This window comes from Flavobacterium lindanitolerans, assembly GCF_002846575.1.
In the GTDB taxonomy this organism is placed as follows: Bacteria; Bacteroidota; Bacteroidia; order Flavobacteriales; family Flavobacteriaceae; genus Flavobacterium; species Flavobacterium lindanitolerans.
Genome location: NZ_PJND01000007.1, coordinates 1,614,802 through 1,670,806, shown reverse-complemented (window position 1 = coordinate 1,670,806; position 56,005 = coordinate 1,614,802). Strand labels below are relative to the sequence as shown.

The 56,005-nt window shown below is 36.3% G+C and carries 65 protein-coding genes (2 of these 65 running past the window's edge); 40 read left to right on the top strand and 25 right to left on the bottom strand.

The window, feature by feature from the left end; genetic code table 11:
• Nucleotides 1–894: the 5' portion of an RtcB family protein gene (locus B0G92_RS07280; protein ID WP_101471610.1), read on the bottom strand. 498 nt of this gene lie to the left of the window's left edge; the window shows 894 of its 1,392 coding nt (coding positions 1–894); its start codon is at nt 892–894; its stop codon lies off the left edge, out of view.
• Between the two features lie 736 nt (nt 895–1,630).
• On the opposite strand from B0G92_RS07280, the gene bshC reads away from it, so the two are divergent.
• The gene (bshC, locus tag B0G92_RS07275; protein WP_101471609.1) at nt 1,631–3,226 is read left to right on the top strand and encodes a bacillithiol biosynthesis cysteine-adding enzyme BshC; all 1,596 of its coding nucleotides are present in this window, start codon (nt 1,631–1,633) and stop codon (nt 3,224–3,226) included.
• A gap of 110 nt (nt 3,227–3,336) precedes the next feature.
• Nucleotides 3,337–3,756 carry a nucleoside-diphosphate kinase gene (locus B0G92_RS07270; RefSeq protein WP_101471608.1) on the top strand — a complete coding sequence of 140 codons (420 nt, stop codon included), beginning with the start codon at nt 3,337–3,339 and terminating at the stop codon, nt 3,754–3,756.
• A 67-nt stretch (nt 3,757–3,823) separates the two neighbouring features.
• Here the strand turns inward: B0G92_RS07270 and B0G92_RS07265 are convergent, their stop codons facing one another.
• A complete protein-coding gene (locus tag B0G92_RS07265) occupies nt 3,824–4,120 on the bottom strand; it encodes a DciA family protein (protein ID WP_101471607.1) in 297 nt (98 codons plus the stop codon).
• A complete protein-coding gene (locus B0G92_RS07260; RefSeq protein WP_056069915.1) occupies nt 4,101–4,541 on the bottom strand; it encodes a hypothetical protein in 441 nt (146 codons plus the stop codon). Before B0G92_RS07260 ends, B0G92_RS07265 begins: the two co-directional genes overlap by 20 nt.
• Before the next feature lie 107 nt (nt 4,542–4,648).
• Between B0G92_RS07260 and B0G92_RS07255 the strand changes: the two genes are divergently transcribed.
• On the top strand, nt 4,649–5,725 hold the full coding sequence (locus tag B0G92_RS07255) for a serine hydrolase domain-containing protein (protein WP_101471606.1): 1,077 nt from the start codon (nt 4,649–4,651) through the stop codon (nt 5,723–5,725).
• Nucleotides 5,726–5,955: 230 nt separating this feature from the next.
• Here B0G92_RS07255 and B0G92_RS07245 read toward each other — a convergent pair whose 3' ends face one another.
• From B0G92_RS07245 to B0G92_RS07200, 10 genes are all read right to left on the bottom strand, one after another.
• Entirely contained in the window at nt 5,956–7,179 is a 1,224-nt protein-coding gene (locus tag B0G92_RS07245; RefSeq protein ID WP_101471604.1) for a hypothetical protein, read from the bottom strand.
• A gap of 43 nt (nt 7,180–7,222) precedes the next feature.
• Complete coding sequence (gene ftsY / locus B0G92_RS07240; RefSeq protein WP_101471603.1) at nt 7,223–8,176, bottom strand: signal recognition particle-docking protein FtsY; 954 nt, start codon at nt 8,174–8,176, stop codon at nt 7,223–7,225.
• A gap of 168 nt (nt 8,177–8,344) precedes the next feature.
• On the bottom strand, nt 8,345–8,497 hold the full coding sequence (locus B0G92_RS07235) for a DUF4295 domain-containing protein (protein ID WP_008238127.1): 153 nt from the start codon (nt 8,495–8,497) through the stop codon (nt 8,345–8,347).
• A gap of 9 nt (nt 8,498–8,506) precedes the next feature.
• Nucleotides 8,507–8,689 (bottom strand): 50S ribosomal protein L33, encoded by a 183-nt coding sequence (gene rpmG, locus B0G92_RS07230; RefSeq protein ID WP_056069900.1) that lies wholly within the window; start codon nt 8,687–8,689, stop codon nt 8,507–8,509.
• A 27-nt stretch (nt 8,690–8,716) separates the two neighbouring features.
• A complete protein-coding gene (gene rpmB, locus B0G92_RS07225; RefSeq protein WP_056069897.1) occupies nt 8,717–8,953 on the bottom strand; it encodes a 50S ribosomal protein L28 in 237 nt (78 codons plus the stop codon).
• Nucleotides 8,954–9,107: 154 nt separating this feature from the next.
• Entirely contained in the window at nt 9,108–10,010 is a 903-nt protein-coding gene (locus tag B0G92_RS07220; RefSeq protein ID WP_101471602.1) for a proline and serine-rich protein 1 family protein, read from the bottom strand.
• Between the two features lie 117 nt (nt 10,011–10,127).
• Entirely contained in the window at nt 10,128–11,390 is a 1,263-nt protein-coding gene (locus tag B0G92_RS07215; protein WP_101471601.1) for a CinA family nicotinamide mononucleotide deamidase-related protein, read from the bottom strand.
• A 31-nt stretch (nt 11,391–11,421) separates the two neighbouring features.
• The gene (locus B0G92_RS07210; protein WP_056069888.1) at nt 11,422–11,766 is read right to left on the bottom strand and encodes an Hpt domain-containing protein; all 345 of its coding nucleotides are present in this window, start codon (nt 11,764–11,766) and stop codon (nt 11,422–11,424) included.
• A complete protein-coding gene (locus B0G92_RS07205; protein WP_056069885.1) occupies nt 11,766–12,377 on the bottom strand; it encodes a fumarylacetoacetate hydrolase family protein in 612 nt (203 codons plus the stop codon). Before B0G92_RS07205 ends, B0G92_RS07210 begins: the two co-directional genes overlap by 1 nt.
• Nucleotides 12,378–12,407: 30 nt before the next feature.
• Nucleotides 12,408–13,184, bottom strand: a complete 777-nt coding sequence (locus tag B0G92_RS07200; RefSeq protein ID WP_056069881.1) for a 3'-5' exonuclease — start codon at nt 13,182–13,184, stop codon at nt 12,408–12,410.
• A gap of 206 nt (nt 13,185–13,390) precedes the next feature.
• Here B0G92_RS07200 and B0G92_RS07195 point away from each other — a divergent pair, with 206 nt between their 5' ends.
• Entirely contained in the window at nt 13,391–14,332 is a 942-nt protein-coding gene (locus tag B0G92_RS07195) for an erythromycin esterase family protein (protein WP_101471600.1), read from the top strand.
• A 68-nt stretch (nt 14,333–14,400) separates the two neighbouring features.
• Here B0G92_RS07195 and B0G92_RS07190 read toward each other — a convergent pair whose 3' ends face one another.
• From B0G92_RS07190 to B0G92_RS07175, 4 genes are all read right to left on the bottom strand, one after another.
• The gene (locus tag B0G92_RS07190; RefSeq protein ID WP_101471599.1) at nt 14,401–15,711 is read right to left on the bottom strand and encodes a dihydrolipoamide acetyltransferase family protein; all 1,311 of its coding nucleotides are present in this window, start codon (nt 15,709–15,711) and stop codon (nt 14,401–14,403) included.
• Nucleotides 15,712–15,858: 147 nt separating this feature from the next.
• On the bottom strand, nt 15,859–17,019 hold the full coding sequence (locus B0G92_RS07185) for a glycosyltransferase family 2 protein (RefSeq protein ID WP_101471598.1): 1,161 nt from the start codon (nt 17,017–17,019) through the stop codon (nt 15,859–15,861).
• Between the two features lie 71 nt (nt 17,020–17,090).
• Nucleotides 17,091–17,606, bottom strand: coding sequence for a DUF4833 domain-containing protein (locus B0G92_RS07180; RefSeq protein ID WP_101471597.1), 516 nt, complete (start codon nt 17,604–17,606; stop codon nt 17,091–17,093).
• A gap of 59 nt (nt 17,607–17,665) precedes the next feature.
• Nucleotides 17,666–18,043 (bottom strand): DUF1801 domain-containing protein, encoded by a 378-nt coding sequence (locus B0G92_RS07175; RefSeq protein WP_101472048.1) that lies wholly within the window; start codon nt 18,041–18,043, stop codon nt 17,666–17,668.
• Nucleotides 18,044–18,259: 216 nt separating this feature from the next.
• Here B0G92_RS07175 and B0G92_RS07170 point away from each other — a divergent pair, with 216 nt between their 5' ends.
• The gene (locus B0G92_RS07170) at nt 18,260–20,119 is read left to right on the top strand and encodes an ABC-F family ATP-binding cassette domain-containing protein (protein ID WP_056069866.1); all 1,860 of its coding nucleotides are present in this window, start codon (nt 18,260–18,262) and stop codon (nt 20,117–20,119) included.
• Nucleotides 20,120–20,129: 10 nt separating this feature from the next.
• Nucleotides 20,130–20,957, top strand: a complete 828-nt coding sequence (locus B0G92_RS07165) for an O-methyltransferase (protein WP_101471596.1) — start codon at nt 20,130–20,132, stop codon at nt 20,955–20,957.
• Here the strand turns inward: B0G92_RS07165 and B0G92_RS07160 are convergent.
• The gene (locus B0G92_RS07160) at nt 20,954–21,205 is read right to left on the bottom strand and encodes a DUF7218 family protein (protein ID WP_101471595.1); all 252 of its coding nucleotides are present in this window, start codon (nt 21,203–21,205) and stop codon (nt 20,954–20,956) included. The two genes, B0G92_RS07165 and B0G92_RS07160, sit on opposite strands and share 4 nt — an antisense overlap.
• A 146-nt stretch (nt 21,206–21,351) precedes the next feature.
• The gene (locus B0G92_RS07155) at nt 21,352–22,032 is read right to left on the bottom strand and encodes a hypothetical protein (RefSeq protein WP_056069856.1); all 681 of its coding nucleotides are present in this window, start codon (nt 22,030–22,032) and stop codon (nt 21,352–21,354) included.
• Between the two features lie 185 nt (nt 22,033–22,217).
• Here B0G92_RS07155 and B0G92_RS07150 point away from each other — a divergent pair, with 185 nt between their 5' ends.
• The 19 genes from B0G92_RS07150 to B0G92_RS07065 all read left to right on the top strand — a co-directional run bounded on the left by B0G92_RS07150 (nt 22,218) and on the right by B0G92_RS07065 (nt 39,309).
• Nucleotides 22,218–22,901 carry an ABC transporter ATP-binding protein gene (locus B0G92_RS07150; protein WP_056069853.1) on the top strand — a complete coding sequence of 228 codons (684 nt, stop codon included), beginning with the start codon at nt 22,218–22,220 and terminating at the stop codon, nt 22,899–22,901.
• Between the two features lie 72 nt (nt 22,902–22,973).
• Nucleotides 22,974–23,546 (top strand): cob(I)yrinic acid a,c-diamide adenosyltransferase, encoded by a 573-nt coding sequence (locus B0G92_RS07145; protein WP_101472047.1) that lies wholly within the window; start codon nt 22,974–22,976, stop codon nt 23,544–23,546.
• Nucleotides 23,547–23,733: 187 nt separating this feature from the next.
• Complete coding sequence (locus B0G92_RS07140; RefSeq protein ID WP_022828503.1) at nt 23,734–23,955, top strand: DUF2795 domain-containing protein; 222 nt, start codon at nt 23,734–23,736, stop codon at nt 23,953–23,955.
• Between the two features lie 87 nt (nt 23,956–24,042).
• Nucleotides 24,043–27,399 (top strand): preprotein translocase subunit SecA, encoded by a 3,357-nt coding sequence (gene secA, locus B0G92_RS07135; protein ID WP_056069850.1) that lies wholly within the window; start codon nt 24,043–24,045, stop codon nt 27,397–27,399.
• A gap of 146 nt (nt 27,400–27,545) precedes the next feature.
• Entirely contained in the window at nt 27,546–30,863 is a 3,318-nt protein-coding gene (locus B0G92_RS07130; RefSeq protein ID WP_101471594.1) for an Ig-like domain-containing protein, read from the top strand.
• 60 nt (nt 30,864–30,923) lie between these two features.
• Complete coding sequence (locus tag B0G92_RS07125) at nt 30,924–31,337, top strand: nuclear transport factor 2 family protein (RefSeq protein WP_101471593.1); 414 nt, start codon at nt 30,924–30,926, stop codon at nt 31,335–31,337.
• A 163-nt stretch (nt 31,338–31,500) separates the two neighbouring features.
• A complete protein-coding gene (locus B0G92_RS07120; protein ID WP_101471592.1) occupies nt 31,501–32,607 on the top strand; it encodes a tetratricopeptide repeat protein in 1,107 nt (368 codons plus the stop codon).
• A gap of 92 nt (nt 32,608–32,699) precedes the next feature.
• A complete protein-coding gene (locus tag B0G92_RS07115) occupies nt 32,700–33,059 on the top strand; it encodes a DUF4180 domain-containing protein (protein WP_101471591.1) in 360 nt (119 codons plus the stop codon).
• Between the two features lie 120 nt (nt 33,060–33,179).
• Nucleotides 33,180–33,602, top strand: a complete 423-nt coding sequence (locus B0G92_RS07110) for a hypothetical protein (protein ID WP_101471590.1) — start codon at nt 33,180–33,182, stop codon at nt 33,600–33,602.
• Complete coding sequence (locus B0G92_RS07105) at nt 33,592–33,963, top strand: VOC family protein (RefSeq protein WP_101471589.1); 372 nt, start codon at nt 33,592–33,594, stop codon at nt 33,961–33,963. Before B0G92_RS07110 ends, B0G92_RS07105 begins: the two co-directional genes overlap by 11 nt.
• A 275-nt stretch (nt 33,964–34,238) precedes the next feature.
• Entirely contained in the window at nt 34,239–34,553 is a 315-nt protein-coding gene (locus B0G92_RS07100; protein ID WP_101471588.1) for an ArsR/SmtB family transcription factor, read from the top strand.
• A gap of 47 nt (nt 34,554–34,600) precedes the next feature.
• A complete protein-coding gene (locus tag B0G92_RS07095; RefSeq protein ID WP_101471587.1) occupies nt 34,601–35,179 on the top strand; it encodes a Crp/Fnr family transcriptional regulator in 579 nt (192 codons plus the stop codon).
• A 94-nt stretch (nt 35,180–35,273) separates the two neighbouring features.
• Entirely contained in the window at nt 35,274–35,498 is a 225-nt protein-coding gene (locus B0G92_RS07090) for a tautomerase family protein (RefSeq protein ID WP_101471586.1), read from the top strand.
• Nucleotides 35,499–35,509: 11 nt separating this feature from the next.
• The gene (locus tag B0G92_RS07085) at nt 35,510–36,256 is read left to right on the top strand and encodes an SDR family NAD(P)-dependent oxidoreductase (protein ID WP_101471585.1); all 747 of its coding nucleotides are present in this window, start codon (nt 35,510–35,512) and stop codon (nt 36,254–36,256) included.
• Between the two features lie 21 nt (nt 36,257–36,277).
• Complete coding sequence (locus B0G92_RS07080) at nt 36,278–36,655, top strand: nuclear transport factor 2 family protein (protein ID WP_101471584.1); 378 nt, start codon at nt 36,278–36,280, stop codon at nt 36,653–36,655.
• A 3-nt stretch (nt 36,656–36,658) separates the two neighbouring features.
• A complete protein-coding gene (locus tag B0G92_RS07075) occupies nt 36,659–37,732 on the top strand; it encodes an NAD(P)H-dependent flavin oxidoreductase (RefSeq protein WP_101471583.1) in 1,074 nt (357 codons plus the stop codon).
• Between the two features lie 77 nt (nt 37,733–37,809).
• Nucleotides 37,810–37,962 carry a hypothetical protein gene (locus B0G92_RS16655; protein ID WP_180326412.1) on the top strand — a complete coding sequence of 51 codons (153 nt, stop codon included), beginning with the start codon at nt 37,810–37,812 and terminating at the stop codon, nt 37,960–37,962.
• A 282-nt stretch (nt 37,963–38,244) separates the two neighbouring features.
• On the top strand, nt 38,245–38,493 hold the full coding sequence (locus B0G92_RS07070; protein WP_101471582.1) for a hypothetical protein: 249 nt from the start codon (nt 38,245–38,247) through the stop codon (nt 38,491–38,493).
• 24 nt (nt 38,494–38,517) lie between these two features.
• A complete protein-coding gene (locus B0G92_RS07065; RefSeq protein WP_101471581.1) occupies nt 38,518–39,309 on the top strand; it encodes a DUF3667 domain-containing protein in 792 nt (263 codons plus the stop codon).
• 77 nt (nt 39,310–39,386) lie between these two features.
• Here the strand turns inward: B0G92_RS07065 and B0G92_RS07060 are convergent, their stop codons facing one another.
• Together B0G92_RS07060 and B0G92_RS07055 are read right to left on the bottom strand one after the other, a co-directional pair.
• Nucleotides 39,387–40,310, bottom strand: coding sequence for a fibronectin type III domain-containing protein (locus B0G92_RS07060; protein ID WP_101471580.1), 924 nt, complete (start codon nt 40,308–40,310; stop codon nt 39,387–39,389).
• Nucleotides 40,311–40,458: 148 nt separating this feature from the next.
• Nucleotides 40,459–41,388 carry a hypothetical protein gene (locus B0G92_RS07055; RefSeq protein WP_101471579.1) on the bottom strand — a complete coding sequence of 310 codons (930 nt, stop codon included), beginning with the start codon at nt 41,386–41,388 and terminating at the stop codon, nt 40,459–40,461.
• Between the two features lie 157 nt (nt 41,389–41,545).
• Here B0G92_RS07055 and B0G92_RS07050 point away from each other — a divergent pair, with 157 nt between their 5' ends.
• From B0G92_RS07050 to B0G92_RS07030, 6 genes are all read left to right on the top strand, one after another.
• Nucleotides 41,546–41,959: an ester cyclase gene (locus B0G92_RS07050; RefSeq protein ID WP_101471578.1), complete on the top strand. Its 414-nt coding sequence runs from the start codon at nt 41,546–41,548 to the stop codon at nt 41,957–41,959.
• A 54-nt stretch (nt 41,960–42,013) separates the two neighbouring features.
• Complete coding sequence (gene chrA, locus B0G92_RS07045; RefSeq protein ID WP_101471577.1) at nt 42,014–43,138, top strand: chromate efflux transporter; 1,125 nt, start codon at nt 42,014–42,016, stop codon at nt 43,136–43,138.
• A gap of 568 nt (nt 43,139–43,706) precedes the next feature.
• On the top strand, nt 43,707–43,832 hold the full coding sequence (locus B0G92_RS16840) for a hypothetical protein (RefSeq protein ID WP_259462835.1): 126 nt from the start codon (nt 43,707–43,709) through the stop codon (nt 43,830–43,832).
• A 188-nt stretch (nt 43,833–44,020) separates the two neighbouring features.
• Nucleotides 44,021–44,365: an ArsR/SmtB family transcription factor gene (locus B0G92_RS07040; protein WP_101472046.1), complete on the top strand. Its 345-nt coding sequence runs from the start codon at nt 44,021–44,023 to the stop codon at nt 44,363–44,365.
• The gene (locus B0G92_RS07035; protein WP_101471576.1) at nt 44,343–44,834 is read left to right on the top strand and encodes an SRPBCC family protein; all 492 of its coding nucleotides are present in this window, start codon (nt 44,343–44,345) and stop codon (nt 44,832–44,834) included. Before B0G92_RS07040 ends, B0G92_RS07035 begins: the two co-directional genes overlap by 23 nt.
• Nucleotides 44,835–44,923: 89 nt before the next feature.
• Complete coding sequence (locus tag B0G92_RS07030) at nt 44,924–45,715, top strand: alpha/beta fold hydrolase (protein WP_218971847.1); 792 nt, start codon at nt 44,924–44,926, stop codon at nt 45,713–45,715.
• Here B0G92_RS07030 and B0G92_RS07025 read toward each other — a convergent pair.
• Nucleotides 45,693–46,037 (bottom strand): hypothetical protein, encoded by a 345-nt coding sequence (locus B0G92_RS07025; RefSeq protein ID WP_101471574.1) that lies wholly within the window; start codon nt 46,035–46,037, stop codon nt 45,693–45,695. The genes B0G92_RS07030 and B0G92_RS07025 overlap by 23 nt on opposite strands.
• A gap of 222 nt (nt 46,038–46,259) precedes the next feature.
• On the opposite strand from B0G92_RS07025, the gene B0G92_RS07020 reads away from it, so the two are divergent.
• The 9 genes from B0G92_RS07020 (at nt 46,260) to B0G92_RS06975 (ending at nt 53,838) form a co-directional block, all read left to right on the top strand.
• Nucleotides 46,260–46,562: a hypothetical protein gene (locus B0G92_RS07020; RefSeq protein ID WP_143395001.1), complete on the top strand. Its 303-nt coding sequence runs from the start codon at nt 46,260–46,262 to the stop codon at nt 46,560–46,562.
• A 180-nt stretch (nt 46,563–46,742) separates the two neighbouring features.
• Nucleotides 46,743–47,579, top strand: coding sequence for a polysaccharide deacetylase family protein (locus B0G92_RS07015; protein WP_180326411.1), 837 nt, complete (start codon nt 46,743–46,745; stop codon nt 47,577–47,579).
• A complete protein-coding gene (locus B0G92_RS07010; protein ID WP_101471571.1) occupies nt 47,579–48,808 on the top strand; it encodes a glycosyltransferase family 4 protein in 1,230 nt (409 codons plus the stop codon). Before B0G92_RS07015 ends, B0G92_RS07010 begins: the two co-directional genes overlap by 1 nt.
• A complete protein-coding gene (gene wecB, locus B0G92_RS07005; RefSeq protein ID WP_101471570.1) occupies nt 48,765–49,946 on the top strand; it encodes a non-hydrolyzing UDP-N-acetylglucosamine 2-epimerase in 1,182 nt (393 codons plus the stop codon). The genes B0G92_RS07010 and wecB overlap by 44 nt, the downstream gene beginning before the upstream one ends.
• A gap of 33 nt (nt 49,947–49,979) precedes the next feature.
• Nucleotides 49,980–50,471: a hypothetical protein gene (locus tag B0G92_RS07000; protein WP_101471569.1), complete on the top strand. Its 492-nt coding sequence runs from the start codon at nt 49,980–49,982 to the stop codon at nt 50,469–50,471.
• 27 nt (nt 50,472–50,498) lie between these two features.
• Complete coding sequence (locus B0G92_RS06995) at nt 50,499–50,957, top strand: GNAT family N-acetyltransferase (protein ID WP_101471568.1); 459 nt, start codon at nt 50,499–50,501, stop codon at nt 50,955–50,957.
• Nucleotides 50,958–51,050: 93 nt separating this feature from the next.
• Nucleotides 51,051–51,650 (top strand): N-acetylmuramoyl-L-alanine amidase family protein, encoded by a 600-nt coding sequence (locus B0G92_RS06990; protein WP_101471567.1) that lies wholly within the window; start codon nt 51,051–51,053, stop codon nt 51,648–51,650.
• A gap of 77 nt (nt 51,651–51,727) precedes the next feature.
• Complete coding sequence (locus B0G92_RS06985) at nt 51,728–52,300, top strand: hypothetical protein (RefSeq protein WP_101471566.1); 573 nt, start codon at nt 51,728–51,730, stop codon at nt 52,298–52,300.
• A 281-nt stretch (nt 52,301–52,581) separates the two neighbouring features.
• Nucleotides 52,582–53,838 carry a cation:proton antiporter gene (locus tag B0G92_RS06975; protein ID WP_101471564.1) on the top strand — a complete coding sequence of 419 codons (1,257 nt, stop codon included), beginning with the start codon at nt 52,582–52,584 and terminating at the stop codon, nt 53,836–53,838.
• Nucleotides 53,839–53,871: 33 nt separating this feature from the next.
• On the opposite strand, the gene B0G92_RS06970 is transcribed toward B0G92_RS06975, so the two are convergent.
• The 3 genes from B0G92_RS06970 to B0G92_RS06960 form a co-directional block, all read right to left on the bottom strand.
• The gene (locus tag B0G92_RS06970; protein ID WP_101471563.1) at nt 53,872–55,284 is read right to left on the bottom strand and encodes an FAD-binding oxidoreductase; all 1,413 of its coding nucleotides are present in this window, start codon (nt 55,282–55,284) and stop codon (nt 53,872–53,874) included.
• 90 nt (nt 55,285–55,374) lie between these two features.
• On the bottom strand, nt 55,375–55,806 hold the full coding sequence (locus B0G92_RS06965) for a DoxX family protein (protein WP_101471562.1): 432 nt from the start codon (nt 55,804–55,806) through the stop codon (nt 55,375–55,377).
• Between the two features lie 72 nt (nt 55,807–55,878).
• On the bottom strand, nt 55,879–56,005 hold the end of the coding sequence (locus B0G92_RS06960; protein ID WP_101471561.1) for an MFS transporter. Its footprint extends 1,088 nt past the window's final position; the window shows 127 of its 1,215 coding nt (coding positions 1,089–1,215); its start codon lies beyond the right edge, outside the window; it ends in the stop codon at nt 55,879–55,881.

The window sequence follows — 56,005 nt, the reverse complement described above, 5'->3', positions numbered from 1 at the left end:
CCAATATTCCTGTCCGTCATGCGTATTGAGGTCAAGCCAGGCCAAATGCTGTACATTCCTAGGCAACGGGCATTGTTTTGTTGCCAGATAGGTATAATGCTTTGCAATATTGGCTCCTAATCCGCGCGAACCGCTATGAGAAAGAACAGCAAAGTACTCGCCTGCTTCTATTTTCCATTCGCGTAGCGGATTATTAATTTTGACGATTCCAAATTCCACAAAATGGTTGCCTCCTCCTGACGTACCAAGCTGTTTGTAAGCCTTATCCAAAAGACGTTTTAACAGGGGAATGTCCTGAAACTCTTTTCTGTAAAACACTTCATGGTCTGCCTTAATTGCATGTGTCTCATACATCCCGAATTTGGTATGGTCTTTCAATATGGCCTGTAGCTGGTCGTCTTTCCCTTTTAGGAATGATGCCGGAAGGTCAAAAACAGAAAGGCTCATACGGCAACCAATATCGACACCAACTCCGTATGGAATCACAGCATTGTCTGTTGCCAAAACGCCTCCAATTGGCAAACCATATCCCGAATGTGCATCAGGCATTAAGGCTCCTGCTATTGAAATTGGCAGTTTGAGCGAGTCATACAATTGAAACTTGGCCTGTTCATCGATTTCATTTTCTCCAAAAATCGTAAAGGGAGCCCTTGTTGTTTTCAATTGATGCATTCTTACTTGCACGGGATTAACCAGACCTTCAGCCACTTTTCCCCATGTTCCATGTCCGTTGAATTTTTCCGGATGCAGCAAAACCTCTTTCGCTTCTGCCAGAATGGATTCCTTTTTTTCTCTTTTTCTATATCTGTTTATTTGCCCAAGGGCGATATTTATTGAATTATTTTTTGGAAAGCCCAATTTAATCAGGTCTTTTCCAGATAATTTATTTCCCATAAATTTTATTAATTGTAATTATTCTGTGCAGACTTACGTGAATTCCAAATACTATGGAAATGAAACATAAGCATGCCAAATCTTTTATCCTTTCGGGATAAATAATGGAACTATTTTTCGGGAAAATTTTGAAGTGTCTAGAATAAAAAAAGCCCGAATCTAAAATGCTTCGGGCTTTTTTATATATCTAAAAAATAATTTCTAAGATTGAAATAAGCCACGAAGACGCACAGCACCAAATCCTGTTGGTGAGTAGCTTTGAAATGATAATGCCAATACAGTCATTTTTCTTCGTTTTAAAAGTGTTATTAATTTTTCGAGTGCAAATATTTAGAATATTTTTTGAATTATGCAAATTTTTTTAAAGTTTCTGAGGTGCTAAGGTGCTGAGGTGCTAAGGTGCTAAGGTGCTAAGGTGCTAAGGTGCTAAGGTGCTAAGGTGCTAAGGTGCTAAGGTGCTAAGGTGCTAAGGTGCTAAGGTGCTAAGGTGAAATTTCGCAAAGAAAATTTAGATGTACAATGAAAAACTTTATTTTTTATTTTTTGTTTTCAACCAAAACTCCACTCTAACTATTTATCTTTTTCACTTTAACTCCGGCATTTCCCAACTATCCACTACCCTCTATCGACTATCCACTATAGGCTATCGACTATCCACTATCAACTATCTTAAAGCCTTTGTTAAACTACTTATTCATGCAGTAATTTTATTTATTTTTACAAAAAAATTCCAACTATGCCAACCGACTGTATCAGCTATCAAGAATCTGGTTACTTTACTTCCTTAATCAACGATTATTTAAATCAAAAATCAGACCTACAGTCGCTTTATCATCGGTTTCCTTCTTTAGAAAATTTTGAGAAACAACTTCTTGAAAAGGAGAAAAATTTCAATTCGGATATTGTAAAGCGTAAAACTTTAGTTTCTATTTTGGAAAAACAATATTCCGGACTCTCTGTTTCCGACCTGACAAAATGGAACATTCTGGCTTTGGAAAACCCAAAAACATTTACGGTAACGACCGGACACCAGCTCAATCTTTTTACCGGACCATTATATTTTTTGTATAAGATTGTTTCTACTATCAACCTTACCAAACAATTAAAATTAAAATATCCCGAATACAATTTCGTACCGGTTTATTGGATGGCTACCGAAGACCATGACTTTGAAGAAATCAATTATTTCAACCTGCATGGAAAAAAAGTGCGTTGGAATACGGAAAGCGGTGGGCCTGTTGGACGGCTTTCAACTAAAGGACTTGAAGAAGTTTTTGAAGTTTTTTCATTGGAATTGGGCATCGGAAAAAATGCTGAATATTTAAAAAAACTATTCGAAGAATCGTATGTCCGCCACAATAATCTTGCAGATGCAACCCGATTTTTAGCCAATGAATTATTCGGAAAAACCGGATTGGTCATTCTGGATGCCGATTCTAAAGAGCTCAAAAAGCATTTTGCTCCTTATGTTAAAGAAGAACTCTTAAACCAGACAGCTCATAAAAAGGTTCTGGAAACATCTGAAAAGCTAAAAAATTACAACATACAGGTCAATCCGCGTGAAATCAACCTCTTTTATATTGAAGATGATTTTCGTGAACGCATTATTCTGCAAAACGGTTTCTATTATGTGAACAATACCGAATTAAAGTTTACAGAAGCAGAAATCCTGGAATTGCTAAAAAACCATCCTGAAAAATTCAGCCCTAACGTTATCATGCGTCCTTTGTATCAGGAAGTCATTCTTCCTAATCTTTGCTACATAGGAGGAGGCGGTGAATTAGCCTATTGGCTGGAATTGAAATCATACTTTGAAGCAGCAAATGTTACTTTTCCTATACTACTCCTAAGAAACTCTGTTTTATTGGCTACAGAAAAACAAGTCAAAAAAGCCGATAAGCTTAACCTGTCCTGGAAAGACTTATTTTCAAAACAGCAGGAGTTAATGAATTTCAAGGTAAAAACTTTTTCTGAGTTTCCAATTGATTTTACAGCACAAAAAGATTTTTTAAGACAACAGTTTGAGAGCCTTAACAAGATAGCCGAACAAACAGATAAGTCTTTTACAGGCGCGGTTAAAGCACAGGAAGTCAAACAGATTAAAGGTTTGGAAAATCTGGAGAAACGACTGCTAAAAGCTGAAAAGAAAAAACACCAGGAAGAATTGGAACGGATTTCAGATTTGCAAAATGAACTATTTCCAAACCAGAGCTTACAGGAAAGAATTGTAAATTTTTCTGAATTCTATTTAGGTTATGGCGAAGTTCTTTTATATAAATTATTCGAAGAATTGCACCCTCTGGAACAGGAATTCAAAATCGTCATTCTTTAGTTGGGTATCATACAAACCGAATACAAAATTTTCTGTTGCTAATTCTTGCGATTGTTTTTCGTTTTCTGTCAAAAACACTACTTTTGCGCCAAATCTAAACAAAAAATATAATGGCAACGAATAGAACATTCACAATGATTAAGCCAGATGCGGTTGAAAACGGACACATCGGTGGAATTTTGAACATGATTACTGAAGGTGGTTTTAAAATTGTTTCTTTGAAATTGACTCAATTGACTGTAGCTGATGCTCAGCAATTTTATGCAATTCACAGCGCAAGACCTTTCTTTGGAGAATTGGTTGAGTTCATGACAAGAGGTCCGATTGTAGCGGCAATTTTAGAAAAAGAAAATGCTGTTGAAGATTTCAGAACACTTATTGGTGCTACGAATCCTGCAGATGCTGCTGAAGGAACTATCCGTAAGAAATATGCAAAATCAATTGGAGAGAATGCGGTTCACGGTTCTGATAGCGATGAAAACGCTGCTATTGAAGGTGCTTTTCACTTTTCAGGAAGAGAGCAGTTTTAATCAAAATACAATAAAAAAATCCGTTTCAAATTGAAACGGATTTTTTTATGTTTTTAATTTACAAAACCTATCTAAAAACAATCTCCCTTACGATATCGCGACGGAATTCCTCGTTTATCATCTTTATGATTTTTTCTTTTCCATAGCTTAATTCCTGACGCAATACAGCCGAAGTAAGTTCTACATACAACGTATTGTTTCTTAAAACCACATCTTTAGTATAACTGTTCACACCATTTCCCATTAGCGAAATCCATGCTTCTTTTACGGCAATACGGTCAATTCCGGGTTGCAGTTTGTTTGCTTCTATGATGTGTTTCAGGACATCGCCTACTGAATTTTCATTATTTAGCCTCTTTGCCATCTAGCAGGTTTATTGGGGTTGCTCTTTTATATTGGTATTCTATTTTTTGTGGGTTGACAATCGTCATCTGGTTTTCAGAAACTGACTTCAGTTCTTCTTCCCATTTTGCATAGTCAGTTTTATAATCTAAATATACTTTACCGTTTTTTTCTACAATTTCAACCGCTTCGGAAGTATCATCTGTCAAAAATTTTCCATCCAATTGTGGACTCACTTTTTTACGGAACCCTTTGTAATTGTTCCCGATTTCAAAAAAGTCATAGGTTGTATTGATTTTATAATCTTTTTCTGAACCGTCAGCCAAAATTACCTTTTCAATTTCCCAATAGCCATTTAATTTTTTGGCATCTTCTTTTGATACGTTCTGGTTGCAAGCTATGGTAACTACTGCGGCAAACAGCAATAAAACTCCTTTTTTCATTTCATTATTTTAAAAAATAAAATTACCACTATTTGCTATGATAAAAAAGTTTCCGGCTTTAAACTATTTGGTATTTTTAAAGTCTATATATAATAAATCCTGTCCTTATGAAAAAAATAGGTTATTCTTTGCTCTTTATTTTAGCTTTAATCAGCTGTAGTTCTGAAAGTGACAGTTCTAGTTCTAATCCTCCGGAATCTACAATCTACTTTCCTCCTTTGGAAGAAAGCGCTTTGTGGGAGACAAAATCATTGAGTTCATTAGGATGGAATGAAAATGCAGTTACTCCGCTCCTTTCCTATTTGGAAGAAAAGCACACCAAAGGCTTTATTATTTTGGTCGACGGCAAGATAGTCATGGAAAATTATTTTAATGGCCATTCTGCCACATCCAATTGGTATTGGGCAAGTGCTGGAAAAACATTAACGGCAACCATGGTTGGAATTGCAGAACAGGAAGGCCATCTGAATAGTAATGGTAGGGTTTCAGATTATCTGGGCCAGGGATGGACAAGCCTTCCCGTTACGAAAGAAAACCTGATTACAAACAAACATCTGCTTACTATGACCTCCGGGCTTGAAGACATTGACAATGGTGACTGTGTGGAACCTGATTGTCTTACCTACAAGGCAGATGCAGGAACACGGTGGGCTTATCATAACGTTTATGTAAAACTGCAAGACGTTGTAGCTTCAGCCGTTTCAACGACCTACAGTAATTATTTCAACACAAAACTAAGAAACAAAATAGGAATGAATGGCGCCTGGATTCAATCAGGAAACAATAGCGTATATTGGAGCACTACCCGAAGCATGGCCCGTTTTGGCCTCCTTATGCTCAATAAAGGAAAATGGAATAATGAAGTAATAGTAAATGAAAGTTATTGTACTGCTGCGACAAATACGTCTCAAAACATTAATTTGGGATATGGTTATTTATGGTGGCTAAACGGAAAGTCAAGTTATCATTTACCACAAACACAAATACAGTTTCCGGGAAGCATAATTCCGGAAGGTCCAAATGATATGTTTATGGCGCTGGGTAAAAATGACCAGAAAATTTATGTAATTCCCAGCCGAAAGATGGTAATTGTACGAATGGGCGAGGCAGCTGACAACGTCAATTTAGCTTTATCCGATTTCGATGAAGTTTTATGGAAAAAAATAAATGCGCTGATTAATTAGCGCATTTATTTTTATTTCTTCTTGGCAGTGACTTTTCTTGCCTTACCTTTTCTTTGCTTTATAAAATTTCGAGCAGCCATAAAAAATGAAGCCCAACCCAAAATGACAAATACATAATACACTATTTGTACTTTACCTTCAAAAAAAGTTGAAATGAAAATCAGGAGTACAAATAAAATATACAGATGAAGCGGTTTTACATTATGTATCGAAAAGGCCATTAAAAATTATTAGTTAAATGTGTATTTAAGATTTAAACCCATTCTGGAAAACTTAGTGGTATCATCTGTCAATAAGTTTCTGTTGGTATCTGTTTTAAGAGTAAGGCTGATTTGATTGTTGTATGTATATCCAATACCGAAATTAAAATAGGCATTCGTTTTTGTAGCATACGCTGACTTTAGTTCAACATTTTCTGCCCCTCCGGTAGCCTCTGGAAAAGTAACAGTATATATAATGTCGTCAAATGGCGTATTTACACCTACTGCTCCTTCAATAAAAATTTTATTTTTATTATTTAAAATAAAATTGTATCGGGCACCAGCATTTACATTAATGAAACTGGATTCCAGTAAAAAATTATTTTCTTGTCTGGCTGTACCTGTCAAATGGTTGCTATATCGTGACCTTCCTGAATAGCTCTCATACTCTGCACGAATAAAAACTTCGGTCTTCTCAGAAGGAAAAACCAATGCAATTTCTCCACCAAATCCAATAGTAGTTTTTGTTTCCTTTTCAGATTCACCTCCAGAAAATTCAACTGCAAAACTAGATTGGTAAAGACCTACCAAAGCACTATATTTAATTTTTGGCTTCTTTGCGGATTTATTTTCATATACTTGAGCATCTTGTTTTTTACACTCATTGTATTTTCCAAATATTTTAATAAAATCTTCTTTTCTATATTTTAAATTAAGGAAATCACCTATCTGCAAAGTTTCACACTTTAGAATGTTATTTAATTGATTTCTAAAATAGTTATTCTCTTTTTGGGAACTATTATCTTCTGAATATCTTTTATAAATAAATTGTACTATTTCATTTGAACCTTTGATTTCATAAAAAAACTTTGTTCTTCCTTTATCAGAATAAGAATATAAATTTATGTCACCACCTTCTCCAATAACATTCAGAAACAACTCTTCACTTACCAATGTAGGTTCTTTTAAAGTAGAAATTTCAGTAAACATTTTATCATGTTTAACGTTTCTTCTCACGAACTTATAATCATTACCAATACCATATTCCACTATATTATTATCAATACTTTGATAAGCTCCATTTTCTGATAGTTTGTATCGTATTGCAGTATTATCAGAAAAGTCCGTTTCCTTAAAAAGAACTTCAGTCTTTTTATTGTTTCTATCAATCAGATATCCTTTTTGAGTATTTTGGGCTGAGACACAAAAGAAAGACAAAAGGCTTAAAAAAGCCAAATAATGGTTTAATTTCATGTTAAGTTTGTTAAGTTGTTAAAGTGCTTGTAATAATTGGAATTTATTTAAAGAAAGAATCTACAAATTCTATTTTGTTAAATACCTGGAGGTCTTCAATACCTTCTCCAACCCCTATGTATTTTACCGGAATCTGGAACTGGTCAGAAATTCCAATAACAACACCGCCTTTTGCAGTTCCGTCTAATTTAGTTACCGCTAGGGCAGAAACCTCTGTTGCCGCCGTAAACTGTTTGGCCTGCTCAAAAGCATTTTGCCCGGTAGAGCCGTCAAGTACTAAAAGTACATCGTGGGGAGCATCGGCTACTACTTTCTGCATAACGCGTTTTACTTTGGTCAATTCGTTCATCAAATTCACCTTATTGTGCAGACGTCCTGCGGTATCTATAATGACAACATCGGCATTTTGGGCTACTGCCGACTGTAATGTGTCAAATGCTACGGAAGCCGGGTCGCTTCCCATTTGTTGTTTTACGATTGGAACACCAACCCTGTCTGCCCAGATTTGCAATTGGTCTATTGCTGCTGCTCTAAAGGTATCTGCCGCACCAAGAACCACCTTATATCCTGCTTTGTTGAATTGGTAAGCCAATTTTCCAATGGTTGTTGTTTTTCCTACTCCATTTACGCCAACTACCATCAAAACATATGGTTTTTTGTCTTTAGGAATTTCAAATTCGGTAGCTTCTCCTGAGTTGGTTTCAGACAATAGTCCTGCAATTTCTTCACGAAGAATCTGGTTTAGTTCATCCGTACCCAGGTATTTGTCATTAGCAACACGTTCTTCGATACGTTCGATAATTTTCAAGGTTGTATTTACGCCAACATCCGATGAAACCAGAACTTCTTCCAGATTGTCCAAAACCTCATCGTCTACTTTTGATTTACCGGCTACGGCTTTAGTAAGCTTTGAAAAGAAAGATGTTTTTGTTTTTTCAAGCCCTTTGTCGAGGCTTTCTTTTTTTTCTGATGAAAATATTTTTTTAAAAAAACTCATTTTGTGATTCGGTTAGATTTTTTTCGGATTATTAGATAAAGTTTTCCTAACGGTCCAAAAATTCAAGAAAATAACCCAACGGCATACTTTCTTTAAATTTTGAACAAATATAAAAATAAAAAAGCTACTTCCGAATGAAAGTAGCTTTTCTATATAATGTCTAAACGATTATTTCTTTTTCAAAAAATCATCAACTAATTCAGGAGCCATAACGCTTTCAACAAAAGTGTATGCACCAGTTTTAGGAGATTTTACCATTTTGATAGCTTTTGTTAATCTCTTAGAAGCTGTCTGTAACGTTGCTACGGTTTTCTTTGCCATGACTAATAATTATTTAATTTCTTTATGAACAGTTACTCTCTTCAGGATTGGATTGAATTTTTTAATCTCTAATCTGTCCGGAGTATTCTTTTTGTTCTTTGTTGTTATGTATCTTGATGTACCTGGCTGACCACTAGTTTTGTGCTCTGTACATTCTAAAATTACCTGGATTCTATTACCTTTCTTTGCCATCTTGCTATATATTTAGAGGAAGGATTATTATTTAATAAATCCGTTAGCTTTAGCTTCTTTCAAAACTGCAGCAATTCCGTTTTTGTTAATAGTTTTTATTGTAGATGCAGCTACTCTAAGAGTAATCCATCTATCTTCTTCAGGAAGATAAAAACGTTTCTTAACTAAGTTTACAGAAAATTTTCTCTTAGTCTTGTTCATCGCGTGGGAAACATTATTTCCAACCATCGCTCTTTTACCTGTAAGGTCACAAACTCTTGACATTATGCTTATCTTTTATCGTTATTCAAAATCAGGGTGCAAAGAAACAAAAAAGAAACTGTATTTACAAAACATTCTACTTCTTTTTTTTAAAATCTTTTTCGATTCCATATACAGCCTGCAAAAGGCAAAAATCCTGTATTTCAAATTATAGATTTTATTTATTTCGGATGTATTCTGTTAGATCATCTACGTTTGTACTGAACGAAAATATATCATTCAGTCTGAAATAATTTTTCTTTTCTGTACAATAATCATAGGCAAACTTAACAAAATCTAATTTGTTTTCTTCAAAACTGATCGTATTAGCGATTTGTTTTATTTGATTTACATCCAAGCAATTTGCAGAAACAATCTGTTTAGCCACTTTTAGCTTGGTTTCGTCAAAACCTTGTTTCTTTACAGATGTCAGGGCACTATTAAAGTCAGTTGAACCCATCGGATATTTATTGTTGCATCCTTTTAGCGGTGGGGCATAATTAACCTGTGGCTGACCATGCGTTACTGTTCTAGTGGTTGTTTCTGTATAAATGCCATTTGGCTCTTTTATATTGATATTCACACCTACTCCCCCAACATTTACTCCCACTCCCATTCCGGTATTACCAACAGTGGTTGTGGTTGTAGTTTGTGATACCGTACTCACAGGCTGTGGAGCACCATAATGCACTACATGAACATTTTGTGGAGCCCTATATTGGCGGTCTACCGGAATTTCAGAGAAAAAATTAAGTTTTAGTTTGTTCTTGTTGTTTTTATCTCTCTTTATCTTATAGGTAACATCCATGTATTCTCCGTCTATATCAGCAATCGCAAGATTCTTTTTTGTTATTTCAACAAGCGATTTATCCTCAAAAAGTATTTTGGCATTATAATATGGCTGGTTGAGTTCTTCAACACGGATATTTGTTTGCGGGATGTCATTTTGCAACTCTCCATTCAATACCAGAAAGAAGCGATCTCCGTCTTCTGAAAAAATAGTCAAATTTCCAGTTGGAGCCTGGGCGAAAGCAAATGCTGTGGTTAAAGCTGCAGCAATAGCAAAGTAAAGTTTTCTCATAAAAAATAATTAATTTTTTTTAATATGTTAAAAAAGGGGGATTAAAAAATTATTTGCGGGCGAAAATATAAATTTCCAAGAAAAGACCAAAAACGATGCCAAAAAAATGAGATAATCTTATCTGATTTTCAAAATTTCATTTTGAAGCATACCAAAAGCCTTATTTACAGTTCTGTCAATGACTTTTTCCCTAGGTTGACCAAAATTAAATTCTTCACAAATTATATTATCCGGAGCCGGATAAGGGGTTGCAAGAGCAATAAAAACAGTACCCAATTCTGCCGGAGAATCCCCTTTTTCAGGACCTGCATTTCCAGTAGTAGCAATAGCATAATCTGTTTTCAGCAGTTTCTGAACACCTAATGCCATTTCAATCGCCACTTCACGGCTTACGACTGAATAGGTATCAATAAGCGCCTGAGGGACTTTGAGTACTTCTGCTTTGACTTCTGTAGCATAGCTCACAATACTTCCTTTGAAATAAGACGATGAACCCGGGATTGAAGTCATCAATTGCGCAATTTTCCCACCAGTACAACTTTCAGCGGTAGAGATTGTCATTTTATTTTTAGTCAGCAGTCTGCCCAGAATCACCTCTAAGGTTTCATTCTCATCATACCCTACAATAATATCTCCAATGATTTTTGATAGCGAATCTGTATTTTCCTCTATCGCTTTTTGTAGCAGCTGCTCATTTGTTCCACGTGCAGACATTCTCAATCTCACCCTTCCCGGACTTGGCAGATAGGCAAGCTTTATAAATTCAGGAAGATTGTTCTCCCAGTTTTCAATCCTTTCGGCAACAAGACTTTCCCCTTGTCCGTAGGTAAGGATTGTTTTATGGATGATAAATGGTCGTTTGTATTCTTCGATTACCTTTGGCACTACCCCATTCTCTATAAGGTGCTGCATCTCATAAGGCACTCCCGGTAAAGAAACAAAAACAGTATTTTCTTTTTTAAGCCACATTCCGGGCGCCGTCCCAACCTTATTAAATAATACTTCGGCTTTTGACGGAACAAGGGCCTGGTCTTTATTCATCTGTGAAATAGGGCGTTTATAAAAACCTTCTATCAGTTCCGTTACATGAGCAAGAACTTTTTCGTCCACAATTAATTGGTCTTCAAAATACTCGCACAGTGTTTTTTTAGTGACATCGTCTTTGGTTGGCCCCAAACCTCCGGTCAGGATAACCAAATCCACCTGATTCTGAAGACGCTTAAGCGTTTCCAGTATATGTTCCCTGCTATCACTGATAGAAATGACTTCGTGAATGTCAATCCCTATTTTATCTAATGATTTTGCAATAAAAGCAGAATTGGTATCGATGATTTGCCCAATAAGGATTTCATCTCCTATAGTTACTACGGTTGCTTTCACGGATTTTGATTTTTGAAGCTTACAGCCAGAATTACAAGTTAAAGTCTTTCTTGATTTCCTTTACTGCTTTTTCGACTTTGTCGGCAATACTTTTATAAGTATCCTTGATTTCTTTTTTCTTCCCTTCACGTTTCGTCCAGTCTTCCACAAGAAGAATTTCTTCAAAAGCTACGGTCATTCCCAACAAGTCCAGAGTAGGTTTAATCTTATGGGCAAATCCGTAGGCCAGCTTATAGTCTTTTTCTTTTATTCCTTTTTTTACATTTTTCAGGTCGGCCGGAACTTCAGTCACGAAAAGATTTATGATATCCTGAACGAATTCGCTGTCGTTATCTGAAATCTCGTAGACTTTTGCCAGATTATAGTGTATCGCCATTATTTTACCTGTATTCTAAATAATTTATGCCCTTCTAAATATCCTTCAAGAATATCGTCCGGATTGACTTTTGCGACTCCTTCCGGAGTACCTGTAAATATGATATCCCCTATTTTTAATGTAAAGTATTGTGAAACATAGGAAATCAATTCGTCAATTTTCCAAAGCATCTGATTTGTATTTCCGGTTTGGGCTGGTTTTCCGTTATTGGTCAATTCAAATGTAAGATTTTCTAGTGAATTGAATTGAGATTTTGGCAAAAATTCTCCAATCACGGCCGAACCATCAAATGCCTTTGCTTTTTCCCAGGGAAGCCCTTTTTCTTTAAGCGCAGACTGAACATCACGAGCTGTAAAATCAATCCCTAATCCAATTTCGTCATAATATTTATGAGCAAATTTAGGCTCAATATATTTGCCAACTCTATTTATTCTCACAAGAATTTCGACTTCATGATGGATATCACTGCTAAATTCCGGTATAAAAAAAGGAAAGTTTTTTGGCAATATAGCGGTATCCGGTTTAAGAAAAATCACCGGCTCCGCAGGTCTTTCATTTTGTAATTCTTCTATATGCTTGGCGTAATTTCTTCCAACACAGATTATTTTCATAAGTCCTATATTGTTTTCGGCATTTAAATGTTAGTTCAATTTATTATTCAGTTTTCTTAGCTTTATTGCCGTCAGTACTTTTTTAGTATATAACGGGAAGTCAGCATTTTGTATCCAACCGAAATAACCGGGTTCAGCCTCAAGAACTTTTTCAACTTTGGCACCTTTGTGTTTCCCGAACGTAAAAATCTCTTCATTATCCTTATCCAGAGCAATGAATCCCGCAAAATCAACCGATTTTTTTCTGGTAGTATATTCCGAAAGAGACTTCATATCTTTTGGCAGGTCTTCATAGCGCTCCAATTGTGCCTTTAGGATTTCATAAGTAGCAAGGGTATCCGCTTCTGCAGAGTGAGCATTTTCCAGACTTAGTCCACAATAAAATTTATAAGCCGCACTTAAAGTTCTTTCTTCTTTTTTATGGAAAATAGTCTGGATATCAACAGCTACGCGATTTTTCATGTCAAAATCCAGCCCGGCTCTCAGCATTTCTTCTGCCAATAGAGGAATATCAAACCGGTCAGAGTTGAATCCGGCCAAATCAGAATCTTTTATCATATTGTGAATGGTGGCTGCCAATTCTTTAAAGACTGGCTCATTAGCTACCTTTTCATTTGTGATTCCATGAACGGCTGTTGTTTGTGGCGGAATTGGCATTTCCGGATTTACCAGCCATGTTCTGCTTTCTTTATTTCCGTTAGGATAAACTTTAAATATTGATATTTCTACAATCCTGTCTTTACAGATATCGATTCCTGTGGTTTCGAGGTCAAAAAAACAAATCGGCTTTGTTAGTTTAAGTTCCATTTTCTTGTTTTTATGGATTGCAAAGATAACTGTTTTTGTAATGAATTTTTGTTCTAAAATTTACTGTTTACAAAAGCAACAAAAATCAATTCTCTTATTTTCAATTTCTTATTTTCCAGTATATTCAAAATTTTGTGAAAAAAAACTACTCTTGCCATGTTTTTCATTAGATTTACTTCATACTTGCTGCAATTAACAGCTCTACCATGAAAATAAAAACAATCCTCGCATTTATCATTATTATTGTTAGCCCGTTTGCTTATTCACAAAACAAGGATTTGGAATGGATTAATGTGAATGCAATCCCTCTAGGGTCAGTCAAAAATTTTTCATTTTTGGATTCGGAATTAAACAACAACACAATTATAGGACTTGGCGAGGCTTCACACGGAACCCATGAATTCCATATACTAAAGACTGAAATCATCAAACATTTAATCACAAACAACAATTATAAGCTAATCGGTTTTGAACTTACACAGTTTAATATCATCTCAATCAACGACTATCTCCAAAAGGGAAACGGAAATCTGAAAATGCTGATGGAAAAACTCATGCTTTACAATACACAGGAAATTTTTAATCTTTTCCAATGGCTAAAAGAATACAATCAGAACCAGCCTGCAGACAAAAAAGTTATTCTTTTTGGATTTGACAGTGAAGATTTTTGGCACGACCCTCTTACAAGAGACAAAAACATGGCAGAAATAATTATTGAAGCACAAAAAAGCGATACATCAAAAGCAATTATCTGGGGTCATAATGTGCATATCGCAAAAGATAAAACAATGGCTGAAGTAGAAGCTATGGGTGGGTATTTAAAACAAAAACTGAAGGATAGATATTATGCCTTGGGATTTGACACCTATAAAGGAAACGTAAATGTGATTGCGGAAGGAAAAATTACAAAACATAGTTTTGAATCAGGTTCGGATACATTTTCCGGATTGTTCTCTAAAGTGAAATACAGCCAATTCTTTCTTTCTTTCAATCCAAATAAAGCAAATCCTTTTGCGCAAAACAAAAACAAAATCACCAATATCTATTCTGTATGGACAAATGACAGGGCACTGCCTATACTGCCAGGATCTGATTTTGATTCCATCATATTTGTTAGGGAGACTACAGCATCTTTAATTCTTGAATAAAGCAAACAAAACTTATCGCATAAAAAAACCTCTCGTTTGAGAGGTTTCTTTATATATAAATGAGTCAATTAAAAATCTCTATTGACATCAAAAGCTTCCAAATAATCTGCTACACGCTTTACAAAGCTTCCTCCCAAAGCACCGTCAACAACACGGTGGTCATAACTGTGAGAAAGGAACATTTTTTGACGGATTCCAATAAAGTCACCTTCAGGAGTTTCAATTACCGCCGGCACTTTACGGATAGCACCCAAAGCCAGGATACCCACTTGTGGCTGGTTGATGATTGGCGTTCCAAAAACGCTACCAAAAGTACCCACGTTAGTTACTGTATACGTTCCGCCTTGTGTATCGTCCGGTTTCAACTTGCCTGCTTTGGCTCTGTTTCCTAAATCATTAACTGCTTTTGCCATACCAACAAGGTTTAGCTGGTCTGCATTCTTGATTACCGGAACAATTAAGTTTCCATTTGGCAGGGCTGCCGCCATACCCAGATTGATATTTTTTCTCTTGATAATAAATTCCCCATCAACAGAAATGTTCATTCCAGGGAAATCCTTTAATGCTTTCGCAACAGCTTCCATGAAAATTGGCGTGAAAGTCAGCTTTTCGCCTTCTCTCTTCTCGAACGCATTTTTCACTTTGTCTCTCCATTTTACGATGTTGGTTACATCTACTTCAATGAACGACTGTACGTGAGCCGAAGTCTGTACAGATGCTACCATATAGCCGGAAATCAGCTTTCGCATTCTGTCCATTTCCACGATTTCATCACCTCCATTTACAGAAACAGGAACTGCCGCTGTTGCTTTTGGAGCCGGGCTTGACATCTGGGCAACAGGAGCCTGGGCCGGAACTTGCTGACTTACTGCTTTTGGTTCTTTTCTATTGGCAACATAGCCTAATATATCATCTTTGGTTACTCTTCCATCTTTTCCGGAGCCTTGAATTGATTCTAACTCGGCAACCGTCACCCCTTCTTCTTTGGCAATATTTTTTACCAATGGAGAAAAGAATTTATCTGAACCTGAAAAGTCTTGCGGAGCAGCAACGGTTTGCTGTGCAGTTTCTACTGTTTTTTCAATTTCAGCTACTGACGCCGGGGCTTCTTCTTTTGGTGCTTCTACCGCAACACCTCCAGAAACTTCAATATAAGCAATTGTCTGACCTACTTTTACAACATCATCAACGTTAAAAAGAATTTCAGACAAAACTCCAGAGACCTCAGAAGGCACTTCTGAATCTACTTTATCGGTAGCAATTTCCAATACCGCTTCGTCAGCTTCGATTGGGTCGCCTACTTTTTTTAGCCAGTTGGTAATTGTTGCTTCTGCAACGCTTTCTCCCATTTTTGGAAGTTTCAATTCAAATTTTGCCATATTGTTAACCTAATGGTGAATTTTTATTTTCTGCTTGCAAAATTAGTGATAATTTTCAGGTTATGCCATGAATTATATAATTTTACAAGACTTTTTTTAAACACATCTTTTTACATTCTACAGCTCCGGAATTTCCTGTTATACTCTTTAAAACAGGATAAACTCTCCCCGCTCATTATTGCTGTTACTTCCAATAATAAAGTTGGAACTTTGGGGCAGAATCTTAAATGTCAGATTTTTGTTTTTATACATTTCCATAATCGAAATGCATTCTTTAAACGTGAGATAATCAGCATCTAAAATCATTTCTACCGGATCCAGACCCGAAAACGTTTGCGAAAATACTGCTTTTTGGTTTTCAAATTTCTGGATTTGTATATTTTTTTTGAGCTTATTCTGTAATTTTTCCTTGACCGCAGAATTGTCTGAAATAAAAATATAGCTTTCCGGCCTGGATTTTTGTTTTGGCTTTCCCTGAAACGTCTTCATAAATGAAAAGAAAAGCGTCCCCAATTTCATAAACAACGAAAAAAATGGCGAAGCTTTAAGATTCTTTTCATAAAACAATTCCATTCCCTGTTGGAATCGCTTCATATAAGTTCCGTCTTTTACCGTACTTTCTCCTTTGTAATGGATGATACTGGTTTCAGGAAAATAATAATTCGACCTTCCATTCTTAAGCACGGTATAGGAAAAATCAATGTCTTCTCCATACATAAAATACCTCTCATCAAATCCGCCCACTTCATTATAAAGCGCTCTTTCCAAAACCATAAAAGCGCCTACCAAAACATCTGTTGTGCCTGTCTGGTTCTCTTGCAAATGACCTGCATAATAACGTCCCAGCCAATTGGAAGTTGGTGCCAGTTTATACAGCCCGAATATTTTCGTAAAAGAAATCCAGGGAGTTGGGATGCTTCTTTTGGATTCCGGCAAAAAATTACCCGTTCCGTCAATCAGCCTGCATCCTATTATTCCTAAATTCGCCTGACTTTGGGCAAAAGCCAAAATTTTAGTAAACGTATCTTCCGCAACAACTGTGTCGGGATTCAGAATACATACATATTTCCCTTTGGCTTTTTCTACGCCAATATTATTTCCTTTAGGGAAACCGACATTTTCCTTATTCTCAATTAAGATTACATCCGGAAAACGCTCTTTTACCATCCGGCAACTATCGTCCTGAGAATTATTATCTACCACAATAATTTCCGCATCGAGTCCGCGAATGGCTTCACGAACGCTCAACAGGCATTGTTCAAGAAAATAACGGACATTGTAGTTAAGGATGATAACGGATAACTGCATTGAGCAAATATAAGCAGTTTTTTAGATTGCTCCAATGGAAAGATACTCCCAAAGGCTGTTAACCACCCTTTTTATTTCATAAAAAAACGTTCTTTTATTTCTTTTTTGGTTTCCGGGTCGATACCATAGAAATCAATATATTCAACCTTTGGCTTTATGCTCTTTGATTCTTCCATAGAAAGATACATCCTGGCCAGTATCATTTTTTTACCATTTACAACCGTCTTTACCTGCGGTTTGTCTTTTGGGCCCAGCTCCAAATAAAGCTTCTTGTCCGGATAGGAAACCAAAGTGAATTCATAATGATTTTCTTTAAGCTTCCGTACATCTACTCCATAAGCCAATTTTCGCTGTATCTTGGTAAGTTCTTCTTTTACGCCACCTTTGGTGTAGGCTACTCTGTGGATTTTTATGGGTTCAGTATCATCAAACTTGCTGTCATCAAAATTAGCCTCATAAACAAATGTATTGTGGTTTTTGCTATGCTGAATATAAAATAAATGATTGTCTGTTATTGTGGGAGTGGGATAACCTTTCTGAGCCTGCATGCTTAACGAAACAAAAAGCAAAAACCATATTTTTTTCATTTCCAAATATTTAGGTTTCACGAATATAACAAAAGTTTTTCCAACCTTAAATAGCCGAACTACTTCTTTAACGCTATTTTCCCCGATTTATATAAATCCAATGCTCCTTTCAAAATGTCTTCAATCTTTTCAACCGGCAGGTCTTGATCGGGCTCGAATAGCAATATTTTAATCCGCGAACGATTTTCGACAACCAGTTCCGGATAATCCAAATATCTCCCTTCCATAAAACCAATATAAGGCTGCTTTTGTTTTTTATGTATCCACAAATAGCAAAGCATTTTTCCTTTATAACAAAAGAAAGGCATGCCATATTTCAACACACTGGTAATATCAGTATCCTGTGAAAGTATAATATCTTTCAGAGCTAACAGACAGCTTCGAAAAGGCTCCGGCTGTTTCAGATAAGAATTGTCGATTTCGTTTACTATATCCATAGTTTCCTGTTTTCCCATTGCTCTATAAATGTATCAAATTTGGAGATATGCTTTTCTTCGATTCATAGCTTTTGTTTTTTTAGCCACAGATTAAATGATTAAACAGATTAATCGCTAACGTTTACTCCGAATTGTTTTCTCTTTACGTCTTTGCTTGAAAATTAATTTCGCTTCTATTTTGGTTTTAAAAAGTTACTTTTGCAAAAAATTTCTACAGTGAATTACTTATCAGTCGAAAATATCTCAAAATCTTTTGGAGAGCGTACACTCTTCAAGGACATTTCATTTGGAATCAATAAGGACCAAAAAATTGCTTTTATTGCTAAAAATGGTACAGGCAAGACATCCATCATGAGAATTATCAATGGAGACGACGAGCCGGATACCGGACAGGTCATTATGCGAAAAGACATCAAGATGGCTTTCCTGTCACAAGACCACAATCTTCAGGACGAACTGACCATTGAAGAAAGTATTTTCGCATCTGATAATGAAGTTTTGGACGTAATTCACCAATATGAAAAAGCGTTAGAGAATCCCGAAGATGAAGAAGCTTACCAAAAAGCTTTTGACCGCATGGACCAATTCAACGCATGGGATTTTGAAACACAGTTTAAGCAAATACTGTTTAAGTTAAAACTGGAAAATTTTAAGCTGAAAGTTAAAAATCTTTCCGGAGGACAAAAAAAGCGTCTTTCATTGGCTATCGTCCTCATCAACCGTCCCGACCTGCTGATTCTGGACGAACCCACCAACCATCTAGATTTGGAAATGATTGAATGGCTGGAAAGTTATTTTGCCAAAGAAAACATTACCTTGTTTATGGTGACGCACGACCGTTTTTTTCTGGAACGCGTATGCAACGAAATCATAGAGCTTGACAATGGAAAGCTATACCAATATAAAGGCAATTATTCTTATTATCTGGCGAAGAAAGAAGAGCGGATTGCTTCCGAAAACTCAAGTATAGACAAGGCGCAAAACCTTTTCAAAAAAGAATTGGAATGGATGCGCAGGCAGCCCAAAGCCCGAACTACCAAATCCAAATCGCGTCAGGATGACTTTTATGTTATCAAACAAAAGGCTGAAAGTCGCCGTAAGGAAAACCAGGTTGAACTTGAAATCAACATGGAGCGTATGGGAAGCAAGATTATTGAACTCCATAAGGTCACAAAACATTTTGGAGACAAAATTATTCTGGACAATTTCAGCTTCGATTTCCAGCGTGGTGAACGAATCGGGATTATTGGTAAAAACGGAACAGGTAAATCATCTTTCCTGAATGTACTGACCGGAACTATTCCTTTAGATTCCGGAAAAGTAGTCGTAGGAGACACAATTAAGATAGGATATTACACACAAAGTGGGATTAATCCTAAACCCGGCCAGCGTGTAATCGATGTTATCAAGGAATTTGGCGAATATATTCCGTTAACAAAAGGCAAGATTATTTCGGCTTCACAATTGCTCGAACGTTTCCTTTTTGACAATAAAAAGCAATACGACTATGTAGAAAAATTGAGCGGTGGCGAGCTGAAACGGCTTTACCTTTGTACGGTATTGATTCAGAATCCGAACTTTTTAATTCTGGATGAGCCAACCAATGATTTGGATATCGTGACTTTAAACGTACTCGAAAGTTTCCTTCTGGATTATCCGGGTTGTTTGCTGGTTGTTTCGCACGACCGTTATTTTATGGATAAAATCGTAGACCATTTGTTTGTTTTCCGCGGCGAAGGCGTTATTGAAAATTTCCCGGGCAACTATTCTGATTTCCGTGCTTATGAAGATAGCGTTGAGCCCGTTAAAGAAGAAACCGTTAAAGAAAAAAACAATTGGAAACAGCAAAATGTTTCTTCCGGTCTTTCTTTTAACGAACAGAAAGAATATCAGAAAATTGAACGCGAAATCAAGGATCTGGAAATTGAGAAAGCAAAAATCGAACAGCTATTTTCTGATGGAAAGGTTGCCGATGCCGATATTGAGAAAAAAGCCAATGAGCTTCAGGGCATCATTCTAAAAATCGAAGCGAAAGAAGAACGTTGGTTTGAACTTTCTGCCAAGATGGAAGAATAATTAAAACAACATGCATCTTCTGAAATCATATCTGAAATTTCTATGGAATTCAAACAATTCCCACGGTGTGCATTCACCGTTTGTGTTTGATTTGCTCCGTAAATGCTTTTATGATAAAAATGAATATACAGAATATACTCTTTTAAAAAAATATCGCGAATCGTTACTGCAAAACAAAAACACGATTGAAGTTACTGATTTCGGAGCCGGTTCAAGAGTTTTCAAATCCAACACACGGGCGATAAACAAGATAGCTCAAAACGCGGGAATATCCGGAAAAGATGCCCGACTTTTGTTTCGGATTGTAAACTATTTCGAGCCTAAAACTATTTTGGAAATAGGCACCTCGCTTGGTCTGGCCACTTCTGCTTTGGCTTTTGGAAATCCAAAAGCACAAATCACAAGTTTAGAAGGTTGTCCTGAAACCGCAAAAATTGCCCGACAGCAATTTGATAAATTTGATTTGGGCATTGATTCTGTTGTCAGCAAATTTGAATCGTATTTGGAAACCGAAAAGTCAGACTCCTATGACTTCATTTATTTTGACGGAAATCATTCCAAAATAGCCACATTGCAGTATTTTGATTCACTATTATCAACCGCGCATAACGAAACTGTCTGGATTTTTGATGACATTCATTGGTCGGCAGATATGGAAGAAGCCTGGGAAATCATAAAAAAACACCCAAAGGTTACTGTCACAATTGACACATTCCAATGGGGTCTTGTTTTTTTTAGGAGAGAACAGGAGAAAGAACATTTCATACTTCGCACCTCAAATTCTTTTTTCCTGAACAGCATACTGGGCTTGCGTAAATTATGGGGCTTATTGCCTTAATTCCTTCGTAACGCCTTAATCAGTTCGCCTTTGGTCATTTTTGAACGGCCTTCGATTCCTACTTTTTTAGCTTCGGCATAGATTTCTTTTTTTGACTGGTCTTCATATTTTTTAGCATGGCCTCCTCTTTTTTCGGCACCTTTGCTGTTTGCTATCCGGGCAGACTTTTCTTTGCTATAACCTTTGTCACGCAATGCTTCATATTGGTCCTTATCTTTAATTTGCGGACCTGGGCTTTTGTTCGGCATGGTTTCTATTATTTATTGGTTAGACATTACATAAATTTACCAAATATTTAATTTTCAACCTGTTAATCGTCAGTTAAAGCTATCACAAATAAAAATGGCTGTTCTAAACGAACAGCCATACCTAACTCAAACCAATCTAAATGTGATTATTCCTTTGCTTTTTTATTTTCTTCTGCTTTCGCCCCCATTCTTTCCCATTTGAATTTTGGAGCAAATTTGAATTTCAACTCGGCAATTTTCAAATTGTCTTTAGAAGAAAGTCCTTCTTTTTCAACTTTATTCTTATGAGCATCCAAAGCCTCATACATTGCCTTTATTTCATCGAAATCTTCTCTTGAATACGTATCCTTATTTTTATCAAACTCATTGTAAAAATCATTATACACTCTCAGGATATTGTCCTTGTTTACCCATGAAAAATCCATGTCTTCGCCTATTTTTCCGGCTCCAAAATAAGCATCTCTCAACAACTGTTTTCTGTTGGCAGGATTTGCGGCCTGGGCTTCTTTTTCGGCTTGTGCTTCAGCCTCTAATTTTGATTTTAAACCGGCATATTTTGCTTTTGACTTTTCAAGTCTGGCTTCAGCATTTGCCTTGTCTTTCATTTCTGCAAGTGCAGCTTCGGCATCGGCTGTTTTCTGGTTATAAGAAACCTCTATCGATTGCCAGTTTGCTTTCGCATCGGCAACAGCAACATTGGTTACAGAATCTACATATTTCTCATAAGCATCTACTGTTTTTTCAGCCTGCTTTTCATTTTCGCTTTTACATGAGGCAAAAGCAACTGCAATAATTGCACTTCCTAAAAATAGATTAATCCTTTTCATAATTGGTGGTTTTAATTAAAAATTGGTTTACATAAATTTAGTTATAAAAAATTATTTACACATTTTTAGTTAAAATATTATGATTAATTTAATACAAAAGGTCAGAATTATTAATTTCGTCTTAAAATCTTAAAATGAATTCGCTTTTGCAAAAATTCATTACTTTTAGGGCTCAAATTAAAGCTATGTCATTAATCAAGATAACCAATATAAAAAGAGACTTTGTACTTGGAAATGAAATCATCCATGTTTTAAAAGGAATTGACCTTAACATCAATAAAGGAGAATATGTTGCGTTAATGGGACCTTCCGGTTCCGGAAAATCTACTTTAATGAATATTCTGGGCTGTCTTGATACTCCAACATCAGGGCAATATATTTTGAACGGAAAAGATGTAAGCCAGATGAGTGATGACAATCTGGCGGAAATCCGTAACAAGGAAATAGGATTTGTTTTCCAAACGTTCAACCTTCTGCCCCGAACAACTGCTCTTAATAATGTGGCCTTACCTATGATTTATGCCGGATACTCCAAATCGGAACGTTCTGCAAGGGCTGAAGAAGTCTTAAATCAGGTAGGATTAAAAGACAGGATGGACCATGAACCGAATCAGCTTTCGGGAGGGCAAAGACAGCGTGTTGCTGTGGCAAGAGCCTTAGTCAACAGACCATCTATTATCTTAGCGGATGAACCAACAGGAAATCTTGACAGTAAGACTTCTGTAGAAATCATGAATCTTTTCAATGAAATCCATGCCAATGGAAACACAGTAATTCTGGTTACTCACGAAGAAGATATTGCCGCCTATGCCCACAGAATCATACGACTTCGCGACGGCATCGTAGAAAGTGACAAACCAAACAAATAACTTTTCTTCAGTATGATTTGCAGTTCAGGTTATTGGACTGTGCTTTACAGAAATTTAAAAAATTGCAAAACAATGAAAGTATATACAAAAACCGGAGATAAGGGCACTACAGCCCTTTTTGGAGGCGACAGGGTTCCTAAACACCATATCCGAATCGAAAGTTATGGCACTGTCGATGAGCTTAATTCCTACATCGGGCTGATACGTGACCAGGAAATAAACAGCCACTATAAAGATATTTTAATTCGGATTCAGGACAGATTATTTACTGTTGGTGCCATTTTGGCTACACCGCCTGAAAAAGAAATTCTAAAAAACGGGAAACCAAGACTAAATATTCCAAAAATAACCGAGGCCGACATTGAATTGCTTGAAAATGAAATTGATGACATGGAAAGCGCTCTGCCACCCATGACGCATTTCGTACTGCCTGGCGGACATACAACCGTGTCATATTGTCACATTGCACGCTGTGTTTGCCGTCGTGCAGAACGACTTTCAGTCCATTTAAACGAGCAGGAACCTACAGATGAACTTGTAATTAAGTACTTAAACCGACTTTCTGACTACCTTTTTGTACTGGCACGAAAGTTGTCCTACGACCTTAAGGCCGATGAGGTAAAATGGATTCCTGAAAAGCAGTAATCCAAACGAGCTGAATCGAAACGTCAGAAGGCAATAGCGGTTAAAAAACAGGATAAAAATCCGAAACCGCATAATCCGGTCTGGAAGCCAGAAAAAACGTTCTTGACTTTTTTAAAATAAATACAATTTTACTTGACTATTTCAGTAAAAAAATTATTTTTGCATAAAACTATTAAATCGATATCAGATGTATTGGACATTAGAATTGGCATCCTATTTAAGTGATGCGCCGTGGCCTGCAACCAAAGACGAACTTATCGACTATGCTATTAGAGCTGGAGCACCCTTAGAAGTAGTGGAAAACCTTCAGTCCATAGAAGACGAAGGTGAAATCTACGAATCAATGGAAGAGATATGGCCTGACTATCCAACTGACGAAGATTATCTTTGGAACGAGGATGAGTATTAAAAATAATAAACACAATGAAAAAGTCTCAATAGAGGCTTTTTTTTTGCTTAAATTTGCAACATTTTATAAATAGAAATATAACAACCCATGAGTTTCATCAACAGCATATTAAAAGCTTTTGTAGGTGATAAATCGGAAAAGGATGTAAAAGCCATCATGCCGATTATCGCGAAGATAAAAGCACACGAAGAAACATTAGCTGCTCTTTCGCACGACGAATTAAGAGCAAAAACTATTTACTTCAAGGAGAGAATTAAGGAAGCACGAGCTGAGAAAGATGCAAAAATTGCCTCTTACAAACTCGAAGTAGAGAAAACACAGGACATTGATGCCAGAGAAGACATCTATGCTTCAATCGATACTTTGGAAAAAGAAGCTTACGATATTTCCGAAAAGACCTTGATGGAAATCCTTCCTGAAGCTTTTGCCGTTGTAAAAGAAACAGCCAGAAGATTTAAAGAGAATACGCATGTAACAGTAAAGGCAACACCAAAAGATCTGGAACTTTCTGCTACGAAAAGCTATATCACTATCGAAGGCGATAATGCAATATGGGCTAATAGCTGGAATGCCGCAGGAAAAGAAATTACCTGGGACATGATTCACTACGACGTTCAATTAATTGGAGGAGCCGTACTTCACCAGGGTAAGATTGCCGAAATGCAAACGGGTGAAGGTAAAACATTGGTTGCTACGCTTCCGTTATACCTGAATGCACTTACAGGAAATGGTGTTCACCTTGTAACCGTGAACGACTACCTTGCAAAACGTGATAGCGCATGGAAAGCGCCTCTTTTCGAATTCCACGGACTTACGGTAGAATGTATTGATAACTACCAGCCAAACTCTGAAGGAAGAAGAAAGGCTTATAATGCTGATATTACTTATGGAACAAATAACGAATTTGGTTTCGATTATTTGAGAGACAATATGGCTCATACTCCGGAAGAACTGGTACAGAGAAAACATAATTACGCAATTGTCGATGAGGTCGATTCGGTTTTGGTAGATGATGCCAGAACTCCGTTGATTATTTCAGGTCCGGTTCCTCAAGGTGACCGTCACGAGTTCAACGAGCTAAAGCCAAAAGTTGAAAATCTGGTAAACTTACAAAGACAGTTAGCAAACGGGTTTTTAGCAGAATCTAAAAAACAATTAAAAGAAGGCAATACTAAAGAAGCCGGGTTTTTATTACTAAGAGCTTACCGAAGCTTACCAAAAAATAAAGCTTTAATCAAGTTTTTGAGTGAAGAAGGGGTAAAACAACTGCTTCAAAAAACTGAAAACCACTACATGCAGGATAACAACCGCGAAATGCACAAGATTGATGAAGCTTTGTATTTCGTGATTGAAGAAAAAAACAATCAGGTTGAATTGACAGATAATGGAATCAAATTCCTTTCCGGAGACACTGACAATGATTTCTTCATTCTGCCAGACATCGGAACTGAAATTGCAAGAATCGAAAAAATGAATCTTGACAAAGATGCTGAAGCCGAAGAAAAAGAAAAACTTTTTCAGGATTTCAGCGTAAAAAGCGAGCGTATCCATACTTTAACGCAGCTTTTGAAAGCTTATACCCTTTTTGAAAAAGATACAGAATATGTTATCATCGACAACAAAGTATTGATTGTTGACGAACAGACCGGACGTATTATGGACGGACGTCGTTATTCTGACGGATTGCATCAGGCAATTGAAGCAAAAGAAAACGTAAAAATCGAAGCGGCTACCCAAACATTTGCTACCATTACATTACAGAACTACTTCAGGATGTACAGCAAACTGGCAGGTATGACCGGTACGGCAGTTACGGAAGCAGGCGAATTATGGGAAATCTACAAATTGGATGTTGTTGAAATCCCAACCAACAAGCCAATTGCCAGAAAAGATAAAGAAGATTTAATTTACAGAAGTACCCGTGAAAAATTCAATGCGGTAATTGAAGATGTTACCCAGCTTTCTGCTGCCGGAAGACCGGTATTGATTGGTACTACTTCTGTTGAAATATCAGAATTATTGAGCCGTATGCTCAAGATGAGAAACATTCCTCACAACGTACTTAACGCTAAAATGCACAAGCAGGAAGCGCAAATCGTTGAAGAAGCTGGTAAAGCCGGAGTTGTGACTATTGCTACCAACATGGCAGGTCGTGGAACGGATATCAAGCTTTCTCCAGAAGTAAAAGCAGCAGGTGGTTTAGCCATTGTTGGTACGGAGCGTCACGATTCGCGTCGTGTTGACCGTCAGTTGAGAGGTCGTGCCGGACGTCAGGGAGATGTGGGTAGCTCACAATTCTATGTTTCTCTTGAAGATAACCTGATGCGTTTATTCGGTTCAGAAAGAGTTGCTAAAGTTATGGACAGACTTGGTTTGAAAGAAGGCGAAGTAATTCAGCACTCTATGATGACAAAGTCTATCGAAAGAGCACAGAAAAAAGTAGAAGAAAACAACTTTGGTGTACGTAAGCGTCTTTTGGAATATGATGACGTTATGAACGCCCAACGTGAAGTAGTTTACAAGCGTCGTCGCCATGCTTTGCACGGAGAGCGTCTGAAAGTGGATATTGCCAACATGATGTATGACACTTGCGAAGTGATTGTTGAGGCGAACAAAGCGTCCAATGATTTCAAAAACTTCGAATTCGAATTGATTCGCTATTTCTCTATTACCTCTCCGGTAAATGAAGCTGATTTCGCAAAAATTTCAGCTCAGGAACTGACAGGAAAAGTATACAAGTCGGCTTTGGAATTCTATAATGAAAAAACCGCTAGAAGTGCAAGAGAAGCCTACCCTATCATCAAGAATGTTTTTGAAAACGAAAGCAACCAGTTCGAAAGAATCGTTGTTCCGTTTACTGATGGAATCAAAACCCTTAATGTCGTAACCGACCTGAAAAAGGCATACGAAACGGAAGGAGCTCAATTGATAAGCGATTTCGAGAAAAACATCACGCTTGCAATTGTTGATGAAGCCTGGAAAAAGCACCTGCGCAAAATGGACGAATTGAAACAGTCTGTTCAGTTAGCAGTACACGAACAAAAAGACCCTTTATTGATTTACAAGTTCGAAGCTTTCAACCTGTTTAAAAACATGATTGACAATGTCAATAAAGAAGTAATCTCTTTCTTATTCAAAGGAGACCTGCCACAACAGAACAATCCTGAAATCCACGAAGCAAGAGAAGTTGCCCGTCCAAAAGAAAACTACAAGACTTCAAAAGACGAGATTCCAAATACTGACGAAGCTGCTGCTGCAAACCGTGAAGCCGGACAAACACAGAGACCTCAGGTGACGGAAACTATCGTACGTGATATGCCAAAAATCAACCGTAACGACAATGTTACCGTGAAGCATGTCATGAGCGGCAAAACCGAAACTATGAAATACAAAAAGGCAGAAAGTCTTTTGGCTTCTGGTGAATGGGTTATAGTGAATGAGTAAATTTTAGGCTTGAGATTTTCAGACCAGTAATAAAAATAAGTCCCCAACTACAGATGTAGTTGGGGACTTAATTATATGTATAATCGATACAAATAAAATAGCAAAAAAGCATATACAAGCTCAACAACGAAAAACGATTAATATTCATGATTAAAAAAATACTTTCATTTATTATTTTATCCATCATTATACAAACCGAATCGTTAGGTCAAGATTTTCAATGGGTCAGACAAATAAAGGGAATCGTATCAGATTACAATGATTTTGCCATAGGATTAGCCGTTGACAGTAATGAAAATTCATATTTAATAGGCGATACTGAATCACCATTGTTTGATATGGATCCTACAATTGATGGCGTAGAAATTATTGACAATTCACATGTTCAGAATTTTCAAGGCACCTATCTGATTAAAGTTGACAGCGATGGAAACTACATATGGGGGATGACATTTGGAAATTATAGAAGATCAGATCATGCTTATGATATTAAAATTGGGAAAGACGGCAACATATATGCTTTATTAAGCATACATGAATATAATAGTAGTACAAATGTTATAGATTCATTCATAAAGATTGTAAAGATATCACCTGATGGTAATATAATATCTACAAAAAGCATCCCTCAAGTTTATGGAAATAATAGAACTGACATTTTGTACACTAGATCATTTGACTTAGATGATCAAAACAATATTTTTTTATGTGGTTTTTTCATTGGGAACTTTATAATCGACAACAATCCAAGCTTATCTTTAAATTCGAACGGGAATGGGATTGGGAATTATATTCTAAAAATAAATAATGATGGAAGTTTTGCATGGGTAAAACAATTTAACTCAAGTGACAATTCTTATAATAAATTGATTGTCAGACCTGATGGCAATATCAATTATCTTCAGAATAATTTTAGCGATTATACTCTATATAATATTGATAATTCAACCAATTCTATTATCTGGCAGAAAAATTTTATAAACCAAGCACAAAAAGATTTTCATGTTTCAAACAATGGCATTACATTACTTGGCAGGAAACATGATTTTCAAGCTGTTGTTGATGTTGACCCTTCTTCTGGAGTAGTTTCTATTTCAGGGAACAATCGCTTTATTATATTTTTAAATTTGGATGGTACTTTTTTAGATGTAAAGCAATTTCAGGTACCTGTAGGGGGCGATATTTCTTTTACTGCCCTTACAACAGATGATCTGGGTAATTTTTTCATTGGGGGAACTTTTAACGCTACCGTTGATTTTGACCCATCCAGTAACATTAATAATTTGACTCCATCAAATTATGGCGATATCTTCTATCTAAAACTTGATTCCAATAGGAATTTTGATAATGTAATAAAGTTTGGACAAGAATTACCTTTACAAAGTTCTTATAATATTTGCCTTGGATATCAAATAAAACAAATTAAGGTCATAAATAATAATAATTATTTGTTTGGGGAATTTTCCGGAGTTTGCGATTTTGATCCTTCTCCCACCACATTCACTTCGTTAAAATCTTTTAATTCAATAACTTACAACCTTGATGGTTTTCTTCAAAAACTCGGTCCATGTACCACTTCTTCACCACCACTTGGAGATAACAACCAAACATTCTGTTCCTCCAGAAATCCCACAATTGCAAATTTAACTCCAAATTCTAGTTCAATAAAATGGTATGATTCTCCTACTTCGGGAAATTTATTAAACCCTACTACCGCTTTAATAAATGCACAGACTTATTACGCTTCAAAGCAAACCGGAACTTGTCCAGAATCTAGTCCAAGATTACCTGTAACAGTAAACATAAGTCAAAGTCCTGTTGCTCCCATTGCAGCAAATCAAGTATTTTGTGAAAGCGAACGAGCTACAATTTCAAGTTTAATTGCTCTTGGTCAAGATATCAGATGGTATTCATCCCTTACTGATGTCCATAGTTTGCCTACAACCACGATTTTACAAAATAACACTAATTATTATGCATCTCAGACCACAGGTGGTTGTGAAAGTAATAGAACTTTAATTAATGTGACAATAAATTCGGTTTCGTCTCCAGTTTTATCATCTCCGCAAACATTCTGCCAACAACAAAATGCCACTTTAAACGATATCATTATAAATGGTAGCAACATACAATGGTACGACTCTCAAATTGGAGGGAATCTACTTGCTAGCAATTTACTTTTAATTGACGGAACAACGTATTATGCATCTCAAACTATTAATAGTTGTGAAAGCTCAAGAATTCCAATCACAATCAGCATTCAAAATACTGCTATTCCAACTGGAGATTCAACTCAAACATTTTGCTCTACAGATAGTCCAACCCTCACTAATATAGCCATAAACGGCAGTAATATTATTTGGTATGATTCAAGTGGTACAGCACTCCCTTCAACAGAAATATTGGTGAATGGAGAAATCTATTATGCGAGCCAAACAATAAATAATTGCGAAAGCATTAATAGACTTCCTGTTACTGTTCTTTTGACAAATACTCTAAATGCGAATGATTATTCCGCATCAATATGTGACAATTTAAATGATGGTCTGGAAATTATCAATTTAGCAGATTACAATACAAACCTAATTTCTAACACTTCAATTTATACATTCAATTATTACCGTTCCTTACTTGGTGCCACGAACGAAATTAGTTCTGAATTAATTAATTCTTCAACAAGTTACAATTTAACTGGCGACCTAAGTGAAATTTATGTGAGGCTTACTTCAACTGGAGGATGCCATCAAGTTGTTAAGTTAAGTATAAATTTATTGAAAAGCCCTATACTGACCATTCCTGACACAGTAGCTCTTTGTGAAGGAAGAATTATTACTGTTAATGCCGGTACGGGATTTGACAGCTACTTATGGTCAACAGGCTCTAATTCAGAATCCATAATTATTTCACAAGCTGGAATTTATTCCGTAACGGTAACTAAAAGACATGGAAATATCATCTGTTCGTCAACAAAAAATTTCACTGTCATTTTATCAAACGCTGCGACAATTTCAACAATTGACATTCAAGACTGGACAGATACAGAGAATACAATCGTTATAAATACAAACGGTTTAGGAGATTATGAATTTTCAATTGATGGGATAAATTATCAAGCCAGTAATGTTTTTTCAAGATTAGCTAGCGGGGTATATATGGTATATGTTCGTGATAAAAACAGATGTGGAATAGTTAAAGACGATGTAGCTTTATTGATGTATCCTCGGTTTTTCACACCTAATAATGACGGATATAATGACAATTGGTCTATTAATTTTTCTTCTTTTGAGCCTGGACTAAAAGTCGATATTTTTGATCGTTATGGTAAATTTTTAAAAACATTAAACCATATGGACTCTTGGGATGGAAAATATAATGGACAAGAACTCCCTTCAACTGATTATTGGTTTGTAGCCAGCAGAAAAAATGGAAAAAAACATAAAGGACATTTCTCTTTGAAACGATAATCTTTCAAAATTTACTCTTCGATTTTTTATATTTGAAGTATATAAAATTGCTATAACCTTATGAATAATATTGCTGAACAACAGACACTAAACACAATACAAAACTATCTTGGAGCACTCGGTCAAAGAGATTTGGAGAAACTGCTTACTTTCTTTCCTGAAAATGTAGATTGGTTTATTCCTGGAAATGAAGATGTGGCTCCCTGGCTCGGAAAGAAAAGCACTAAAACAGAAATTAAAGCTTTTTTCGAATTACTATGGGCAAACACAGAACCTTTGAGTGCCAAGATCGACCCGATCTTTACGGAAGGTAATCTTGCTGTAGTAACAGGCGAATTTTCTTCCCGTATGACGAGGACCGGAAAAATATATGAAACTTTATTTTCGATACATTTCACTATTGAAGATGGCTTAATTGTTCGCTATCGTCTGTTGGAAGACAGTTATGGACTTGTAAATGCTTTGAGTAAATGATTTGGGATTTTTGATTTAAGATTTCAGGTTTCAGGTTTGGGCTAAATATAAATCTCCGATTGCAAATTGTAGTCGGAGATTTTTACTAACTCTATCTTTATATACAATTTTTCTTATTTTTAGCAAATAAAATAGCATTTATAAAATCTCTAAAACAGTAGAAATGAAGAAAGTCTTAGTGTCGATTATTTTGATGATTATCAATTTGCCTCTTTTTGCCCAAGATAACATGGCAGAGGAATTGAAGCTTTTATCAGACAATAATAAATACGACCAAATTATTGAACATGCATCAAAATCTAAAGACTACTCTGCCAAATCTCTATATTATATCGGGCTTGCTTATTATATGAAAGGAGATGATAATAATTGCATGCAATTTATTAATTCTTCAATTCAAAAAGACCCAACTAATGCTGCATCTCATTATATCAAAGCTTCTGCATTAAATTATATGGAACGATATGATGAGGCTATAAAAAGTTTTCAGGCAGCAATTGCTCTAAAACCTGACGATTCCGTTTTTTATAGCGGCCTTGGCGACTCTTATTACAATCTCAAAAAAGACAAATTAGCCCTTGAAAATTATATAAAGGCAACAGAACAAAAAAATTGTATTGATAGGCCATACTCCATGATAGCCCAAATATATTCTGATCAGAAAGAAAACGAAAAGGCATTAGATGCTTTTTATGTTGCAAAATCAAAAATCGCAAAAGACTCGGATTCTTATATAAATACGGTATATAATATTGGCCTATTGGAATCTCTAAAAGGTAATTACGGAAAAGCGGAATTCTCTTTCATAGAGCTTATTCAATTAGTCCCTAATGATTATCATTCTTATGCCAAACTCATTCAAATTTATTATAACAATAAACAATATGGCAAAGCCACCCCTTATAGAAACAAATTATATGAAGCCCATAAAAAAGGTCTATTAAAAGACAATATGGAAGACATGTTTTGCTTTGATCGGTTCAAGTGGAAAGATTATTTAATACAGGTCTTTGAACGATATGAAGACGAAAACAAAGGAAAAATCTACAATAAGCACCTATTTTATGTCATAGATAAGAATAATGAAGTGGTGTTTACGGCACAAACAGAATTCTCTCCTGTCTCTGTTGAATTAGGAGGTGCAAAATATATGCTTTGTGCCAATATTGGTTCTACGCATATTAATTCAGGTTTAGGATTTAACGATGATGTTCCATACGATATTCTTAAGGCTGAGGCCCTCAAACTAATTCAAAAAAACGTGAAATAAAACACCATCATAATCAGACGTACAAACAAAAACAGAAATTAACCACTGACATAAAAAAGTCCTGGAAAACCAACTTCTATCATTATTTGATTATGAAAATAGAAACCCATACTCTAAACGATACCAACATAGCTGAAATAATTTCAAATGATGAAATAATCAAAACTACTGATGACGGATTGGATTTGCTTGGCAACCTATATTATCAAGGTTTTGACAAAATCATAATCTATGAGAAAAACATCACTTCGGCTTTTTTTGACCTGAAAACAGGAATTGCGGGCGAAATACTCCAAAAATTTTCAACCTATCGTGTCCGTCTTGTCATTGTGGGAGATTTCAGCAAATATGAGAGTAAAAGCCTGAAAGATTTTATTTTTGAAAGTAATAAAATGGGACAGATTTATTTTCTCTCTTCTTTATCTGAAGGTTTGGAAAAATTTTCAAAATAAACAATCTTTAACTTAAAAAATAAAAATATGCTAATTGACACGTTTTGGAAATTGCTCCTTAAAACCATAGGATTATGGTTATTATTTAGTTGCATTTCTGTAGTCCCTCAATTTTTTTCAATGATTTCTTCTATCAATGGAAGTATTGATTTTCAAAACTTGCTATTACTTTTAGTAATGTCTTGTACGACCATCATTATTTTGGTAATTATAATACGGCTATTCCTTTTTAAAACAGGCTGGATTATTGAGAAGCTAAAACTCAAAGATAATTTCAAAGAAGAAAGAATAGATATTACAATCAAAAGCACAACTGTCCTAACTATTTCAATAATTATAATAGGCGCATTAATATTGATAGAAAGCCTGCCAAATTTTTGTTCAACCCTAATCACCTTCTTGCAACAGAAAGAACTTTTGAAAGATTATCCGCAAACCGGATGGCTTATTTATCATTTTATAAAAATCATAATTGGTTATCTTCTTCTGACAAATGCAAAGAATTTCACTAAATTTATAGAAAAAGAAAGCCATGAAAATTAAAACCACTTCTATTCGTCCTTTTATCGGGGCCCAAAACTTTGAAATATCCCGTAGCTTTTACAAAGATTTAGGATTTGAAGAAGTCGAACTGTTTCCTAATATGTCCTTTTTCAAAACACAGGAAGGTTTAGGTTTTTACCTGCAGGATGCTTATGTGAAAGACTGGATAGACAATACCATGATTTTTTTAGAAGTAGAAGATGTACAGGACTGTTGGGACAACCTTTTGTCATTAGACCTTACTTCAAAATACAAAAATGCAAAACTCGTTCCTATCCGCAATCACGATTGGGGAAGAGAATGTTTCCTACATGACCCATCGGGCATATTATGGCATTTTGGTGAGTTTTTTAAGTCATAGTTTCATTATAATAATTAAACCATGAAACAATCCGGCTGATAGAAATCATTCTATAGGGGAGTGACCAACAAAGCAATCCATTGAAAACAAAAACCGGAGAGACAGAGTGTGTTATTTTTTTAAATCTGACGAACACATTAGTGCTTTTGCTCAATTATTGACCCGCTAAACACAACCATTCATTAAAATAAACATTAAAACATTTGTGATAGCGAAAAGTTGCATTTAAATTTGCAACCAATTAGTTGCTTCTACTGATTATCAAATAAGACAATATGAGAAGAGATATTTTTCAGGCAATTGCAGATCCTACCAGAAGAGCCATTATCGCCATGATTGCTTTACAGCCCATGACACCTAATGCCCTGGCAGAACATTTTGACACTACACGTCAGGCCGTCTCAAAACATCTGAAAATACTGGCCGAATGCGAATTGGTAAAGCAAGAACATCAGGGTAGGGAAATTTATTACCAACTTGAAATCGACAAGATGAAAGAAATAGACAAATGGCTCGAGCAGTTCAAAAAAATCTGGGAAAGCCGTTTTAGCCAATTGGATGATTTACTGGATGCAATAAAAGAACAATAGTATAGCAATTTCAAAACAAAGGTCATAGCCATAATAAACATATTAAAATGGAAGGCAAAGAAATCTTAAAACAGCATATTGCAAAAACCGCTTCCTTATCAGAAGAGGAGTTTGAACATTTCTTTTCGCATTTTAAAGCCGAATCTTTTAAAAAAGGTGAGGTTGTTATCAATGAAGGTGATGATGTCGAAAAAGAATACTTTGTCCTTTCCGGTTGTCTGAAAACATTTTTTATGAACGACAATATTAAAATGCATATCCTTCAGTTTACCATGCCTACCTGGTGGACATCAGACTACGCCGCTTTATACAACAAAGCCAAGGCCACCATTACTATTGACTGTATTTCAGATGCAGAAGTCCTTTCGATTACTAATGAAGCCAGAGAGAAAATATGTCGTGAATTACACCAGGTCGAATATTTTTTCAGATGGCGAACGAACAAAGGCTATGTTGCGGCACAAAAAAGACTCCTTTCTTTCATGAATAACGATGCCAAAACCCGATATGAGGAACTAATGGCACTCTACCCTGCCCTCTACAATATGGTTCCGAAACATCTGATCGCAGCCTATCTGGGTGTTTCAAGAGAAACCCTCAGCAGGTTGTACAATTCTTCAAAATAGCCTGCTACGGAATGTGACCTATGTCACTCATCCCTCCTAAAATTCCTCCTTTCCTTTGTACTATAAATTAATAAATTATTTAAAGTACAAGACCATGCCTTATGTAAAAATTGAACTAACCCGTGAAGGTGTTACAAGAGAACAGAAACAGCAATTGATTGCCGGAGTGACAAATCTCATTAGCGATATATTAGGCAAAGACCCCAATCTTACTCATATAGTCCTACAGGAAATAGAACTTGACGACTGGGGTTTTGCCGGAGAACAGGTTTCGATTCTCCGCGAAAAAGGTATTACGGCACAAAAAAACAATTCTTAAAATTAATAACAATGAAAACAAAAACAGCAATAATAACAGGCGCATCAACCGGAATCGGAAAATCTATTACAAAGCTATTTTTAGAAAAAGGATACAATGTAGTAATCAACTCTGCTAATGCAAATAATCTTAAAAACGCCCAAAAAGATTTGGGACACGAAGAGCATCTCGTACCGATAGCCGGAGATATAAGCGACATATCAGTAGGACAACAGCTTATCGGAACAGCCGTCAAACATTTTGGTAGCGCAGATGTATTGATAAACAATGCAGGAGTTTTCGAACCGAAGCCTTTTCTGGAAATAGACGAAAAAGATTTGGACCGTTTTTTAGATATCAACCTCAAAGGAACTTTTTTCACAAGTCAGGCTGCCATCAGGCAAATGCTTACTCAGGACGGAGGAGCCATCATCAACATAGGCACCGTATTGGTTGACCATGCCATTGACGGTTTTCCGGCAACCGCCCCAATTTCAAGCAAAGGTGGCATTCATGCACTTACGAAACAGCTTGCTGCTGAATTTGGAAGAAACAACATCCGTATCAATACTATAGCTCCCGGTATTATACGAAGTCCGTTACAGTCAAAAATTGGGGTTGCTGATGCTGATAATCTTGCGGGATTACATCTCCTTAATCGAATTGGCGAAACCCAGGACGTAGCAGAACTGGCCTTATATCTTGCCGAAAGTAATTTTGTAACCGGAGAAACGATTAATCTAGATGGCGGACATGTTGCCGGGCATCGTATTTCTTAATTTACCTCTTAAAACCAAAAAATGAAAACTACAGACGAAAACAGAAAACAGATAACTTCTGTGCTGGAAAATTATTTTAATGGTATTTTTGCAGGAGACATCCATCTGCTCCGAAGCGCTTTCCATCCGATGGCATTTTTATCCGGCGATATAAATGGAGAACCTTATTTCAAAATGCTTGAGCAATATTTGGAAGGTGTAAAAAATCGCAAAAGCCCTAATGAATTGGGTGCCAAATTTGGTATGGAAATCATCTCCATAGAAATTATCAATACGATTGCCGTTGCGAAAACCCACGTTCCTATTTTTGAATACAATTATTACGACCTGCTCAGCCTTTCTTTGATTGACGGAAAATGGGTTATCGTAAACAAACTATTGACACACGTAAAGGAATAAATCATGTGGAATAAAACCAAAATAACAGAATTACTAGGCATCCAATACCCGATATTGCAAGGTCCTATGGGTGGTGGTTTTTCGACTGCAGAACTTCTTGCCACCGTTTCCAATGCAGGCGGATTAGGAAGTTTTGGAGCCTATACCCTATCTCCTGAAGAAATAAGAGAAGCAGGGAAAGCAATCAAAGCTAAAACTAATAAACCTTATAACATTAATTTATGGGTATCAGACGTTGACAAAAGCCTGACTGATTATCCAAAAGAATCTTTAGACAAGGTAAAGGCACTATTTAAGCCTTACTTTGACGAATTGAATATTCCATTGCCGGAATTATCAACAGACATTCCTTTCAAATTTGAAAAACAGGTAGAAGTTTTGTTTGAAATTCGCCCGGCTGTATTTAGTTTTATATTTGGCATACCTTCCCAAGAAATTCTTGCAGAAGCACGCAGGCTGGGCATCAAAACAATAGGTGCAGCAACAACACTCGATGAAGCATTGGCATTAGAAGAAGCCAGAGTTGATGCCATTGTAGCTTCCGGATTTGAGGCCGGAGGTCACCGTCCGTCTTTTCTTAGGCCGGCTCAGGACTCTCAGACCGGACTCTTTACACTTATTCAGCAGCTAAAAGCCAAAACAACTACACCAATCATTGCTGCCGGAGGAATTACAGATGCCAAAGGTATTGCCGCGGCACTGATGCTGGGAGCTGATGCTGTTCAGTTAGGCACTGCCTTTATGGTTACTGACGAATCAGGCGCTACTCCTCTACATAAAGAGGTATTGCTTTCCGGCAGTCCAAAACATACGGTTCTTTCAAAATCACTCACAGGAAGAATGGGCAGAATGGTTGCCAACAAAATAGCTGACGAAGTAAAGTTTGAAACTGAAGTATTGCCATTTCCTTTACAAACCAAATTAATTGCTCCTTTAAGAGCAGCCGCTCTGGCACAAGGAAGAACAGACATGATCAACTTTTGGTCTGGACAAAACACTGCAACTCTAAAACATCATAAAGCTGATGAGTTGATGAAGGATTTAATTACAGAAACTAATAAGTTATTCCAGTATTAAGTAGGTAATCCTATTTATTTTAAATTAAAATATTTTTTTTTATTTTTATAACTATAAACATCTAAAATTTATAAGCCATGAAAAATTCAATAACTAAAAAAAGTTTATTGCTATTCGTTTCTGGAATAGCATTGGTTTTGACAACTTTATTTGCTTCAAATAAAGTAAATAAAATTTCTGACACTAAGTATTTGACCCCTGCTCAATACGAACAGAAATATGGGAAATAATGTTTCAAACAAACAATAGTCAATATCCAAAAACTCTTTGATAACGTTTTAAGAATCTTCTACATAAAAACAGTAATTTAAGAAGCTTGGATAAATAAACATCGTAACAGACTGTCAAAAAAGGCAGTCTGTTTCTTTTTTGGATTTTTTGTTGGGCAATATAATTACTACGGATGATAATCCGTTTTAATTTAGAAATAATAATCCCCACTAGCAATTGCAATTGGGGATTTATTATATTTGGCATGTTTTTAACATAATGAGAAAACAATATCCAATCATATGAAAACCAACAAACTCTCTGAATTAACACTGGAAGAGCTGCACAAACAAAAAAACACACTAAAAAGTGTCCTGATTGCATTCAGTATCATAATGTTTCTGGCCTGTGTCGGACTTCTTTTCATGGGTATGAAGAGTAAAAATTTCGCACTTATTGCCATTATTCCGGGTTGTATACTAACGATGCTTCCAAATTATATTCGCTTTGGCCAACTTAATACAGAAATCAAATCGCGAAACTCCAAATAATAACTTTCCAATAAATCTTTAAAAATGGAAAACAATTGCCTGAACTGCAGCCGTCCTATAACTGAAAATTTTTGCAGCAACTGCGGACAAAAAAAATACAAAAGGATTGACCGTAAATACCTGATTGATGAAGTGCAATATCTGGCCGTACATACCAATAAAGGCTTTTTCTATTCCCTAAAAAATGTTGCTAGAAACCCTGGAAAAACGGCAAAAAAATTTATCGATGGTGATAGGGTTAACCATTACAAACCTATTCTACTGGCGTTTGTATTGAGCGGTATTTCTGCCTTCCTTTCCTTTAAAGTCATCAAGTCAGATGTAATAATGGAAAATTACATGCAACAAATCTATGGGCAACAGAAATTAACCATGCCCGGGATGCATGATGCTATGTCTTTATTGTCGTCCTATAGCTCAATAATCATGTTACTGTTAATTCCGTTGGCTTCGATTGTAACAGCCCTGGTATTCAAAAAATGGGGAGAGAATTATTACGAACATGTAATTATGAACACCTATACTTTGATTTACTATACTATTCTTTCCATTGTTGTTTTCTTTCCAATCTTATACCTGTTAAAGAATACACCAGCAATCTTTGTGACTTTCATGACGCTCTCAACCTTCATTGCTTATCCGTTCATTATGGTATGGTTTTATAAGGAATATTATACACAAAAAAGTATCGGTGATATTATTATTAAAGTATTATTGGCATTAGCGATAGGATTTGTAATTTACATAATGATCATTTTTGGGATAGCGATATGGATGGTTATGAATAATCCGGAAATGTTTATTCCTAAAAAATAATAAACAAGTTTTGCATAAATAAAAAAGCGGGTTTCTTTTAAAAAGAAGCCCGCTTTTTGTTATTGTTTTAAAGTTTCTTAAAAATAATGAGGGCCGGCCCATTCACTACTTGATCCACCATTACAATTTGCTTTAACATAAAAGCCAATCCATTCACAAAATGGGCCATGAAGTATTTCTCCATTATTACCTGTAGTTATTGTATTTGCTCCTGGTGTTTCACCAACAGTACGAATAAGAGAAACTACAAAATTTTGATACGATCCATATTGATGATCCCATCCAATAGATTTTCTTGCATCCGGAGAATCACATAATCCAATAATCGAATTGCTCCTTAAATTGGTTGGTTTTGGACATGGAACAACAGTCCTATAGGTATACTTAATAAAAGGAGTCGCTTCAAACGGACTACAAAACGTCCTTGCATAAAAATCATAATCCTTATCCATTTGGAAATCCGTGATTGTTTTTTGCAAATAAACGGTACTAATTCGGGTTCCTGTGCCTAATGTAAAACCTGCCAAACCATATTCAACTTCATAATGAGAAGGGGCTGAGTCTCTGTATAGAAATTGAAGAATTAATTCATTAGGATTAAACTGAAAGAAATCTAATTCCGTATTACCTGCGCATCTGCTTTGTCTTGTGGTAACATTCGATAGCTTATAAAAAGCGTTGTTTTCAACTCCATCACAAATACCTGTAACATAGATATCATAACTTGTTGAAGGTATTAGTCCTCCTATATCATAAACTGTATTTAAAGTAGTTATTGAAACTCCTGTGCCTTTCGCAAAACCAGCAGGTCCATATTCAATTTTAAACGAACCTGTATTATGACCGGCCTTTATAGTAAGACTTAGACTGGTAGAAGAATATACATTAAAAGAAACATCTATTACCTCGCCACAATTACCAGATTCTCCATCTTCACTGGAACATCCTATAAAAAGGATAAAAATAAATATAGAAATAATACTTGTAATTTTACTACTCATTCGTGCCTGTTAATTAAGTTAATTTATTAAAATTCTGATATGAAAGATAATCATATTATATTCTCCGAAAAAATTAGATGATAAACACTAAACAAAAGAAGAGACTTCCCCAAAAAAAGTCTCTTCTTTGATTCTTTCCCAAAATTTCTTAAAAATAATAAGGACCAGCCCATTCACTGCTATCATTGCCTGTACAATTGGCTCTTACATAAAAAGCCCTCCAATTACAGAACATATTTGAAATAGATATACCGGTTGTAGAAGTAACAAAAGTATTTCCTTCAGCAGGATTATCAGTAGCTCCCTGAACGATAGAAATCGTATAACTTTGTGGCGTACCAGCTAAATAGCTCCATGAAAAAGCTCTGGTTGCGGTACCACTATTACAACTTCCTGAAACAATCCAACTTGACAAATTAGTAGGTTTCGGACATCCATTCATAGTTGTATAGCTGAATTTGACAAAAGGAGTCTTTTCGCCCGATGCACAATAAGAACGTACATAAAAATCGTAGGTTGTTGAAGCCTGGATTCCTGTAAGAGTTTTTGAAGAAGTCCCGAAAGAAGTAGTTGCTTTGGTTCCGGTTCCTAAAGTAAATCCTACCGGTCCATATTCCACTTCGTAATATTCTGCATATCCGCCTGAATAGGTAAATTGAAGGTCAATCTCATTCGGATATAATTGACCAAACTGTACTGAGGTAGTTCCAGTACATTGACTGGCTTGTGTTGTAACACTTGAAAGCTTATAAGGGGTGCTGTTTTCTGTGTCGCTGCAAATTCCGGTAATATAAAAATCATAAGTTGTAGAAGGAACCAGTCCGGTAACTTCTATCTGTGTATTTGAAGTCACTACAGATGTTCCTGTTCCTTGTCTGAATCCGGTAGGACCATATTCTACCTTAAAGGAATTGGCATTAGTACCGCCAGTAAAGTAAAGCGTTACCGCAACCGGAGTAGTAGAAAAAGTAACCGATTCTACTTTTCCGCAATTTGAACCGCCATCATCTCCGCCTGAACATCCCATCAAAAGGACAAATAGAAACAGCGTTGCAAAGGCTGTAATTTTAGTTTTCATTAGTTCGTTTTTTTAGTTAGTTTGTTAAAATGCGCGGCAAGATAGCAACATTTTAATTCTCGTAAAAATATTTTGGCAAGATTCGTAAGCAGGCTATATTTGATAAATTTTTAAATTATTAATTGCTCAGATACAGCGATAACAACAGACAATAAGAATGGCAAACGAAACATTGATACGGGAATTCATGCAACGTATCTGGAACGAAAAAAAATTGGAGGACATCCCTAAATATCTGGCTCCGGAATATACCATTCATCTCGACAATGCAGACCCCTGGGAAGGCAAAACGTTGAAACATGACGAATTTGCAACACGACTGCATCATACCTTTGGCCCATTCCCTGATGTACATTTCGACATCAAGACCGCCATATCAGACGGCAATGTGGTTGCCATCACTTGGATTATGACCGGAACAAATACCGGCCAAATAGGCGAATGGCCGGCAACGAACAGAAAGATAGAAGCACAAGGCATGACGTTTTATCATATCCTAGATGGAAAAATTGCAGGACATACACAGGCCTATGACAGAACGAGCATTATGAAGCAATTGGGATTTATTTGATAATTTAAAACGATACTATCATTTGTATCAGTAGCTAACATATAAACCAAAAGCGTGAAAAAAGAGCATCGCCTGAAAGAACTTACACAAGTTTTTCTAAAATTAGGATTTACAGCCTTTGGAGGTCCTGCGGCCCATATCGCTATGATGCAACAGGAACTTGTAACCAAAAGACGCTGGATGTCTGAACAGCATTTTCTTGATCTGATAGGCGCTACAAATCTGATTCCCGGACCTAACAGTACCGAAATGGCAATTCATATAGGACAAGACAGGGCTGGTTGGAAAGGTTTATTAATAGCAGGACTATGCTTTATACTCCCTGCCGTTAGTATCACTTTATTTTTTGCATGGCTCTATCAGCAATATGGCCAACTTCCGGAAGTACAACCATTCATATACGGAATAAAACCGGCCATAATAGCAGTAATATTGGCTGCCATTTATCCGTTGGCTAAAAAATCTTTAAAAAACCTGCAGTTGTGGGCCATTGGTTTTAGCGTACTATTGCTGTCTTTATACGGAATTAATGAAGTTTTTTTATTGTTCGGAGCCGGAATATTAGCAATGGCAATACACTTTATAAATCAACAGCGAACTGCGGGTTTGTTTATTCCTATCACTTTGTTGCAAATTTCAGATTCTGAAGTTGTGTCTGCTAAAAACCTCAATCTTTTTCTTATTTTTTTAAAGATTGGTGCTATACTTTATGGTAGCGGATATGTATTATTTGCTTTTTTAGATGCAGAACTGGTCGCAACTGGACTGCTCAGCAGGCAACAGCTTATAGACGCCATTGCCGTTGGACAATTCACACCGGGACCTGTTTTTTCCTCGGTTACCTTTATAGGATACCAGATCAACGGGCCGTCAGGCGCACTTATTTCTACTCTGGCTATTTTTATGCCCTCATTTATTTTTGTGGCTTTGCTCCATCCGCTGATGAAAAAAATGCGCAGCTCAAAATTATTGTCCGTATTTTTAGATGCAGTAAATGTAGCCTCTGTAGCCATCATCATTACGGTTTGCTATGAAATGGCAAAAGACAGTATCACAGACTGGAGAACAATCGTTATTGGGATAATCAGTTCGCTTATTGTCTTCAAATTCCGCAAAATCAACAGTGCCTTTGTAGTCATTGGGGGAGGAATTTTGGGGTATTTGCTTTATATAGTTTAAAAGGCAACTTTAACTGATATCTTACTTCTTTTCAATTCCTTTTCAAATAGTTTTTAGATATTTACTTCATGAAGCTATTTAACCCACTCCTTTTTTAATCGTTTTCGGGATTTTAGAAATATTTCTTGTTCTTACAGCAGTAAATTATATTTTCTTTGAAAATAAAGGCGGTATGGGCAGGTGTTGTTGCTATTATATTCGCTTTTAGGTTTTTATATTGATAGTTATTGATCGAATAGCAATTCATATTAAATATATCAACATAAAGTTTTTGTGGATAGTAGAAATAATTATAACTCTTTGTATGGCTGTTTATGTATGTTTGAATGGAATTCCGAATATGTAAAACAAAATTATTATTACTGATTTTGCAACTCTGCGTGAAAATAGTTGCTAGCAAAGGTGCAGAGCCGCAAAACATGGCAAGCTATATGGCTTACATATTAAGAATCTTTTTGGTGTACAGTTTCCGACAATCAATTAATTTAATGTAATTCCACACCTGTCAACTTCCTATATTACAACATTTTAAAAATAATCCCTCATCTTTGTTTTCAAATAATTACACATGAAAACAACAGACCTAAGCCACATAAATCTTTTCGAATTTACCACATCCAACAGCCTACAAAAAAGCCTGAATTATATACTATTCAACTACCTCAACCAAAAAAAATCTAATTCTACCCGATAATTTCCAAACCATTATCGAAGATTTTTATTTTCTTCTTACCTATTTACAAGAACTGGAAGAAAACTCCAATAACTAAGCTTTTTTGATTTTAGACTTTTTGACTTTCGACTAATTTTTTCATAAAAAAAATTTGCGCAAGCAAATGCTTTCGTTTAAATTTGCAATCACATACTTGCATATTAATGATTATGGAAACAAGACGCGACGTATTTCAAGCCATTGCAGACCCAACACGTAGGCAGATTATTGGTATGATAGCCCAAAAGCCACAGAATGTGAATAGCCTTGCAGAAAAATTTGATGTGACACGACAGGCGGTTTCGCTTCATATCAAAATATTGATGGAATGCGGCTTAATAGAAATCAAAAAACAAGGACGCGAACGCATTTGCGAAGCCAGGCTTGATAAGTTGTCAGAAGTTTCAGTCTGGGTTGAGCAATATAAAGCATTTTGGACAAGCCGTTTTGCTGCTTTAGAAAATCATTTGGAAACTTTAAAATCAAAAGATAATGAAGATACAACCACAAGATAAGAGTACTCAAAACGAAGTACACATCACCCATATATTTGATGCCGACAGGAAACTGGTTTTTGATGCTTGGACAGACCCTAAGCAACTTGAAAAATGGTATGCTCCGGTCGGCTGTTCTATTAATTTCGCATCAATAAATGTTCGTGAAAGCGGACAATTCCATTCCTGTATTTACAATCCGGAACATGGCAACTGTTGGTGCAAAGGAACCTATCTCGAAATTACGGTACCGGAAAAAATTGTCTTTACAATGCAAGTCACAGACGAGAATGGCAAAGATGTTAATCCTATTGATATGGGCATGGATACCAATTGGCCAGCCATAACCAAGGTTACGCTTACTTTTGAAGACCTCGATGGAAAGACTAAGCTCACATTACACCAAACCGTTTCGGAATCACTTGCCAAAACAACCGGAGCGTATCCAAGCTGGATTCAGATGTTTAACCGTCTCAACGAAATGTTATGAAAGCAAAAATAATCGGTGTTTTTATTGTTTTATTTCTGCTCTCTTGTAGCAGTAGCAGGCAAACTAAAACCACTCAAAAAACTTCGCTTATGGAAACCCCTTCTAAAAATGGCTATGCCAATGTAAACGGCATTCAAATGTATTATGAAATTTACGGGCAGGGAAAACCGCTTGTCCTGATTCACGGTGGTGGTTCTACCATACAAACCACTTTTGGCAGCATCATTCCGTTGCTCACCCAAAACAGACTATTGATTGGTGTCGAACTGCAAGCACACGGACATACAAGCGACAGAAATGCCGAACTTTCTTTTGAACAGGATGCGGATGATGTAATCGCACTACTCGATTATCTAAAAATCGAAAAAGCAGATTTTTTTGGTTTTAGCAACGGCGGTACTACTGCCCTGCAAATAGCAATCCGTCATCCGGAACGTGTTCGAAAAATAATTGCCGGTTCTGCCCTGTGCAAACGTAATGGTGTGCCATCACAATTTTGGGACTTTATGAAAAATGCCACATTAGACCAAATGCCGCAACTTTATAAAGATGCTTATTTAAAAGCGGCAGAACATCCTGAAAACCTGAAAACCATGGGTGACAAATGCGCCAAAAGAATGGTTGATTTTAAAGACATCAGCAACGAAAAGCTACAATCTATCAAAGTTCCAACGTTGATTGTTGTTGGTGATGCCGATGTCATGACACCAGAACATGCCGTTGAAATGCACCAATTGATTTCAAACAGCCAACTGGCTATTATTCCCGGTGGTCATGGAGAATATATAGGCGAAATCACAACATTAAAACCCGAAACAAAAAGCAAGGAATTTATTGTCCCGTTGCTCGAAAAATTTCTCAATAAAAAAAAACAGGACTAAAAAAGATGTATTCAAGCCCCACAAATGTTGGGCTTTTTTTATTTGTCGTCTGACTATTGTTCTTTACGATTAGTGCATTGGTCGTATCCTTTACCTCATTAAGACTTAAATAAACTGGAAATACAATTCGGCTGAATTCACCCTTGATGTCTTTCCATATTTTATCCTTTAATACTTTTTGTTTGTCTTTCCTGTCAAGAAAAACATCGCTATTGGTTAGCAAACCAACACTTATGTCATTATAACGGTTGGAAGAAACATGTCTGAAATCTGTAATCTCATAATCATAAATGGACTTATTGAAAATCAGCGAAATACTCAAACTTACTATTATCGAATTTTAATTCTCATGTTAAAAATGCAATTTGGACAAAAAAGCAATACTGTCCATTACCATTTATTCTTCCATATTTACCAGTTATCCGGCATCTGTACCACTTATTACTTTACGCTAGGATAATTTAGGATTAATAAAAAACTTTGTTTCAGATTAGCCCAAGTCTACCGCCCCATTATAATAACTAGAAGCTTCAACAAAAACATCATGTTAAGAATTAATTTCCTATCCAGGCTTACACTCATTTTATGTACATACATAACAGTAGTGCCATGCTTTACAGGAAATAAAATTCCTTTTACTCCTAAACAAAAGCAGCCATTAATGCAAAAAGCTGATATAAAGACGAAAACGGACACATTATTGGAGAAACTTGCAAAAGAAGATACCATAATTATACAGCCAAAAGAAACAGATAATTCTAATGCTGAATTGGATATAGCAAATAAAGTCTTACCTGAAAACGTGATTTATTCTCCGCTTTTTGCAGACAGTGGTGCAGCTTTGTAATGATGATACAGAAAAAAAGCTGTTTACAAAAAGGGCTAATGGTTAAAACATTCAGGTTAAATATTTTTAATTAAGGATCATTACTTCGGAATAAAAAATAATCTATTTTTAGCATTTTAAAATAGTAGTAAAAATACTGCAAGCTATTTTTAACCCGTTATAGTTTTTTAAATCGTAGAAGTGGAAAAATATATTTGTTTTAGATTTGATATAGATACGCATATCTGCCTCCAAAAAGGGGTTCCTAATCTTCTTAAGCTATTTGAGAATTATAATGCAAAATGTACTTTTTTTGTAAGTATGGGAAGATCATTCGATCGGTCTTCATTTCTAAAAGAAAAGTTTAAATACGGGTTTTCTAATAAAACAACACAAGGAACTTTTTCAATGTTTAGCAAACTTGGAGTAACCAATAGTATTGTCGCCTTACTGCTCAACCCTAAAATAGGAGCTATACAAAAGAAAATACTCCAAGATATAATAAACCATGGGCATGAACTTGGGCTACATGGAGGGAAAAACCATACACTATGGGAAAAAAACGCTAAAAACTGGAATGAAGAAAAAATCCTTCAGGAAATAGACTACGGACTTGGATATTTCAGACAACACCAACTTCCGCAGCCAATTTCTTTTGCATCACCTTGCTGGCAATCTCCTTTGGGGATAGGCAACGTACTCAGACAAAGAGGCTTTTCAGTTTTAGCGGATGAATATTTCACAGGTAAACAACCAAATCCGGAAGTTTCGGGGCTAATTCATTTTCCTACTAATGTTTTAGGACAACATGGAAACGTTGGATTTGTCGAGAATTTGAGAGCGTTGGGTTATTCATCTGAAGAAATTTTATCTGAATTTGAAAGACAGCTTGACAGCGAAGGAAAATATAAAATGGTATTTGATCATCCGTTTTATATTGGCATCAAAGAGTTCGAAATTCTTTCTAAAATGATAGAAATCAGCATAAAGAAAGGCTATAAAGTAGACAGTTTACACAATATCAGCAAATATATTTAATGAAAATCCTCCATATTTATCGCGAAAAAAACAAAGGGCAGATTGGCGGTGTTGAATACCATATCAAATACTTGGCACAGCAGCAGCAAAAACTAGGACTTATTCCGAGTGTTATGACCTATTCCTTATCGAACAGAGATTATTTGACCGTTGAAAATCGCAATGGTATTGATTGGTACCTGTTGGAAATCAAAGATCCAATTTATAAAATAGCCCAACAGCTTAAAGAATTTGAAAGCGGAGGGCTGGGTTTTACAATTACACCTTTTGATAGAATACGACAAAATCTCAGGATTTCTAAAAAACTAAACCTTATCAAAGATATTCATCCGGATATAATACACCAGCATGACTATCTTTCGAGCGTTCGGTTGAGTAAAAAGGTTTCAAAGAAATTCATGATCATATTTACCAACCATTATGGTGAATACCTATTCCTGAAAAAAACCAAAATAACCCGTTATTTTCAGCAACGTTTTTTAGCTCATTTCAACGCCATTATTGCCCCAAGCCATAACCTCCTGCCTAGCCAGAATAATAGTTATTTTATTCCAAATGGATTTGATACTGATGGTTTTCGGGAAATCGGATCTAAAGAAAAATTAAAATTAAAGACAGTGCAAAAACTGGAAGAAAAAGTAGTATTTCTATGCGCCAGAAGATGGGCCCCAACAAAAGGAGTTTTATATCTAGCAAAAGCACTCAACTTATTGAGTGATGATATAAAGCAGAAATCTGTTTTTTTATTTGCTGGAAATGATGCTGAAGACTTCCCTATATATAGAAAACAAGTTCAGGCTGAATTAGACCAATCAGTTGGTGTTGATTTTAGGCTCTATGGAAATGTAGATCATGACGGATTAATTCCTCTTATAAATATAAGCGATATAGGAGTCATTCCTTCGCTCATGGAAGGAATGAGCCTATTCTCAATCGAACTTATTTCTTGTGGAATACCCGTTTTAGCAACTGATGTGGGAGGACTTCCTGAAATCATCAAAACAAACGAAAATGGTTGGTTAGTACCTCAAAAAAATGCTCAAAAAATAGCCGAGGAAATCACCCGGATAGTCAGTAATTGGCCTGATACAAATTTGCCAATCAAAACCCTCGAATTCAGAAAGAAATATTCGTGGGAAACCATCGCACAACAAACTTTAGAAATTTATAAAAACGTCAACAAACATGAAAGTATTAATCGTCATTGGAACAAGACCAGAAGTAATTAAAACTGTCCCTCTAGCAGTAAAATTACGCGAAATAGAAGGATTTGAAGTAGCAATATGCTCTACAGGTCAACATGCTGAAATAATGGATCAGGCTCTCGCTGTTTTTGGTGTGAAACCTGATTATAACTTAAATGTCATGTCTCCCAATCAAAGTCTTAGCGAATTATCTGCTAAAATCTTAATCGGATTACAAAAACTGATTGTTGAATTTAAGCCTGATCTTATGGTTTCACAAGGAGATACAGCTACTTCGTTTACCACATGTTTGGCCGCTTTTTATGAAAAAGTAAAAGTAATCCATATAGAGGCAGGTTTGAGAACCGGTGACATCTATTCCCCTTTTCCGGAAGAAATGTCTCGTAGAGTAACTGCAATGATTTCAAATATAAATTTTGCGCCTACTGCGAGAGCCGAGCAAAATCTGTTGAATGAAAATATTCCCGAAGAAAACATAGTATTATGCGGCAATACAGGTGTTGATGCCTTATTTTTTATAAAAGACAGGATCAAACAAGATCCTTCTTTAGAAAAGGAAGTACTCCAAAAATTCCCTTTCCTTCAAAAAGACAAAAAGTTAGTAATAGTCACTGCCCATCGCCGTGAAAATCATGGGGAAGGAATTGATAATATATGTAAGGCAATTAAAACTTTGGTAGCTACAGAAAATATTCAGGTATTATTCCCAATACATCACAATCCAAATAGCAAAAAACATATTGAGGATGAACTTGGTAATATTTCAAATGTTTTTCTTGTTGGTCAGATTGATTATTTATCATTTGTATACCTTCTGGATAATTCATATCTTATCATAACTGATTCAGGAGGAATTCAGGAAGAAGCCCCATATTTAGGAAAACCGGTTTTGGTTACCCGCTTTTCTACAGAAAGGCAAGAAGCCGTGGAGATAGGTTCTTCTATTTTAGTAGGACCTGTTCACGATACTATTGTTAATGAGGCTAAAAACCTATTAAACAACCCTGAATATTACGAAAGTAAATGCCTAACAAACAACCCTTTTGGTAATGGAACTGCTGTTGACAAAATAATTGAAGAAATACAAAAGATGAATTTAAAAACGACTAAAGAAAATTCGGTTAACACTTCATTTCCAACGCCTGTTGACTTAGTAGGATAAGACATGGCGAATCGACAATAAGATCAAAGAAAAATGGAAAAAATAAAAGAACTCATCAATCTGCTTTTAGCTGATTTTGACATAGAAAACGAAAACGAAATTTGGGAGAACTTGCAACTGGCTGTCGATAATCCGGAACAATATCTCACAGAAAACGGAGCAGAATGGCTTCTGGAAGGCGACCCTGACGGTGTCATACAGTTTGCCGTTTCTAACGAAATAGGTGAATTTATGATTGTGGGTGATAAAATTGATGAAATCCATGAATTGATTGTCGATGAACTCGATGGTGCACTTCCTCCCTATCCGTATGAAAAAAAGCTGAACACGGCAGATTATATCGAATGGGTTTCAACAGAACTTCAGAAAGAATTTCCGGAACTGGAACTTATTGAAATTGGCGACAGCTATGCCGATACTATACAGCTAATGCTTGTTTACGGAGAAGACGTGCCACGTATCAAAGAATTGTGTGAAGAATTGAACATTCGTTGCAAAAAGGCAGACGAGATATTAAAATTATAGTTTTACAAAATATACATAAAAGAAAAAATGCCACTCTCAAACTATACCCTGGAAAATGTAACCGAACCGGAATATGGCAAAATACTTTCCGTTTGGGAATCGTCTGTAAAAGCCACACACGATTTCCTCAAGGAAGAAGATTTTGAATTTTATAAAAACCTGGTTCCTCAGTATTTCAGTGCTGTCACATTAATAGGCCTTAAAGATGAAAATGGCCAGATTCTTGGTTTTATGGGTACTGCTGACGGCAATCTGGAAATGCTATTCGTTTGTGCAGAGGCTCGAGGTCAGGGAATTGGCAAAATATTGCTAACACATGCTTTAGAAAATCTTAGTATTACCAAAGTAGACGTTAACCAGGACAATGAACAGGCAGTAGGTTTTTATGAAAAGTTCGGGTTTCATACTGTGGCTTCGTCTGAAGTGGACGGCTGTGGAAAGCCCTATCCTATTTTACATATGATGCTGGCAAAAGATAAAAGATAAAAACTTTTTCTTTAAAATTTATATCTCTTTTAGCAAATATTTTCATACATTCATCGTTGTAGAGTTAATGCTTTAACCCTAAACTTAAAACGTATGAAAAACACCTGGAAATTTTTAGGAGCAGCCGTGCTCGTTTCTATCTTGTCGTTTACGACACCAGAAAGCAAAAAGCGAATCGTCATTGATGCCGGACATGGAGGGCAAGACATAGGCGCTACCCATGGATTTTATTCCGAAAAACAAATTGTTTCCAATATCGCCAAACAGATAGCTTCTCAAAACAGGAATACTGAAATAGAGATTATTCTAACCCGGGACAATGACGAGTTTAGCTCATTGCAGGAAAGAACTGAAAAAATCAACAAACTACAACCTGATTTGGTAATTTCTTTACACGTAAATAAAAACACCAACGAAGAAGCTAATGGAATAGAAGCTTACGTAAGCGAGCAAAACGAACGGTTTGAAGCTTCAAAAGCCCATGCAGAAGAACTGATTTCTGTACTTTCTGACAACAAGCTAAGAAGCAGAGGCGTAAAAATCGCACCAATGTATTTACTAAAAAATACCAAAAGCCCGGCTGTTGTGTTGGAATTGGGGTTTCTGTCGAATGCCAATGACAGAAGCTACCTGAGCAGCAATAGCGGACAAAAAGAAATAGCCCAAAAAATATTGGAATATCTTGCCCGATAAAAAATGATAAATAAAACCTAAAATCCTCTCACTTCCCACTGTGAGAGGATTTTTAATTTATATTTGAAATAAAAAACATGAAAAAAATAGTGTGTCTGGCTCTGTTTTTATTGATTTCTGTCAAGAGTTTTTCTCAGAATATGGCTTCATTAAAAGCAAATGCTCAGAAATTCTATGATTATACCGTCAGCCACCAATACGAACAGATGATGGATATGATCTATCCGAAATTATATGATATAGCTCCAAAAGAAGCCCTGCTTGAATCTCTAAAAAAACCTTTTGAGGCCAATCAAGGATTTAAAATCAAGATGGTAGATGCACCTGCTAATTTTACTTTTGGAGACATCAAAAAGATTGGTGACCAGTTTTTTTCTGTAATCAACCATGACAACACCATGCAGATTATTTGGGATGAGGCAATACCCAATCTGGAAATTCAGGAATATATTGATATGTTCAAAAAAGCAATGAAGACTGAAAATGTATCTTATGATCCGACAAACAAGACCATGAACATTAAGACCGGGGCTAAAATGATTGCCATATCAGACAATCTCACCAAAAAAGAATGGAAATACCTGATTTATAACGAGCAGATTTTTACCCAACTATTTGAAGGAAAAATAAAAACCGAACTGGGATTATAAGATAATTTCCTCTTTTGTCCGGTTCAAATAATAGTAATTAAAACTGTACAACTATGGCAAAGAGTCACGACGTTAAGAAAAATGTAAAGAAAGAGCCTGCAAAAACTGCTAAAGAAAAAAAGGCTGAAAAAAGAGACAAAAAAAATAACCCAAAAAGAGATTAATGAAAAAATCCCCACGTATGTTGGGGATTTTTTTTGCCAAAATTTTGTCAAAAAACTGCAATGAGCCCCTGTTTTTGCGCTCGTTTTTTATATTTGTAAAAAAGCCAAAATCAACTTATGGAATTATACTACTCCTTTTCAGTCCTAATCGTACTCGCATCATTTTTTGCCTATCTCAACATCCGTTTCCTAAAATTGCCCGCCACCATCGGAATCATGATTATTGCCATGATCAGTTCCATATTGCTGGTAGTAACCGGTAATATTTTTCCGGAAACATTTACAAACTTTTCAAAACTATTTTCAGAATTTGATTTTACGGAAGTATTGATGGGTGCCATGCTTAACTTCCTTTTGTTTGCAGGTGCTATTCATGTCAATCTTAAAGATTTGCGTGAACAGCGCGGTCCTGTCATGGTTTTTTCAACGATTAGCGTATTAATATCGGCACTGGCCATCGGACTTATTCTGGACTTTGTTACAGACCTGCTCCATATAGACCTTCCGTTTATTTACTGTTTGCTTTTTGGAGCCCTGATTTCGCCTACAGATCCTATTGCCGTACTCAGCATACTGAAAGACGCCAAAGTTCCAAAATCACTGGAAACAAAAATTGCGGGAGAATCTCTGTTTAATGACGGTGTCGCGGTTGTGGTTTTTGCCGTAATTTTAAAATTGGCACAAGACCCGGCAAGCGACTTTTCATTACCTCACGTTTCATGGCTACTCATAAGAGAAGCTTTGGGTGGATTTATTCTTGGAACGATTTTGGGTATACAGTCCAGCAAAGCCATGCGAAAAGTAGACGATTATAAAGTGTCCGTATTGATTACCTTATCGGTTGTTATGGGCGGTTATCTGATTGCTCAGGCCATGCATATTTCCGGACCATTAACCATGGTTGCAGCAGGAATCATTATTGGAAATTACGGAAAAAAGACAGCTATGTCTGCCACTACCAAAGACTACCTGAATAAATTTTGGGAATTGATTGATGAGATTCTCAACGCTATTCTTTTCCTTTTTATCGGTTTTGAGTTATTGTTAATCCCAAATATCCTAAGCTTCTGGTCTATTGGATTGATTTGTATCTTCATTGTACTACTCTGTCGACTTATATCAATTTGGATTCCAACGAAAATCATTCCTTTTAAAAAGAAATTTGAATCTTCAACCATAAAAATAATGGTATGGGGCGGACTCCGTGGCGGTGTTTCCATCGCCCTGGCACTATCGATTGCTGAAGGACCACATAAAAAAATTATAGTGGCGATTACTTACTTTGTGGTCGTATTTTCTATTATCGTACAAGGACTTACTATTGGAAAACTGGCTAACCGATTACTGCCGAAAGCAAAATCGGCTAACCTATAATAAAAAAAGGAGCTTCAAATGAAGCTCCTTTTTTTATATAGAATCCGGTAATACTTTGCCAGGGTTTAGGATATTATTCGGGTCAAAACAATTTTTAATGTTCTTCATCAATAACAATTGCGTTGGTGAAAAAGCAATATCCATGTAGTTTTTCTGCACATAACCAATACCATGTTCGCCAGACAAGGTTCCTTTGAGCGAAACCGTCAGTTCAAAAATCTCACGGATTCCTTTCGGAATTTCAGTCTTCCAGTCTTCATCAGACATATCACCCTTGACAATATTCACATGGAGGTTGCCATCGCCCGCATGTCCATAACAAACCGACTTAAAGCCATATTTATTTCCGATAGATTTTATACCTTCCAAAAGCCTCGGAAGTTCATATCGTGGCACAACCGTATCTTCTTCCTTATAAACCGAATTCGATTTTACGGCTTCTGCCACCGCTCTTCTCAATTTCCATAATGCATTTTTCTGGTCTTCGGAATCGGCAAAAAGAATTTCATCAATGGCAAATTGTTCCAGAACCTCTGTAATTTTTTCGGCTTCAGAAAACAGCACGTCCGGATAATTTCCATCGACTTCAATCAACAAATGCGCCTCAACCTCATCTTTAATGTTCAGACTGACACCATCAATAAAACGCAATGTCCAGTCAATAGCGTCACGCTCCATAAATTCCAGGGCACTTGGTGTTATTCCGGCCTTAAAAATCTGAGCCACCGCTTCACAAGCCTGGCTGGAATTAAAAAACGGAACAAGCATTAGCACATTATGCGTATTTTTAGGCAACAGCTTCATCACAATTTTGGTAATAACACCTAATGTGCCTTCACTGCCAACCATTAATTGCGTCAGATTATAGCCTGTTGAATTTTTTAGCGTATTCGCTCCTGTCCACACAATCTCTCCTGTTGGCAATACCACTTCAAGGTTCAAAACATAATCTTTGGTTACGCCATACTTTACAGCTCTTGCTCCACCTGCATTTTCGGCAACGTTTCCGCCAATAAAACAGCTACCGCGACTGCTCGGGTCTGGCGGATAAAATAATCCTTTTTCCAGAACGGCTTCCTGCAGCGTCTGCGTTACTACACCCGGCTCAACCATAACCTGAAGATTCTGCTCGTCAATATGAAGGATTTTATTGAAACGTTCCATCGAAAGTCCAATACCCTGATGAATACTCAAAGCGCCACCACTCAATCCTGTTTTACCTCCAATTGGAGTTACGGGAATTTTATAGTCATTAGCCAGCTTTAGGATAGCCGAAATTTCTTCGGCAGAAGCAGGTTTCAGCACTACACCCGGAGGAAAAACATAATCTTCGGTTTCGTCACGCCCATAATTATTTCGGGTTTCTTCATCTAAAAAAAGAAAAGACGGGCCAACAATTTGCTGTAGCCTGCTGATTACTTCTTTGGAAAGCAGTTCGGTTTTCATGATAGCAATTTCAAAATCATTAAGAATTCAAAAATACTATTTATTTGATTGCTTTATAATGTCGCAAAAGGGTTTTTGTCACAAATAAAATTAAGGTTTTTCGGGTCTGGTTCTTTTATAAATAAAATGATCTACGGAGTACTTTCCGCTTCCTGTCACCAGTAAAAGAACATAAATCAGAAGATACAATCCGCCCAGTTCCTGTTTTTCAAAACCGTGCGATCCGTGAATTACGAAAACTGCAAAATACATCGTGATAATCAGCGGAATCGTTACCAGGCGTGTTGCAAATCCGACCAATAGCAATCCCGAACACAAAACTTCGGCAAATACCGCCAATGATAGCGATGCTGCCGGGCCTACTCCCAAAGGATCTGGAAATTCAAACGGCCCACCTGCATAAAGCGTATCAAATTTTTCCACACCATGCACCAGCATAAAGCTGCTCACCGTAGCCCTCACAACAAAAAGCATGATATTGGAAAGATTCTTGTTTTGGGCCGTGCTAAAAATTTTCATCATAATAGCTGTAATTTATGGGTTTCACGCCCTATAAATTTACAAAAAATTAACAAGATAAAAATGGCAGACAGCTTACTTTTTCTTCTTGAGGTTTGGAAGGAATAAGGCAATAATTCCAATCAGTGGCAAATAAGCACAAATTTTATATACCGCTTCAATTCCAATATGGTCTGCTGTATAGCCTAACAAGGCCGACCCA

What these genes read in the sequence shown, in the direction of transcription:
- B0G92_RS07125 (WP_101471593.1), top strand. Translation starts at nt 30,924, where the DNA reads ATGAATAATATTGCTGAACAACAGACACTAAACACAATACAAAACTAT.
- B0G92_RS07190 (WP_101471599.1), bottom strand. Translation starts at nt 15,711, where the DNA reads ATGGCAAAATTTGAATTGAAACTTCCAAAAATGGGAGAAAGCGTTGCA.
- B0G92_RS07200 (WP_056069881.1), bottom strand. Translation starts at nt 13,184, where the DNA reads ATGGAACTTAAACTAACAAAGCCGATTTGTTTTTTTGACCTCGAAACC.
- B0G92_RS06975 (WP_101471564.1), top strand. Translation starts at nt 52,582, where the DNA reads ATGGAATTATACTACTCCTTTTCAGTCCTAATCGTACTCGCATCATTT.
- B0G92_RS07030 (WP_218971847.1), top strand. Translation starts at nt 44,924, where the DNA reads ATGGAAACCCCTTCTAAAAATGGCTATGCCAATGTAAACGGCATTCAA.
- B0G92_RS07095 (WP_101471587.1), top strand. Translation starts at nt 34,601, where the DNA reads ATGGAAGGCAAAGAAATCTTAAAACAGCATATTGCAAAAACCGCTTCC.
- bshC (WP_101471609.1), top strand. Translation starts at nt 1,631, where the DNA reads ATGCCAACCGACTGTATCAGCTATCAAGAATCTGGTTACTTTACTTCC.
- B0G92_RS07110 (WP_101471590.1), top strand. Translation starts at nt 33,180, where the DNA reads ATGATTTCTTCTATCAATGGAAGTATTGATTTTCAAAACTTGCTATTA.
- B0G92_RS07130 (WP_101471594.1), top strand. Translation starts at nt 27,546, where the DNA reads ATGATTAAAAAAATACTTTCATTTATTATTTTATCCATCATTATACAA.
- B0G92_RS07150 (WP_056069853.1), top strand. Translation starts at nt 22,218, where the DNA reads ATGTCATTAATCAAGATAACCAATATAAAAAGAGACTTTGTACTTGGA.
- B0G92_RS07085 (WP_101471585.1), top strand. Translation starts at nt 35,510, where the DNA reads ATGAAAACAAAAACAGCAATAATAACAGGCGCATCAACCGGAATCGGA.
- B0G92_RS07145 (WP_101472047.1), top strand. Translation starts at nt 22,974, where the DNA reads ATGAAAGTATATACAAAAACCGGAGATAAGGGCACTACAGCCCTTTTT.
- B0G92_RS07210 (WP_056069888.1), bottom strand. Translation starts at nt 11,766, where the DNA reads ATGGCGATACACTATAATCTGGCAAAAGTCTACGAGATTTCAGATAAC.
- rpmG (WP_056069900.1), bottom strand. Translation starts at nt 8,689, where the DNA reads ATGGCAAAGAAAGGTAATAGAATCCAGGTAATTTTAGAATGTACAGAG.
- B0G92_RS06995 (WP_101471568.1), top strand. Translation starts at nt 50,499, where the DNA reads ATGCCACTCTCAAACTATACCCTGGAAAATGTAACCGAACCGGAATAT.
- B0G92_RS07270 (WP_101471608.1), top strand. Translation starts at nt 3,337, where the DNA reads ATGGCAACGAATAGAACATTCACAATGATTAAGCCAGATGCGGTTGAA.
- B0G92_RS16655 (WP_180326412.1), top strand. Translation starts at nt 37,810, where the DNA reads ATGAAAAATTCAATAACTAAAAAAAGTTTATTGCTATTCGTTTCTGGA.
- B0G92_RS07070 (WP_101471582.1), top strand. Translation starts at nt 38,245, where the DNA reads ATGAAAACCAACAAACTCTCTGAATTAACACTGGAAGAGCTGCACAAA.
- B0G92_RS07175 (WP_101472048.1), bottom strand. Translation starts at nt 18,043, where the DNA reads ATGGATATAGTAAACGAAATCGACAATTCTTATCTGAAACAGCCGGAG.
- B0G92_RS07220 (WP_101471602.1), bottom strand. Translation starts at nt 10,010, where the DNA reads ATGAGAAAACTTTACTTTGCTATTGCTGCAGCTTTAACCACAGCATTT.
- B0G92_RS07090 (WP_101471586.1), top strand. Translation starts at nt 35,274, where the DNA reads ATGCCTTATGTAAAAATTGAACTAACCCGTGAAGGTGTTACAAGAGAA.
- B0G92_RS07035 (WP_101471576.1), top strand. Translation starts at nt 44,343, where the DNA reads ATGAAGATACAACCACAAGATAAGAGTACTCAAAACGAAGTACACATC.
- B0G92_RS07115 (WP_101471591.1), top strand. Translation starts at nt 32,700, where the DNA reads ATGAAAATAGAAACCCATACTCTAAACGATACCAACATAGCTGAAATA.
- B0G92_RS07010 (WP_101471571.1), top strand. Translation starts at nt 47,579, where the DNA reads ATGAAAATCCTCCATATTTATCGCGAAAAAAACAAAGGGCAGATTGGC.
- ftsY (WP_101471603.1), bottom strand. Translation starts at nt 8,176, where the DNA reads ATGAGTTTTTTTAAAAAAATATTTTCATCAGAAAAAAAAGAAAGCCTC.
- B0G92_RS07080 (WP_101471584.1), top strand. Translation starts at nt 36,278, where the DNA reads ATGAAAACTACAGACGAAAACAGAAAACAGATAACTTCTGTGCTGGAA.
- B0G92_RS07260 (WP_056069915.1), bottom strand. Translation starts at nt 4,541, where the DNA reads ATGAAAAAAGGAGTTTTATTGCTGTTTGCCGCAGTAGTTACCATAGCT.
- B0G92_RS07100 (WP_101471588.1), top strand. Translation starts at nt 34,239, where the DNA reads ATGAGAAGAGATATTTTTCAGGCAATTGCAGATCCTACCAGAAGAGCC.
- B0G92_RS07060 (WP_101471580.1), bottom strand. Translation starts at nt 40,310, where the DNA reads ATGAGTAGTAAAATTACAAGTATTATTTCTATATTTATTTTTATCCTT.
- wecB (WP_101471570.1), top strand. Translation starts at nt 48,765, where the DNA reads ATGAAAGTATTAATCGTCATTGGAACAAGACCAGAAGTAATTAAAACT.
- B0G92_RS06970 (WP_101471563.1), bottom strand. Translation starts at nt 55,284, where the DNA reads ATGAAAACCGAACTGCTTTCCAAAGAAGTAATCAGCAGGCTACAGCAA.
- B0G92_RS07000 (WP_101471569.1), top strand. Translation starts at nt 49,980, where the DNA reads ATGGAAAAAATAAAAGAACTCATCAATCTGCTTTTAGCTGATTTTGAC.
- B0G92_RS07265 (WP_101471607.1), bottom strand. Translation starts at nt 4,120, where the DNA reads ATGGCAAAGAGGCTAAATAATGAAAATTCAGTAGGCGATGTCCTGAAA.
- B0G92_RS07040 (WP_101472046.1), top strand. Translation starts at nt 44,021, where the DNA reads ATGGAAACAAGACGCGACGTATTTCAAGCCATTGCAGACCCAACACGT.
- B0G92_RS06985 (WP_101471566.1), top strand. Translation starts at nt 51,728, where the DNA reads ATGAAAAAAATAGTGTGTCTGGCTCTGTTTTTATTGATTTCTGTCAAG.
- B0G92_RS07165 (WP_101471596.1), top strand. Translation starts at nt 20,130, where the DNA reads ATGCATCTTCTGAAATCATATCTGAAATTTCTATGGAATTCAAACAAT.
- B0G92_RS07075 (WP_101471583.1), top strand. Translation starts at nt 36,659, where the DNA reads ATGTGGAATAAAACCAAAATAACAGAATTACTAGGCATCCAATACCCG.
- B0G92_RS07120 (WP_101471592.1), top strand. Translation starts at nt 31,501, where the DNA reads ATGAAGAAAGTCTTAGTGTCGATTATTTTGATGATTATCAATTTGCCT.
- B0G92_RS07055 (WP_101471579.1), bottom strand. Translation starts at nt 41,388, where the DNA reads ATGAAAACTAAAATTACAGCCTTTGCAACGCTGTTTCTATTTGTCCTT.
- B0G92_RS07160 (WP_101471595.1), bottom strand. Translation starts at nt 21,205, where the DNA reads ATGCCGAACAAAAGCCCAGGTCCGCAAATTAAAGATAAGGACCAATAT.
- rpmB (WP_056069897.1), bottom strand. Translation starts at nt 8,953, where the DNA reads ATGTCAAGAGTTTGTGACCTTACAGGTAAAAGAGCGATGGTTGGAAAT.
- B0G92_RS07205 (WP_056069885.1), bottom strand. Translation starts at nt 12,377, where the DNA reads ATGAAAATAATCTGTGTTGGAAGAAATTACGCCAAGCATATAGAAGAA.
- B0G92_RS07185 (WP_101471598.1), bottom strand. Translation starts at nt 17,019, where the DNA reads ATGCAGTTATCCGTTATCATCCTTAACTACAATGTCCGTTATTTTCTT.
- B0G92_RS07140 (WP_022828503.1), top strand. Translation starts at nt 23,734, where the DNA reads ATGTATTGGACATTAGAATTGGCATCCTATTTAAGTGATGCGCCGTGG.
- B0G92_RS07105 (WP_101471589.1), top strand. Translation starts at nt 33,592, where the DNA reads ATGAAAATTAAAACCACTTCTATTCGTCCTTTTATCGGGGCCCAAAAC.
- B0G92_RS06965 (WP_101471562.1), bottom strand. Translation starts at nt 55,806, where the DNA reads ATGATGAAAATTTTTAGCACGGCCCAAAACAAGAATCTTTCCAATATC.
- B0G92_RS07255 (WP_101471606.1), top strand. Translation starts at nt 4,649, where the DNA reads ATGAAAAAAATAGGTTATTCTTTGCTCTTTATTTTAGCTTTAATCAGC.
- secA (WP_056069850.1), top strand. Translation starts at nt 24,043, where the DNA reads ATGAGTTTCATCAACAGCATATTAAAAGCTTTTGTAGGTGATAAATCG.
- B0G92_RS16840 (WP_259462835.1), top strand. Translation starts at nt 43,707, where the DNA reads ATGAAAACAACAGACCTAAGCCACATAAATCTTTTCGAATTTACCACA.
- B0G92_RS06990 (WP_101471567.1), top strand. Translation starts at nt 51,051, where the DNA reads ATGAAAAACACCTGGAAATTTTTAGGAGCAGCCGTGCTCGTTTCTATC.
- B0G92_RS07050 (WP_101471578.1), top strand. Translation starts at nt 41,546, where the DNA reads ATGGCAAACGAAACATTGATACGGGAATTCATGCAACGTATCTGGAAC.
- B0G92_RS07020 (WP_143395001.1), top strand. Translation starts at nt 46,260, where the DNA reads ATGTTAAGAATTAATTTCCTATCCAGGCTTACACTCATTTTATGTACA.
- B0G92_RS07245 (WP_101471604.1), bottom strand. Translation starts at nt 7,179, where the DNA reads ATGAAATTAAACCATTATTTGGCTTTTTTAAGCCTTTTGTCTTTCTTT.
- B0G92_RS07235 (WP_008238127.1), bottom strand. Translation starts at nt 8,497, where the DNA reads ATGGCAAAGAAAACCGTAGCAACGTTACAGACAGCTTCTAAGAGATTA.
- B0G92_RS07065 (WP_101471581.1), top strand. Translation starts at nt 38,518, where the DNA reads ATGGAAAACAATTGCCTGAACTGCAGCCGTCCTATAACTGAAAATTTT.
- B0G92_RS07180 (WP_101471597.1), bottom strand. Translation starts at nt 17,606, where the DNA reads ATGAAAAAAATATGGTTTTTGCTTTTTGTTTCGTTAAGCATGCAGGCT.
- B0G92_RS07155 (WP_056069856.1), bottom strand. Translation starts at nt 22,032, where the DNA reads ATGAAAAGGATTAATCTATTTTTAGGAAGTGCAATTATTGCAGTTGCT.
- B0G92_RS07195 (WP_101471600.1), top strand. Translation starts at nt 13,391, where the DNA reads ATGAAAATAAAAACAATCCTCGCATTTATCATTATTATTGTTAGCCCG.